The organism is Dyella sp. BiH032, assembly GCF_031954525.1.
Lineage (GTDB): Bacteria > Pseudomonadota > Gammaproteobacteria > Xanthomonadales > Rhodanobacteraceae > Dyella_D.
Window position 1 is genome coordinate 3,707,441 of the sequence record NZ_CP134867.1, and the last position, 57,671, is coordinate 3,765,111.

Genomic DNA, 57,671 nt, shown 5'->3' on the forward strand with positions numbered 1-57,671 from the left:
AACCGCACCTATGCCACCGGCGGCTCCAGCAACGACGAGTTCTGGAAGACCGGGCCTGGCGATCTCAAGGACCAGCTCGGCCTGTACAGCGCCGAATGCTGCGTGGCCTACAACCTGCTCAAGCTCACGCGCTACGTCTACGCGTGGAGCGGCGATCCGCGCGCGTTCGACTATTACGAGCGCACGCTCTACAACGCGCGCCTGGGCACGCAGGACGCGGAAGGCATGAAGCTCTACTACTACCCGCTGCAGCCCGGCGCGGCGAAGTTCTACAACTCGCCTACCGATTCGTTCTGGTGCTGCACGGGTTCCGGCGCCGAAGAATTCGCGCGCTTCAACGACAGCATTTATTTCCGCGACGGCGACGACCTGTACGTCAACCTGTTCATCGCCTCGGAGCTCGACTGGCCCGAGCGAAAGCTTCGCCTGCGCCAGGAGACCGCCTTCCCGCGCGAGCCGCTGACGCGCCTGCGCGTATCGCTGCCGGCGCCGGCTTCGTTCGCCCTGCATCTGCGTGTTCCTTCCTGGATCGCTCCCGGCGCCGGCGTGCGCGTCAACGGGGAAGCCCTGGACGTCTTCGCTTCGCCCGGCAGTTACCTGACGCTGCATCGCGCATGGCGCGATGGCGATCGCGTGGAGCTGGACCTTCCCATGCGCCTGCACAGCGAAGCGCTGCCCGGCGATGACCGCCTGCAGGCCGCGCTCTACGGGCCGCTGGTGCTCGCCGCTCGCCTGGGCAGCCAAGGGCTCACCCATGACATGCAGTACTGCGGCTACGACGCCGCGCCCAAGCCCGAACCCAAGCCTCGCCCCGCGCCGCGCGTCGCCGCGAACGCATCGGGCGGGCTGGACTGGCTGCGCACCGTATCGGCGAAAGAACTCCGCTTCGAGGCGGGCACGCGCGACGGGACGGTCGCGGTCGCTCCACTGAACGAAGTGCACGGCGAACGCTACGCCGTGTACTGGCAAATCGACTCGGACGCGCCCGGCCCCGGCTGAGCGCGTCCCGCCCGCTCGCGCGGGCCGCCAAACGCAACGACACCGCCGAAGCCCCGGCTCCGGCACGGGTTTCCGTTGCCCAGGAAAAACCATTCGCCCAAGGGAGGGCACCGTTCGCACGCCACTGTCCTGACGTCACACGCCACCCGAGGTATCGCTCATGCTCCCGACATCCGCAACGCTCCACCGTGGTTACCGAACGCCAACGCCCCGCGTGCTCAGCCACGCCGTGAAACTCGCGATGGCGACCATCCTGCTGGCCGGCGCCGGCCAGGCTTTCGCGCAGGACGCCAATACCGCCGATACCGCCAACCCGGACAAGGCCAAGAATCTCGAAGGCGTCACCGTCACCGGTTCGCGCATCCGGCGCGTGGACGTGGAGACCGCCAACCCCGTCGTGACCATCGACCGCTCGCAGATCGCCGCCACCGGCAAGGCCACCTTGGGCGACCTGGTGCAGGAATTGCCCTCGATCGCGGGCAATGCCACCAATGCCAACACCAATAACGGCGGCGGCACCGGCGCGGCGACGATCTCGCTGCGCGGAATGGGCGACAAGCGCACGCTGATCCTGGTCAACGGCATGCGCCTGGCCTACAACGACGTCAACAGCATTCCCGCCAACATGATCGACCGGGTGGAGGTGCTGAGCGACGGCGCCTCGGCGATCTACGGCTCGGACGCGATCGGCGGCGTGGTGAACTTCATTCTGCGCGACCGCTTCGACGGCGTGCAGCTGACCGGTGACTTCGCCGAAAGCAGTCGAAGCGATGGCTTTCGCCGCAACTTCACGCTCACCGGCGGCCACAGCGGCCAGCGCGGCAGCATCGTCGCCGGCATCGGTCATCAGAGTCTGGACGCGGTGTCGGCGCGGGATCGCGCGTTCTCACGCGATGCGCTCAATCTGACGGGCGGCAAGGTGATCGTGAGCGGATCTTCCGCCAACCCGGCCGGCTCGATCACGCTGCCGCGCTCGGTGGCGGGGCCGCTGGGCTGCACCTCGCGCGTCTCGCTGAATCATGGCGTCACCGGCGCCACGTCGCAGGGCGACTATCACTGCTACACCGTGACCGACACCTATAACTACCAGGGCGACAACATCCTGCAGACGCCGCAGCAGCGCGACAACTTCTTCGTGCTGGGCAAGTACAAATTCACCGATGCGATCGAGGGTTTCGCCAACGTCTATTACACGAAAACCCAATCCGACTCACAGCTCGCGCCGGTGCCGGTGTTCGCCAACGGCGACAACTTCCTGGTGTCCAAGGACAGCTACTACAACCCGTTCGGAGTGAATTTCGGCACCGACCGCGTCACGGGCGACAACTATGGAGACTTCAATACACGCTTCTCCACGCTCGGCTATCGCCGTTATGTGTACAACACCTACAACCTGCAGGTGACGCCGGGCCTGCGCGGCAACTTCGGCAACAGCTCCTGGCAATGGGATGCCGCGTTCAATTACGGCAAGGTGCGGCAGAAGTCGGTCAACAACGGCTTCCTGGATTACGCGCTGCTCCAGCAGGGCATCGGCCCCTCCTACCTGGACAGCGGCACCGGCAACGTGGTCTGCGGCACCCCGGGCAACCCTATCGCCGGCTGTACGCCGATCAACATCTTCAACGTCAACGCCCCGTCGACCATCGCCGCGCTCAAGAACATCCAGCGCAATCCGGTGACGACCACCGAGTACACGGTGAAGCAGTTCGAGGCCAACGCCAACGGCGACCTGTTCGACCTGCCGGCGGGCACGGTCAACCTTGCCACCGGTTTTTCCTACCGCAAGGAGAGCACGTCGACGCGCACGGACCCGCTGGCAGTCGCCGATCTCAACGGCCTGTGCGGCGTGGTGGAGTTCTGTACCTCCGTGCTCGCCGGCAGCTTCAATGTAAAGGAGGCTTACGCCGAAACGCTGATTCCGCTGCTGTCCGGCAAGCCGTGGGCGCAGACGCTGAACCTCACGCTGGGCACGCGCTGGTCCGACTACAGCAGCGCCGGCAAGAGCACCAACAGCAAGCTGGCGGTGGAATGGCGGCCGGTGGAAGACCTGCTGCTGCGCGGCACGGTATCGGAGGTATTTCGCGCGCCGAACATCAATGAGCTGTACTCCGGCATCGCCGGCGATTCGCCGACCGTGAACGACCCTTGCAACTTCTATGCGGGCGGGCATCCGCAGGCCTGCGCCAACGTGCCTGCCGATGGCAGCTACCAGCAGGCCAATCCGCAGATTTCCGCCAAATCCTCCGGTTCGATCGTGGCCGGCTACCAGCTCAAGCCCGAACAGGGCAAGTCCTTCGACTACGGCGTGGTGTACGACCCGCACTGGCTGCCCGGCCTGTCGCTGAGTGCCGACGTATGGCGTATCAACCTCAACGACACCATCACCGCGATCTCGGCGCAGACCGTGCTCAACCAGTGCTATGCCAACCCATCGAGTGCGTTCTGCGGCTTCATCCATCGCTTCTCCAGCGGCGACATCAACTATGTGGCCGAGCCGACCGTGAACCTGGGTGCACTGTCCACCAAGGGCGTGGACGGCAGCGTGGCCTATCGCTTCGATACGGAACGCTACGGCCGCTTCGGGCTGCGCCTCGATACCACGTACGTGGCGCGCTACGACGTCAATCCCGATCCGTCGGACCCGACCACGGTGACCATCCACAATGCCGGCCGCTACACCTATGCCTACGGCAACTTCCCGCGCTGGCGCGGCCTGGCCACGCTGAACTGGTCGCGCGGCCCGTGGAGCGCGAGCTGGCGCATCCGCTACATCGGGCGTACCGAGGTGGGCAGCGAGGACGAACGCCAGCAGCTGTCGGCGGACCTCGCCATCCCGGCCGTGGTGCGCAAGGTGGGGGCCTATGCCTACCACAGCCTGCAAGCCGGCTACGAGGTGAAGCCGTGGCACACGCGCTTCGACGTGGGCGTGGACAACGTGACCGACAAGCAGCCGCCGCTGCTGTACCAGAACAACGTGACCAACTCCAACACCGACGTGGCCACGTACGACGTGATGGGGCGTTATTACTGGCTGCGCGCCACCCTCACTTTCTGACCGCACGCTCCGTGCGTCGGTACGGCCCCCACATGCATGATCGAAGGCCCCGCCCCGGCGGGGCCTTTCGTTTCGCCGCCCGGCAGGGCCGAACGCGCCGCTTGGCCCCACATTTCCGCAGGTGCTGCGTCGCAGCAGCGACGAATCCGGGTGCGTACTAGAATATCGGACTGTGCTCATCACCCCGACCTCTGGTCGGGGTTTTGACTTTAAGGCTCGCGCACGACGCGGCCGCCGAACCACCAACGCATCCCCAACCGCGCCACCCAAAGTGGAGTTCCAATGATTTTCGAAACCATCGCCAATACGGGTCACGAAGAAGTCGTCTTCTGCCACAACAAGGACGCCGGCCTGAAGGCCATCATCGCGATCCACAACACGGTGCTGGGCCCGGCGCTCGGCGGCCTGCGCATGTGGCCGTACAAGACCGAGCAGGATGCGGTCAATGACGTGCTGCGCCTGTCGCGCGGCATGACCTACAAGAACGCCGTGGCCGGCCTCAACCTGGGCGGCGGCAAGGCGGTGATCATCGGCGATCCGTCGAAGGACAAGTCGGAGGCGCTGTTCCGCGCGTTCGGCCGCTTCGTCAACTCGCTCAACGGCCGCTACATCACGGCCGAGGACGTCGGCATCGACGTCAACGACATGGAATATGTGTTCCGCGAGACCGAATACGTGACCGGCGTGCACCAGGTGCATGGCGGCTCGGGCGACCCCTCGCCGTTCACCGCATTCGGCACCCTGCAGGGTCTGATGGCCGCGCTGCAGGTCAAGCACGGCAACGAAGACGTGGGCAAGTACAGCTACGCCGTGCAGGGCTGCGGCCACGTGGGCAGCGAGTTCATCAAGCTGCTGCGCGAACAGGGCGCCAAGGTGTTCGTCACCGACATCAACAAGGACGCGGTGCAGCGCTGCGTGGACGAACTCGGCTGCGAAGCCGTGGGCCTGGACGAGATCTACGACGTCGACGCCGACGTGTACTCGCCCTGCGCGCTGGGCGGCACGCTCAACGAGCAGACCATCGACCGCATCAAGGCGAAGATCATCTGCGGCGCCGCCAACAACCAGCTGGCCACCGATTCGATCGGCGACGAACTGACCCGCCGCGGCGTGCTGTATGCGCCGGATTACGCGGTGAACGCGGGCGGCGTAATGAACGTGTCGCTGGAGATCGACGGCTACAACCGTGAGCGCGCGATGCGCATGATGCGCACGATCTACTACAACCTGGGCCGCATCTTCGAGATTTCGAAGACGGAGAATGTGCCGACGTACAAGGCGGCGGATCGCCTGGCGGAGGAGCGCATTTCCTCGATCGGCAAGATCAAGCTGCCGCACATGGGGAATGGGGCGCCGCGGTTTGCTGGTCGCATGCGCGGGCAGTAAGTTTTCGCTGGGTTTTGTGTTGTGGGGCGCCTCCCGGATGGGGGGCGCTTTTTTTTGTGGGGCTGGCGTGTTTTCTTGGCGATTGGGGCGGCTTCCGTGACCTGCAGCGGGCATTTCGAATACTTGTCGGGATGTGAGGTTGGTGGTTTGCACTAAGCCACGGCTCGGTGATCTGGCCGCTTATGCAGCGGGCATGTCGGGCGTCTGTCCGCGTGCAGGGCTGTTCTTCGTCGTTTGCACTAAGCCACGGCTCGGTGATCTGGCCGCTTATGCAGCGGGCATGTCGGGCGTCTGTCCGCGTGCAGGGCTGTTCTTCGTCGTTTGCACTAAGCCGTGGCTCGGCAACCTGGCCGCTTATGCAGCGGGCATGTCGGACGCCTGCCGGCGCCCGAGTTACTTTCTCTTTGCTGGCCCAACCCCCTCAAGGGGGGCCTCGAGAGAAAGTAACCAAAGAGAATGGCCTGAGGTCAAAAGCTCGCGGCGGGGGTTGGCAGAGCACGTGGTGTTTTCTCCGCTGCTGGACCGCGCGACTCGAAGTGGAACTGAGGTGCGTGGAGGGGACGTCGAGGCGCCGAAGCGGAGAGGACGGGGAGCGGTGCGTCGGCTCGTGGTGTTCTGGCGATAGCACCGCACTTCTCCCTCTCCCCGCCGGGGAGAGGGCGGGGTGAGGGGACCTACGGAGCGAGGGGGTGATCGTTCCTTGTGCCTACTGTTCGTTGCTCAGAGAACTCAGCTTCTGCTGCTCCTTCGCACTTCCTCTCGCTGCAAGCTGCGCGCGGCTGCTCTTTGCTTCGACTTTTAAAGCCACGTCCGCTCTAGCCGCGTTCCCGCGAGCACCCGCCCCTCATCCCAGCCTTCTCCCCGGAGGGGAGAAGGAGAAGTGCGGTACCGAGGCGAAAACTAAACAAGAGCGAGCGAAGCGATGCTCCGTAACGCTCTTGATCTCCCGGGTTCCCTTCGCGGCGGTGAGGGCTGGACGATCAGGCCGCCACAGGCGGGCGGGGACAGGACGTCCCCGCCTTTTCGATCAGGGCAAGGATGCCCTGTCGAAAAGCCCGGCCAGCCCTCAACGCACCCGGAGGTGGCGAAGGCCACCGGAGGGCGCCGCGCAGGGTGCCCTTTCTTCTTGGTTACTTCTTCTCGAGGTCCCTCTTGAGGGGATTGGGCAAGCAAAGAAGAAGTAACTCGCTCTCCGGCAGGAGAGCGAAACCCTCGCCCCGCGAGGGGCGAGACAAGGCTGGCCATAAGGCGACAACCGAGCGCTGTCGCCCCTGGGTTTCGGCCTGCGCCGGAATAACGAGTAGGTAAGGGCGAGGCGACCCTTAGCGCCCGTTGGGGTCCGCAGGCTCACCCAACCTACGCCGCTGCGTGCCCCCCGCTGCCCGCACCGAAATGCCAAACAAACGAGAGTCCATCAGCCCCGCAGGGATCCCGAAACGCTTCCCCGCACACAACAAGCGCCCCCACGTCATATCCTTCCCAACGTGACCCCAACACCCCCACCCGCATCCCTCCAACTCTGGCGCCGCCTCCGCGGCTCCGACCGCTACGCCGAATGCCTGCGCGTCCTGCTCGGACTGGGCGGTGTCGCCCTCTACTGCCTCGCCCAGAACCGCTTCGCCGACGCCATCCCTGCCCTGCTCGGCGTCATCGCCTGCGCCCTTGCGGAAACCGAAGACCATTGGCGCAGCCGCCTGGGCACTCTCCTGGTGACGCTCGCCTGCTTCGCCATCGCCGCTTCGTCCGTGCAGGTGCTGATGCCGCATCCCGTGCTGTTCGCGGTCGGCCTGCCACTGGCGACGTTCGCGCTGGTCATGCTCGGCGCGGTCAGTCATCGCTACGCCACCATCGCCGGCTCCACGCTGCTGCTGTCGGTCTACACGATGATCGGCTCGGAAGCGGTGACGCACAGCGGGACACTGCGCGAGCCCGCGCTGCTGCTGGCGGGCGCGGCCTGGTACGGCGTGCTGTCGCTGCTGTGGAGCGCGCTGTCGCCGCAGCAGGCGGTGCGCCATGCCTTGGCACGTACGTTTGAGGCACTGGCCGGCTATCTCGACGGCAAGGCCGCGTTGTTCGCGCCGCTGCCCGGCGTGGATCGGGAGGCCCTGCAGCTGGACCTGGCCAGGCGCAACGAGAAAGTGGTGCAGGCGCTCAACGAGACGCGGCTGATCCTGATCGATCGCATCGGACCGCGCCGTCCGCGCGGCCCCACGGCGGAACGGCTGAAGCTCTACTTTGCAGCCCAGGACATCCACGAGCGCATCAGTTCCTCGCACCACCCCTATGACGCGCTGGCCGAGGCGTTCTTCCACAGCGACGTGCTGTTCCGCTGCGAACACATGCTCAGGCGCCATGCCGCACTATGTCGGCAGCGCGCGGAAACGTTGCGCCTGCGCATGCCGCCGCAGGCCGCGGACGATGCACGCGCCGCGCTCGACGACGTGCGCGATGCGGTGGCGTTCCTGCACGCGCAGGCCGCACCGCCGCCGTCGCACCTGCTGCGCTCGCTCGATGCGCTCCTGCGCAACATGGAGGCGATCCAGTCGCTGCTGGAACGGGAGAAGCCGTCCGCGGGCCCGCGTCTCGGCGACGAAAGCGCCCTGCAGGACCCGGGGCCGGCCACCGTCGGCGAGGCCTGGGAGCGCATCCGCATCCAGTTCACGCCGGGCTCGTTCCGCTTTCGCCATGCGCTACGCCTGGCCCTGGCGCTGCTGGCCGGCTACGGCGTGCTGCGCGTGGTGCATCCGCAGAACGGGTACTGGATCCTGCTGACTACGCTGCTGGTCTGCCAACCGAGCTACGGCGCGACGCGGCGGCGGCTGCTCCAGCGCATGGCCGGCACGCTTGCGGGCCTGGTCGCGGGCTGGGCGGCGTTGCGCCTGCTGCCGTTCGGACCGGCGCAGGTGCCACTGCTGATCGTGGCCGGCGTGGTGTTCTTCGCCGCGCGCCAGCGCCGCTATACCTTGGCCACGGCGGCGATCACGCTGTTCGTGGTGCTGTGCTTCAACCAGGTGGGCAACGGCTACGAGGTGATGTGGCCGCGTCTGCTCGACACGTTCATCGGGGTGGGCATCGCCGCGCTGGCGATCCACTTCGTACTGCCGGATTGGCAGGGGCGGCGGCTCGGTCTGGTGCTCGCGGACACGGTGCGCTGCGAGGCGCGCTATCTGGCCGGGATCCTGGAGCAGTACGCGCACGGCCGGCGCGACGACCTTCCCTATCGCATCGCGCGGCGCGATGCGCACAACGCGGATGCCAATCTCAGCGGCGTGCTGTCCAACATGCTGCGCGAGCCGGGGCGGCACCGCCAGGGCAGCGAAACGCTGCTGCGGTTCCTGGGCGCGGCGCACGGCCTGCTCGGGCATCTCTCGGCGCTGGGCGCGAACCGGCAGACCCTGGCCGATGGCCCGGCCCGCGAGACGGCGCTGCGGACCGGCGCACAGGTGGTCAGCTCGCTGGAACGGCTGGCCGACGAGCTGGCGGCCGAAGGCGAACCGGCCGCATCCGACGCACCCGCCGGCGCGGAATCCGGAGAAGCTTGCGGCGACGAGGCAACGCGGCTGGTGCTGAGCCAGCTGTCGTTGATTCTGGCGCAGCGCGACCGGCTGGCTGCATTGGCGCGGGAGCTGCGGACCGCCTGAACGGCAGGCAGGACTTCCGGGGGTGATCCCCTGGAGGGCGATTCTGGTAGCATAAGTTCTTTTGGAACAAGCGGTAGGCCTCGCCTGACCGGCAGGCAGTTTCAAGGGGACCCGCCTCGCGGGTGGTCGATTCAACGAAAAGCAGATCACGGCTACGTCTGACCAGGACGCCGTCGCGAACCCGCGCTTGTCCGCGGCGGGGCCGGCGGGTCCTTGGGATCGCACGACGCGACAGGGAACGTACCGGGCGCGTACAGAAACAGGGACTCTTCTATGAGCACGATCATGGCCAGCGGCATCAGCGACGAGGACATCCTTGCCCGCCTGCGGCAGGTGCTGCTCGATACCTTCGAGATCGAGCCGGCCCGCGTCACGCCGGCCGCGCATCTGTTCACCGACCTGGAGCTGGACAGTATCGACGCCGTCGACCTGGCCATCCACGTCCAGGACATGACCGGCACCCGCATCAAGCCCGAGGACTTCAAGAGCGTGCGCACCGTGGGCGACGTGGTCGCCACGGTGAAGTCGCTGCTCGAGCGCTGAGCGCATTCCATGCACGCCCGTCCCGGCGCCGCCGAGGCGTTCTCGCCCTGCGCGGTGATTCCCATCTACAACCACAAGGACACCATCGCGGCCACCGTGAGGGCGTTGCGTGCGCACGGCCTGCCCGTGCTGGTGGTGGATGACGGCAGCGATGCGGCCACCCGGGCGGTGCTGGACGCGCTCGCCGCGGAGCAAGGCATCCGCCTCCTGCGCCTGCCGGAGAACCAGGGCAAGGGGCGCGCGCTTACTGCCGGCCTGGTCGCCGCGCACGAAGCCGGCCATACGCATGCGCTGCAGATCGACGCCGACGGCCAGCACGACGTGGCCGACGTGCCGCGCTTCCTGGCCGAGGCCCAGGCCGACCCGCGCGCGATGGTGTGCGGCAAACCGGTATACGACGACAGCGTGCCGCGCGCGCGGCTGTACGGCCGCTATGTCACCCACTTCTTCGTATGGGTGGAAACGCTGTCGCTGGACATCCAGGATTCGATGTGCGGCTACCGCCTCTACCCGCTGGCGCCCACCCGCGCGGAAATCGCGCGCAAGCCGCTGCCGGCGCGGATGGATTTCGACACCGAGATCGCCGTGCGCCTGTACTGGCGCGGCGTGCCCGTGCGCAACCTGCCCACGCGGGTGATCTATCCGGAGAACGGCCTGTCGCATTTCCGCATGTGGCGCGACAACCTGCGTATCTCGGCCATGCACACCCGCCTGCTGCTGGGCATGCTGCCGCGCATCCCGCTGCTGTTGTGGCGCCGGCTGCGCCGCGAGGAAGCACCATGCGCCGCCTGATCGCCGTCCTGCTGGGTTGGTGCGCGGCCCTGGTCGCGCACGCCCAGTCGCCCGACCTGCTGCGCCAGGTGCTCGACGAACTGAGCACCCACGCTGCCGTGCGCGCCGACTTCACGCAGACGCGCGAGAACCCCGCGCTGGCGCAGCCGCAGACCAGTACCGGCAAGCTCTTGTTCGTGCTCGGCCGCGGCATGCTGTGGCAGATCGAAGCCCCCTATCGCGAAACCCTGGCCCTGGCCGGCGAGCGGACCGCGCGCGTCGGCGACGATGGCCGGCCGCAAGCGGCGCGCGGCGACCGCGGCGTGGCCCAGGTCTCGCAGATGCTGCAGGGCATGCTCTCCGGCAAGCCGGACGAAGCGCTGCGCCAGTTCGACGTCCGCGCCGAAGGCAGCCGTGCGCAGTGGACGCTGCACTTCACGCCGCGGCAGGCGCGCATGGCGCGCGTGCTCCGCCGCATCGAACTGCGCGGCGGCGAGTACCTGGAAGGCATTGCGGTGGAGCTGGAGAGCGGCGAGAGCACGCGCATCCAGTTCGCCGACACGCGCGAGGCCGGCCCGCTCAGCCCGCTGGAGAAGCGTGCCCTGGGCATGCCGCCATGACTGCGTCTTCCCCGCCGCCTCGCCTGGCCGGCACGGCCGCTTTTGTCGTAGCCGTGCTGTCGGTGATCCTGCTGGGCGGCTGGCTGCTGTTCGGCCGCGGGGAATCCCCGATCCAGACCGATCTGCTGGCGCTGCTGCCGGCGACCGAGCGCCAGCCGCTGGCCGAGGACGCGGTGGAACGCCTGGCGCATGCCAGCGGCGACCGCATGGTGCTGTTGGTGGAACACGCGGACGACGCCGTCGCAAAGCAGGCGGCCCGCGACCTCGGCCGCCGCCTCGCCGCTGAGCGCGTCTTCGCGAACGTCACCGCCGAGCTGCCGCCGTTCGATCTGCGCGAATTAGTCGCGCCGTACCTGGCCCATCGCTTTCATCTGCTGAGCGATGCCGACCGCGAGTCACTCGCCCGGGCCGATACCGATCCCGCGCAGGCGTTGGCGCGCCGGCTCAACGAACCGTTCCTGGCGGGCGTCGGCACGGACTTGCGCGACGATCCGTTCGGCTGGCTGCAGCACTGGCTCGACCAGCAGCCATGGAACCGCTCGCCGCTGCTGCCGGAAGACGACCTGCTCACCGCGCATCAGGACGGACGCACCTACGTGATGGTGATCGCCACCCTGCGCGGCTCAGCCTACGACGATCGCGTGCAGCGCCAGGCGCTCGCTGCGCTGGCGAGGGCGGAATCGGCGACGGTGCAAACGCATCCCGGCACCGCACTGCTGCGCACCGGCGCCGTATTCCATGCGGCCGCAGCCCGCACGAGTGCGGAACGCGACGTACACGTGGTCGGCCTGGCTTCCACGCTGGGCATTGCGCTGCTGCTGGTGTGGACCTACCGTTCGCCGCGGCCGCTGCTGCTCGCCTTCCTGTCCACCGCGATCGGGGTGGCCTGTGCGCTCACCGTCACCCTGCTGGTGTTCGGGCGCATCCATCTGCTCACCCTGGTATTCGGCGCGGCGCTGCTGGGCGAAGCTGTCGACTACTCGATCCAGTACCTGTGCGCGCGCGCCAATGCCGGGCCGGCCTGGGAGCCGGCGCGCGGCTTGCGCCAGGTGCGGCCGGCGCTGCTGCTGGCGCTCGCGACCTCGCTGCTGGGCTATGCCCTGCTCGGCCTGGTGCCGTTCCCGGCACTGCGGCAGATGGCCTGCTTCGCCATGGCCGGCATGAGCGCCGCCTGCCTCAGCGTGTTCCTGCTCCTGCCGGCGCTGCTGCGGCGTCCCGCGCGGCGGCCGCTCGCGCTGTCGCTGGTGTGGATCGCACGCCGCCTGCAGCATGGCGCCGGACAGCTGGGACACGGCCGCACCGCCGTGGCGGCCTTCGCGCTGGCGCTCGCCTTCGCGCTGCCCGGCTGGTGGCGGTTGTCCCACGACGACGACATCCGCCTGCTGATCGCGCCGCCGACCGAACTCACGCGGCAAGAAGCGCGCATCGCGCAGATCGCCGGCGTCGGCGGCGGCGGCCAGTTCTTCCTGGTCGAGGGTGACAGCGCGGAACAGGTCCTGCAGCGCGGCGAGGCGCTGGAAGCGCGGCTGCGGTCGCTCGCCGCGGCGGGCAAGCTCGATGGCTGGCTCGGCATGGCCGCCATGCTGCCGTCGCTGCAGCGTCAGCAGACTGACCATGCCGCGTTGGCGCCATTGTTCGCCGACCGCGCGGCACTGCTCGCGCTGATGACGCAGGCGGGACTGCGCGCCGAGGCGGCCGAAGCCTATCTCGATGCGTGGCCCGGTCGCCCGCTCGATGTCGCCGAATGGCTGAAGCTGCCCGCCAGCAGGCCGTACCGCTATCTGTGGATGGACGAAGGCGCGCGCGGCCTGGCGTCCATCGTGCTGCCGCAAGGCGCGTTCGATGCTGTCGCACTGCGCGCCGCCGCGGAAGGACTGCCGGGCGTGTCCTTCGTGGACAAGCCAACCAGCATCTCCGCCCTGTTCGGCCGCTATCGCGAGTACGCCAGCCTGTGGCTCGCCGCCGCCACGGCGGCGGTGGCCGCGGCCTTCGCCTGGCGCTATCGCCGCGCGGCACCGCGCGTGCTGGTGCCGCCGCTGCTCGGCATCGGGCTGACCCTGGCCGCACTCGGCTGGCTGGACCAGCCGCTGACGCTGTTCCACTGGATGGCGCTGATGCTGGTGCTCGGCGTCGGCGCCAACTATGCCGTATTCCTGCATGAGGGCGAGCCGCACGCGGCGCACGTGCCGGGCGCGGCCTATGCGGGCGTGCTGCTGTCGGCAGTCACCGCCCTGCTTTCCTTCGGCCTGCTGGCGCTGAGCTCGATGCCGGCGCTGCGGCATTTCGGCATCACCCTGTTGCTGGGCATCGGCTTCACCGCGCTGGCGGTGCCGGTGGTCCGGCCTGTTCGCGAGTACGTACCGGCATGAACCGCTCTTTTTCTCAGCGAGGCGCCCGATGAAGCGCGTCGTGATCACCGGCATCGGCGGCGTCACGCCGCTGGGCCACGATTGGGCCGCGATTTCGTCGCGCCTGCGCGCCTACCGCAATGCAGTGCGCTACATGCCGGAGTGGGACTACTTCGATGCGCTCAACGGCCGGCTCGGTTGCCCCGTCGACGATTTCGAACTGCCCGGCTGGCCGCGCAAGCAGGTGCGCTCGATGGGCCGCGTAGCGCAACTGGCGGTGGCCGCCAGCGAGCGAGCGCTGCGCGACGCGGGGCTGGAGGGTAACGCGCTCATCCGCGACGGCCGCATGGGCGTGGCTTACGGCTCCTCCGGCGGCAGCGTCGAGCCGATCGGCGCCATGGGCCACATGCTCAACACCGGCTCCATGCAGGGCGTGACCGCCACCAGCTACATCCAGATGATGGCGCACACCACCGCGGTGAACGTCGGCGTGTTCTTCGGCCTGAAGGGCCGCATCGTGCCCACTTCCAGCGCCTGCACTTCCGGCAGCCAGGCGATCGGCTACGGCTACGAGGCGATCCAGCAGGGTAAGCAGACGCTGATGCTGTGCGGTGGCGCGGAGGAACTCTCCGGGCCCGGCGCGGCCGTGTTCGACACGCTGTTCGCCACCAGCACGCGCAACGATGCCGCGCAGCTGACGCCGCGCCCGTTCGATCGCAAGCGCGACGGTCTGGTGGTCGGCGAGGGCGCGGTGACGCTCGTGCTGGAGGAATACGAGCACGCCAAGGCACGCGGCGCGCGCATCTATGCGGAGATCGTCGGCTTCGGCTGCAATTCCGACGGCGCGCACATCACCCAGCCGACGCGCGAGACCATGGCCGTGGCCATGCGCATGGCCCTGGACGACGCCGGCCTGGCGCCGGAGGCGATCGGCTACGTCAGCGCGCACGGCACCGCTACCGACCGTGGCGACGTGGCCGAGAGCCACGCCACTGCCAGCGTGCTGGGCGAGCGTGTGCCGGTCAGTTCGATGAAGAGCTACGTGGGCCACACGCTCGGTGCCTGCGGCGCGCTGGAGTCGTGGTGGGCGATCGAGATGATGCGCGAGCGCTGGTTCGCGCCGACGATCAACCTCGACGAGGTCGATCCCGAATGCGCGGCGCTGGATTACGTCGTCGGCGAAGGCCGCACGATCGACACCGCGTATGTCATGAACAACAATTTCGCGTTCGGCGGCATCAATACCTCCCTCATCTTCAAGGCCGTGCACGCATGAGCGCCGTACCGGCCCGCGCCTCCCTGCCCCGCGTCGTGGTGACCGGCATGGGCGCGGTGTCCTGCGCGGGTGCCGGCGTTTCCTCGCTGCGCGCCGCGCTGCGCGAAGGCCGCGGCGGCATCCGCCACATGGAGCGCCTGGCCGCGCTGGGCATGCGCTGCCAGGTTGGCGGGCCGGTGGACGAAAGCGTGCTGGACGAGCCGTCGCGCAAGCTGCGCCGCTTCCTGCCGGCCAATGCGCTCTACGGTTGGCATGCCATGCGCGAAGCGATCGCGCAGGCGGGCCTCGACGAGACAAGACTGCGCTCGCCGCGCTGCGGCCTCGTGCTGGGCGGCGGTGCCGCACTGAGCGAACACGAGGCGGCGCTGGACAGTTTTCGCACGCGCGGCATCGCCAAGCTGTCACCGTTCATCGTGCCGCGCGGGATGAGCAGCGCGCTGGCCGCGAGCCTCGCGCATGCCTTCGACATCGGCGGGCGCAGCCATGTCGTCAGTTCGGCCTGCACCAGCGGCGCGCTCGCGATCGGCCAGGCGATGGAATTGATCCAGCTCGGCCGCCAGGATGTGGTGCTCTGCGGCGGCAGCGAAGAACTGCACGACACCACCGCGCTGTGGTTCGAGGCAATGGGCGCGCTATCGGTCAACAGCAACGAGGATCCGGCCGCCGCCTCGCGCCCTTATGACATCGACCGCGACGGCATCGTGCTCGCCGCTGGCGCGGGCGTGCTGGTACTGGAATCGCTGGAGCATGCCCAGGCGCGCGGTGCCGCGATCCTGGCCGAGCTCGGCGGTTATGGTGCGGCCACCGATCCGGCCAGCATGGTCGGCCCCGGCGCCGAGGGCATCGCGCGCGCCATGCGCGAGGCGATGGACGACGCGGGCACGCTGCCGGACTACATCAACACGCACGCCTGTTCCACCCCGCAGGGCGATCTCGCCGAGTGGGAGGCGATCGCCGCGGTGTTCGCCGAGCGCGGCGCAACGGTGCCGCCGCTGTCGTCGATCAAAGGCCTGATCGGCCACGCGCCCGGCGCCGCCGGCGCGCTGGACGCGATCGCCGGCCTGCTGATGCTGCGCGAAGGTTTTCTCGCGCCCGGCACGCGCATCGCCGCGCCGGACCCGGCCTTCGCCGGCGCCCCGCTGGTTCGTTCGATCGAGGAGCGCCGGATCGGCAGCGTGCTGTCCAACAGCTTCGGCTTCGGCGGAAGCTGTGCTTCGCTGCTGTTCCGTTCCTTCGAAGGAGCGCGCGCATGATCGCGCTGCGTATCGCCGCATGGCGCGCGTGGGCGCCTTCGCTGACCGACGAGGCGGCCTGGCAGGCCTGGGCGCGCGAGCCGTGGGCGCCGGCGGACCAGGGCGAGCAGCCCGACTGCGCCTTCCTGCCGCCGATGCAGCGGCGCCGGCTGAGCCGGATGGCGCGCATGGCGCTGGAAACGGCCTGGCCGCTCTGCGACGACGACGAACAGCTGCCGCTGGTGTTCGCCTCGCGCCACGGCGAAACCCAGCGCACCTATGCCTTGCTCGGCGACGTGGCGGACGGCCAGCCGTTGTCGCCGACGTCATTCGGCCTGTCGGTGCACAACGCCATCGCGGGACAATGGTCGATCCTGCGCGGCCAGCGTGGCGAGGCCAGCGCGATCGCCGGCGAGGCCGACACGTTCGAGCACGCCATGCTGGAAGCGGCGACGCTGCTCGACGGCGGCGCGTCCGCCGTCTTGGTGGTGCTGGCGGAGGAGCGCCCACCCGCCGCCTACGATGACTGGATCGATGATGTGCCGTTCTCTTACGCGGTGGCTTTGCGCATCGGCCCCGCCGATGTGCAGGACAGCACGCCGAACGGAACCGCCTGGACGCTGCAGCTTGACCGCAACACGGACGACGCGCCGGCGGCATGGCCGCACGCGCTCTCCTTCCTGCGCGCGCTGTATGCGCGCGCCCCGCTTACTCACGCCTGGAAACGACGCCGATGGATCTGGCAGCCGATGCCCTGACGACACGCGCCCGGCGACGGGACCGGTATGGGTGGCGCCTGGTCGCCACGGGTCTGAGCTTCCTGCTGTTCGGGCTGGGCGGACTGGCGCTGCGGCTGCTCTGGTTCCCGCTGCTGTCGCTGCTGCCGGGCGGCCGGCTGGCCCGGCGGCGCCGCGTGCGTGCCGCGATCCGCCGCGCCTTCCATTGGCACGTGTGGTTCATGCGCCGCAGCGGCGTGCTGACCTTCCAGGTCGAAGGCGGCGAGCGGCTGGGCCGGCCCGGGCAGATGGTGATCGCCAACCATCCTTCGCTGATCGACGTGGTGTTCCTCGGCTCGCTGATGCGCGACGCCAACTGCGTGGTGAAGCAGAGCCTGTGGCGCAACCCCTGCATGCGCGGGCCGATCCGCGCGGCGGAGTACATCAGTAACAGCGGCAGTCCCGAGATGCTGGAGGAGGCGGCCGCGGTGCTGCGCGAAGGCCAGACGCTGATCGTCTTTCCCGAGGGGACGCGCACCGCGCCGGGTGCGGCGCCGGTGTTTCACCGCGGCGCCGCGGCCATTGCGCTGCGCGGCGCGCGCACCATCACTCCGGTGTTCATCACCGTGCGCCCTACCACGCTGACCAAGGCCGAGCCCTGGTACCGCATTCCCGATCGCCGCGTGCACGTGCGCCTGCGCGTGGGCGAGGACATCGATCCGGCCGCATTCAATGCCGCCGCGCCCCTGCCGATAGCCTCGCGTCGGCTCAACGAGCAACTGCACTGCCTCTATCTCAAGGAACTTGCATCGCCATGAATGCACTGCAACAGGACATTGCCCAGCTGATCATCGATACCCTGAGCCTGGAGGACATGCAGGCCAGCGACATTCCGCCGGAGAAACCGCTGTTCGGCCAGGGCCTGGGCCTGGACTCGGTGGATGCGCTGGAACTGGCGCTGGCGCTGCAAAAGCGCTACGACATCCAGATCGCCTCCGACTCGCGCGATGCCCGCCGGCATTTCGAGACGGTGGCGAGCCTCGCCGCCTTCGTCGAATCCCAACGGGCCTCATGCGCAAACTGAGTTCCATCCTGCTGCCGGTCATCGGCCTGCTCTATCCCTTCTTCGTGTATTTCGGGATGGAGCACGTCTCCACGCCGGTGTTCGCGCTGATCCTGGGCGCCGTGTGGCTGATCCGCGCGCCGGCGCTGCTGCGCCAGCCCGGCGGGCACTGGATGCTGGGCGCGGCGCTGGCCTATTGCGTGCTGCTGGCCTTCAGCGGCGAAGCGCTGATGCTGCGCTGGTATCCGGCCCTGATCAGCGCGCTGCTGCTGTTCGTGTTCGGCATCAGCCTGAAGTACGGGCCGCCGATGGTGGAACGCATCGCGCGCGTGCGCGAGCCGGACCTGCCGCCCGAAGCCATCCCCTACACGCGCAAGGTGACCTGGGTGTGGGTGGGCTTCTTCGTGTTCAACGGCCTGATGTCCACCGCCCTCACCCTGTGGGCGCCGTTGAGTTGGTGGACGCTGTACAACGGTTTCATCGCCTATCTGCTGATGGGCGCGCTGTTCGGCGGCGAGTGGCTGCTGCGCCGCCGGCTGAGGAAGCCCGCGTGAATCGCTGGCGCGCCTGCGCCGACCAGCTCGCCGCGCACCCCTGGGTGGCGCGCGCGGCGGCGTGCGCTGATGGCGCGGTCGTGCTGCCCGCAGCCGCGGGTGTCGAGGCGCTGCGTCTGCGCGGAAGGCAGGCGCTGGTCGACGCATGGCAGGACTGGCTGGCGGAACGGGGTACACCAGCGCCGATCGCTTGGCGGTTGTGCGACGCATGGGACATCGATGCGGAATCCGCGCTGCGCCAGCCGCTTCCGTCGGAGGCCGTCGTCGAGAGCGAACATGCCGGCGCGGACGGCTCGCACGAACTGTCGCTGCGGCTGCCGCTGGACCTGGCTTGCTTCGCCGACCACTTTCCCGCGTTGCCGGTGTTGCCCGGCGTGCTGCAATTGCAGTGGGCCTTAGCCTTCGGCACGGCCCGGCTCGGCACGCCGCCTGCGTGCCGGCGCATGGAAATGCTGAAGTTCCAGAACGTGCTGCGCCCCGGCGACCGCCCCGTGCTGCGCCTACGGCACGACGCGGCTGCGCGGCGCCTGCATTTCGCCTATCGGCTCGGCGCGACGGATGCGTCGTCCGGCCGTTTCGCCTGGGAAGAGGACGTCGCATGACCGACGACGTCGCCATGAGCGCGGCCGAGAACGGCGCGCGCCATTGGGCCGAACAGAAGGAGCGCGGGAGCTTCCTGCTGATGAAATTCACCGCGCTGGCGGCGCGCCGGCTCGGACGCCGCGCGCTCGCGCCGCTGCTGCATGTGATCGTGGGGTACTTCTTCCTTTCCAGCGCCCGCGCGCGTCGGGCGGTGCGCGAATACCAGGAGCGCCTGGCGAGCTGGAGCGGACGGGCGGAACTGCGCCCGCGCACCCGCCGCGTGTTCGGCCAGTACATGGCCTTCGCCGAATGCCTGCTCGACCGCCTGGATGTCTGGAACGGCAAGCTGCGGTTGGAGCAAGTGGAGCTGCACGATCCGCACGGCGTGCGCGACAAGCTGCTGGCGGGACGCCAGGGCGTGCGCGGGCAGATTCTGGTGTGCACGCACCTGGGCAATCTGGACGTCTCGCGCGCGATGGCCGAGCTGGGCGACCAGGTGCCGCTCAACGTGCTGGTGCACAACCGCCATGTGGCGCGCTTCAACCGCTTGCTGGGCGAAGCCGGCGAACAGCGGCTGCGCCTGATCCAGGTGAGCGAACTGGATGCCGCGCTGATGATGGATCTCTCGCAGCGACTGGAGCGCGGCGAGTGGCTGGCCATCGCCGGCGACCGCGTGCCGCTGCACGGCGAGCGCTGCGTAGCGGTGGATTTCCTCGGCCACCCCGCGCCGTTCCCGCAAGGCCCCTGGTTGATGGCCGGGTTGCTGCGCTGTCCGGTCAACCTGATCTGCTGCATCAAGGTCGGGGGACGCTACCGCATCCACCTTGAGCCCTACGTGGAGCACACGGACTGGCCGCGCGGCCAGCGCGACGAGGCCATCCGCGCGTGGGTGCAGGGCTATGCCGACTGGCTGGGCCGGCGCTGCCTGGAGGCGCCGCAGCAATGGTTCAACTTCTATCCGTACTGGCGTATGCCGGACAGGGAGACCCGCGATGCGTGCTAAAGGCGTGTTGAGCGTCCACACTGACGTGCTGGTACCGTTCTTCGATGTCGATTCGATGGACGTGGTCTGGCATGGGCACTACGTGAAGTATCTCGAAGTCGCGCGCTGTGCGCTGCTCAGCGACATCGGTCACGACTACGTGCAGATGAAGGCCGCCGGCTACGTGTGGCCGGTGATCGACCTGCAATTGCGCTACGTGCGTCCGGCGCGCTTCGGCCAGCGCCTGGTGGTGACCGCCGAGCTGGTCGAATGGCACAACCGCCTGAAGGTGCATTACCTGATCCGCGACGCCGAAACCGGCGAGCGCATGACCCGCGGTGTCACGGTGCAAGTCGCCGTGACGCTCGCCGGCGAGATGCAGCTGCTGTCGCCGCGCGTGTTCACCGATGCGGTGGAGCGTCGCCTGGCGCGCACCGTCCCTGCCACTCTGCCGGCGGCGGAAGCCGTCGAGACCGTTGCCTGACATGGATGCACCGTCCTTGAAATACGCCAGCCCCACTTACGTCGAGGAAACCCGTCTCGGCTTCCAGTTCCTGCGCACGCACACTTGGCAGCATCATGTGTTGCGCGTGGCGATCAACGATCTCAAGCGCCTGATCGGCGAACCGCTGCCCACCGGCGGCGTGCTGCTGGACGCCGGTTGCGGCCAGGGCAAATCGTTCCGCCTGCTGCGCGATGCGTTCCAGCCGCAGCGGACGATCGGGCTCGATGCCGACCCGCACAGCCTGGAGCTGGCGCGTACCGAAGCGGAACGCGAAGGGATCGACGCGGAACTGATCGTGTCGGACTGCGCCCAGATGCGCGTGCCGGATGCCAGTGTCGACATCGTGTTCTGCCACCAGACCTTCCACCATCTGGTGGAGCAGGAGCGTGCGCTGGACGAGTTCTGGCGCGTGCTCAAGCCCGGCGGCCTGCTGTTGTTCGCCGAGTCGACCAAGGCCTACATCGATACCTGGGTGATCCGCTGGTTCTTCCGTCACCCGATGGAGGTGCAGAAGAGCGCGGACGAATACCTGGCCATGCTGCGCGGCCGCGGCTTCGTCTTCGAACCGCGGCATGTTTCCCTGCCCTATCTGTGGTGGAGCCGCTCCAAGGATTTCGGCCTGCTCGAACGCTGGGGCCTGCGCGCGCCGCCGCCGCCGGGACAGCGCGAAGAGACCCTGGTCAACGTGGCGGCGCGCAAGCCGGCCATGGCGGCATGAGCACCTGGCTCAACGAACTGGGCGTGGCCTGCGCGCTGGGCGTGGGCAAGGACGCCGTGGCCGAGGCGCTGTTCACCGGCGATCGCTCGCGCGTGCGTGCGACCAGCGGTTGGATTCCTTCGCGGGAGATACCGCTGGCCGCCGTGGATGGCGCCTTGCCGGCATTGCCGCCGACGCTCGCGGCCACGCGCGACAATCGCAACAATCGGTTGCTCTATGCGGCGGCGCTGGAGATCGAGGCGCCCATCCGCGCTGCCATCGCGCGCTATGGAAGCGCGCGCATCGGCGTCGTGATCGGCACGAGCACCACCGGTATCGACGAAGCCTGCCAGGGGATTGCGCGGTTCCGCAGCGATGGCGCGTGGCCGGACGACTACCGCTATGCGCACCAGGAACTGGGCGCATCCGCGGAGTTCCTGGCCGAATGGCTGGAACTAGGCGGCCCCTGCTTCGGCATCTCCACCGCCTGCACCTCCGGCGCGCGGGCCCTGCTGAGCGCGCGGCGCCTGCTGCGCATGGGCGTCTGCGATGCCGTGCTGTGCGGCGGCGCGGACACATTGGCAGGCCTGCCGATCAACGGTTTCTTCGCGCTGGAGGCGCTGGACGCGAACGGCTGCCGGCCGTTCGCGCGCACCCGCGGCGGCATCACCATCGGCGAGGCTGCCGCGCTGTTCCTGGTGACGCGCGAGCCAGGGTCCGTGGCCCTGCTGGGCGGCGGCGCCAGTTCCGATGCCTATCACATGTCGTCTCCGGACCCGCAGGGCCTGGGCGCGGTCGAGGCTATGCGGGCCGCGCTGGCGGATGCCGGCGTGGTGCCTGAGCAGATCGACTACGTCAACCTGCACGGCACCGGCACCGAGCACAACGACGCCATGGAAAGCCTGGCCATGACGACGCTGTTCCCGCATGGCGTACCCTGCTCGTCCACCAAGTCGCTCACCGGCCATACGCTGGGCGCGGCCGGCGCGCTGGAAGCCGCGTTCTGCTGGCTGGCCCTGCGCGACGGTCGCCTGCCGCCGCACGCCTGGGACGGGGATGCCGACCCGGCCTTGCCACCGTTGCGTTTCGCGGCCGTCGGCGATCGTCTGCCAACCGCAGGCCCGCGCCGATTGCTGAGCAGTTCCTTCGCCTTTGGCGGCAACAATGCGGCCTTGGTGCTGGGAGACGGTGCGTGACCGCGTGGCCGATCGCGGAGGTGCTGCCGCACGCCGGCGCGATGGTTCTGCTGGATCGAGTGGACGCATTGGAAGCCGAGCGCATCGTCTGCATGCGCCAGCTGCGCGAGGGCGATCCGTTCGTCGACGCCGAGGGCGGCCTGCCCGCCTGGGCGGGCATCGAACTGATGGCGCAGGCCATCGCGGCCTGGGCCGGCTGCCACGCGCGCGCTGCGGGCGAGCCGGTGCGGCTGGGCTTCCTGCTCGGCGCACGGCAGTATCGCTGCGATGCGGACGCGTTCCCGGCTGGTGCCGAACTGCGCATCGAAGCCTCGCGCGGCTTCCATGACGACGAGGGGATGGGCGTGTTCGCCTGCCGCATCGACGGTGGCGGCGTGTCGGCCGAGGCGCGGCTCACTGTCTTCAGCCCCCCCGACGCGGCTACCTTTGCCGCTTCGCTCGAACAAGGATTCTCCCCATGACCGACAGTGTCCTGGTCACCGGCTCCAGCCGCGGCATCGGCCGTGCCATCGCCCTGCGCCTGGCCGGCGCCGGCTATGACGTGGTGCTGCATTGCCGCTCGCGGCGCGAGGAAGCCGAAGCCGTGCAGGCGGACATCCAGGCCATCGGCCGGCAGGCGCGCGTGCTGCAGTTCGACATCGGCGACCGCACCGCCTGCGCCGCCGCGCTGGAGGCCGACGTCGCCGCGCATGGCGCGTACTACGGCGTGGTGTGCAACGCCGGCCTCACCCGCGACGGCGCCTTTCCCGCGCTGACCGGCGAGGATTGGGACCAGGTGCTGCGCACCAACCTGGACGGTTTCTACAACGTGCTGCATCCGTTGGTCATGCCGATGATCCGCCGCCGCGCACCGGGACGCATCGTGTGCATCACCTCGGTCTCGGGCCTGATCGGCAACCGCGGGCAGGTCAATTACAGCGCGTCCAAGGCCGGCGTGATCGGTGCGGCCAAGGCGCTTGCGGTGGAACTGGCCAAGCGCCGGATCACGGTGAATTGCGTGGCGCCCGGCCTGATCGATACGGACATGGTGGATGCCGACCTTCCGCTCGAAGAGATCCTGGCCATGATCCCGATGCAACGCATGGGCACGCCGGAGGAAGTCGCGGCAGCCGTGCAATACCTGATGAGCCCGGAAGCGGGCTACGTCACCCGGCAGGTGCTCGCCGTCAACGGCGGACTGTGCTGATCGCCGGGGCCGGTGTCCGGGAAGGGAATGCCACTCCTCGCTCCCGCAAATCGGCTGCTTTTCCACCGAACGTTTTCAACCCAAGGAGATCGACTCGCATGAAAGCTATTCGCCTTAGCCTCGCCCTGTTGCTGGCCGCGCTGCCCGTGGCGTCCTTCGCCGCCGACCGCGTGGTGCACCTGCCCTTCGCGTCCGTGGTCGCCGAAGCGGAGAAGAGCGGCAAGCTCGACGGCAGCGTGAAGTTCTACCTGGCCGGCAACACGCCTGCCGGGAAGGTGGAGGTGGTGAAGGAGAACGTGGACGTCAGCCGCAAGACCAACGGTTTCGGCAAGAAGGACCAGGAGTCCTGCGACTGGGTGCTGCAGTCGGTGCTGATCGGGCTGCAGGACGAAGCCAAGGCGGCCGGCGCGAATGCGGTGGTCGACATCATCAGCAATTACAACGGCGCCGAGTACAAGGATGGCGAGAAATACGAGTGCCGCGCCGGCTTCCTGATGTCGGGCGTGCAGCTGAAAGCCAAGCTGGCGAAGGTGCAGTAAGCACCCTCGCGCGATGGCCAACGTGCGCTCTACGGAGCGCACTTTTTTGCGCTCGCGTTTCGCTGTCGACGTAGCTCGGATGCATCGGCGACCTGCGACCGATAGCATGGGCATTCCGCTTCCGCCGGTATCGTCATGCACGCCTCCGCCACCTCACCGCAACCGCAGCTCTCCCCCATCGTCGCCGGCCTGTGGCGACTCGGCGACTGGAAACTGGACGTAGCCCAGCGCGTTCGCTGGATCGAACAGGCCCTGGAACTTGGCATCACCTCGTTCGACCATGCGGACATCTACGGCGATTACGGCGCGGAGCGGCTGTTCGGCGAAGCGCTGGCTTCCGCGCCCTCGCTGCGCGGCCGCATGCAGCTGGTCACCAAGTGCGGCATCCGCCTGTGTTCGCCGCGCCTGCCCTATCGCATCAACCACTACGACACCTCGACGGGTTACGTACGCGCGCAGGTGGAGCAGTCGCTGCGCAACCTGCATACGGATGGGCTGGATCTGGTGCTGATCCACCGGCCCGATTACCTGATGGACGCCGACGAGCTGGCCGAAACCTTCGCCGCGCTCACGCGCGAGGGCAAGGTGCGCCATTGGGGCGTGTCCAACCACAGCGTCAGCCAGTTCGAGCTGCTGCATGCGCGCCATCCGCTGTCGACCAACCAGCTGGAGCTTTCGCCGCTGCACATGACCGCGCTGGATGACGGCACGCTGGATCAGGCCCAGCGGCTCGGCCTGCGTCCCATGATCTGGTCGCCGCTGAGCGGCGGACGGCTGTTCACCGGCGAGGACGCACAGGCCGTGCGCGTGCGCGAGGTGATGAGCGCGATCGCCGCGCGCCTCGGCGTCACGCTGGCTACCCTCGCCTTCGCCTGGGTGCTGCGCCATCCGTCGCGGCCGTGTCCGATCACCGGCACCGGCCGCATCGAAGGCCTGCGCGAGGCCGTGGCCGCGCTGGACCTGCGGCTGGAAGCAGAGGACTGGTATGCGATCTGGACGGCCAGCAAGGGACATCCGGTCCCCTGACGGCAGGCACCGGCGCGGTGCGCCGTCAGGCCATGCCGCGCAGCGTATGGCCGTAGTGCACGGGAAACAGCCGCATGGCCTGTTCCAGTTGCGCGCGGAAACCTTCGAGCTGCCCGCGGCTCACCAGGAACAGCAAGCCGCGACCGGCATGCCAGGCCTCGTGCAAAGTCTGTGCGTCGCGCAGCGGATCGACCAGCACCACGGTGACGGCGGCCATGTCGTCGCACACCGGCTGTTGCAGGTGCAGGCCGACGCAATCGCTGACGCTGCACAGGTGCAATTCCGCATCTTCCCCGTCGAGGAACGCGGGCAGCTTGCCATGCCAGGCCTGCAGGTCCACGGCGGACAGCAAGGGGCCGCTCGCGCGCAACTCGCGCTGCTGCACCGTGCATTCGGCTTCGGTGACCAGCGCATTGCGGCGCCAGGCATCCCCGGTCGAGGGCGCGTGACGGCGCAGAATCGTCAGACGCATGGCGCCCAGTTCGATCGTCACCGGTAAAGCCCTGCCCGATCCCGCCCCGCGCCGGCGGGCCATCCACGCAACGAAACCTCCGAGCAGCGCCGGAAGCGCGTGCCACCCTCTTGCGTTCATAGTCCCTTAGGTGCCCCCACCCATTTTTGTGGCGCAACTGTGATCCACTTCACGGACATACGCAATCGGACGTTTTCTGACCCTGGCCGCCTTTGGTGCGCTGCGCCACGGGCCCGACGCGTACCTGCGCTAGGATTTTCTGCTCCCCGTCCCCCTTGCCGGAGCTCCTGATGCGCCCGTTTGCCCTCGGTGAAGAGATCGACCTGCTCCGCGAGAGCGTGCACGCCTTCGCCGAAAAGGAGATCGCTCCCCGCGCCACCCAGATCGACCATGACAACGTCTTCCCGAGCGATCTGTGGCGGAAGTTCGGCGACATGGGCCTGCTCGGCATGACAATCCCGGAAGCCTACGGCGGCACCGGCATGGGCTATCTGGCGCACATGGTGGCGATGGAAGAGATCTCCCGCGCCTCCGGCTCGATCGGTCTTTCCTATGGCGCGCATTCCAACCTGTGCGTGCAGAACCTGTTCCACAACGGCAACGAGGAACAGCGACGCAAGTACATACCCAAACTTTGTTCGGGTGAATTCGTCGGCGCGCTGGCGATGAGCGAGCCCGGCGCGGGCTCCGACGTGGTCGGCTCGATGAGCTGCAAGGCCGAGCAGCGTGGCGACGTATGGGTGGCCAACGGCTCGAAGATGTGGATCACCAATGGCCCCGACGCCGACGTGTTGCTGGTCTACATGCGCACCGCCCCGCGCGCGGCGGGCAGCCGCTGCATGACGGCTTTCATCGTCGAGAAAGGCATGAAAGGCTTCAGCACGGCTCAGAAGCTGGACAAGCTCGGCATGCGCGGCTCCAACACCTGCGAGCTGGTGTTCGAGGATTGCGAGATTCCCGCCGCCAACATCGTCGGCGAAGTCAACGAAGGCGTGCGCGTGCTGATGAGCGGCCTGGACACCGAGCGCCTGGTGCTTTCCGGCGGCCCGCTCGGCCTGATGCAGGCGGCGATGGACCTGGTGTTGCCGTATGTGCGCGAGCGCAAGCAGTTCAATGCGCCGATCGGTACCTTCGGCATGATGCAGGCCAAGGTGGCGGACATGTATACCGCCCTGCAATCGTCGCGCGGTTTCGCCTACATGGTGGCGCGCGAGTTCGACAACGGCAGCAAGTCGCGCATCGATCCGGCGGCGTGCCTGCTCAATGCTTCACAGAATGCAGTGAAGGTGGCGCTGGAGGCGATCCAGGCGCTGGGCGGCAACGGGTATATCAATGAGTTTCCGGCGGGACGGTTGCTGCGCGATGCGAAGCTCTATGAGATCGGGGCGGGGACGAACGAGATTCGGCGGATGTTGATTGGGCGGGAGTTGTTTCACGGGAAGTCGTGAAACCGCCCATCAGAACGAGAAAGAGCCCGGCATGGCGTCCGGGCTTTTTTTTTGAGCAGAGATCAGCGCGAATGCGCACGCCGGTGGCGAATGCCTCCCTATGAAGTTGAAGACTTTGCGCTCGGCGGAGGGGCATCGGCGGACTACGGCGCTCCAGATTCAGTTCGCTGATGCGATACCAGAAACCGACGCTTCCGCCCCTTGCAGGAAAAAAGCCCGGGACTGAGCCCGGGCTTTCTGTTGGTGCGTCGCCGCCAGGTGCCACGCTGCTGGCAGGACGCGGTTGAGGGAGAGGCTGCGCGACAAGGCCGCGCAGGTCAGGCATCCATCAGAGACCGAACGCGAAATTCAGCGTCATGGAGCCGTTCAACTCGGTGGTTTCGGTGATAGGACCGTTCATGGTGCTCGTGCCACCCAGGTAAGGGGATACCCGCAATACGGCGCTAAACTTCCTTCCGGCCTTCATGGTATTCGCGGCGCTGGACCAGCCATGCCGATAGCCGTTGCGGTAATGGACGATATCGACGAATGCTTCGTTGATGAATGTCGTCCCAGTCGTGCTAAACAGCCCGGAATCCGCGTCGTCTACTTTGCCGCCCAACATGCGCACGACGTAGTAGCCGAGCTTGCCCGTCTCGTTCACCTTATCCAGACCGAAGTTGGAGTTGTGCACCACGCTCGCGGTGCCATCGACATTGTCGACCGCGCCAAGAGTCATGAACGTGGTAGCGTCGCATTCGATCGTCCACTCCTTCTCCTGCGGCACGAGCGCCGTGTGCGTGGTACCCGGCTTGATCATAGTCGGCGAGATCTTGCCGAATTGGTAAACGCCGTCATCCGGGGCGTTCACCGTGCACGACGGGGCCACAAGGCGCCCCTTGACGGTCAGGGAGGTCACCGGTGCCTCGGCCCAGGCCGCACCGGCGGCGATTGCCAGCGCAAATGCCAGCAGCGCCTTCTTCTTGCTGTTGATATGCAGTTTCATAGCGAAGTCCTTAAAGACCGAATGCGAAATCGAGCGTCAGCGCGCCATCCAGCACGATGTTCTCGGTGATCGGGCCGCCCATGGTCTGGGTACCGTTGAGAGTCGGGGTGACTTTGAACTTGGCGCGGAACGTTTCCGCGGCGATCAGCTCATTGAGGTTGTCCTTCGACCACCCCATCGTCTTGCCGCGATCCAGCGACACGCTGAGCTGGCCGGAGAGGCCGGTGCCGGTAGTCGCGAACACGCGCGCCGGCGTATCGGTCCCGTTACCCGTGTCCACGGTGGCGCCGGACATCAGCACCTCGTAGTAGCCGATGTTCTTGTCACCGTTCACCTTGCCAAGGCCGAACTGCGTCGCCACCGCCGGACTGCTATTGCTAGCCTCATGGTCCGTCACCTTGTAGGTCAGGTAGGTCAGGCCATCGCACCGGATAGTCCAGGTCTTCTCGATCGCACGGTCAGTCAGCGTGTTGGTCGCCGTACCCGGCTTGATCAGGCTGCTTTCCAGGCTGCCGAACTGATACTCGCTGCTGCCATCATCCTGAGTCACTTCACAACCCGGCACTTCTAACGTACCCAGTACCTGGACGGTAGCCTGGGGGCCGGCCGCCAACGACGGGCCAGACGCAGCCAGCGCCATTACCGCTGCCGCAGCAGCGCCATAGATCTTATTCATCAAAAAACCTCAAAAAAATGGAAGGCCGTTCGTCACAGGCCGAAAGCGAATGTGAAGGTGGAAGAGCCACTCAGCGATACGTTCTCCGTAATGGCATCACCCATATCCGCCGAACCGGAGAGCTGCGGAGCAATATCCATCTTCATCGTGAAAACTCGCCCAGGTTTAGGGGCGCTGATGGTCGCGTCACTGGCACCCCAACCATGGATCTTTCCTTCCGTGTTATGCACGTAACGGTTGTATAGCGGGTAATAGCTAGTTCCGCCCCAATACCTCGTCCGCGTATCCAGCGTCGTATCGCTGTACTTGGTGCCGTGATAGGCAGCCTGCCCGTCTACCGTCTGCTCCGTGACCTCCATTGTGTAGAAGCCGAGCTTGCCCTCTCCTTCACGGACCCAGCCCAGACCGAAGACACGGTCGACCGCCTGACCTCGCGTATTGACCGAGTCCTTCGCGTTATCTGCCACGGTGTAGGTCAGATAGGTTTCGCTATCGCAGGTGATCGTCCAGTCCAGCGTGGACTTCTCCAACGGGTTGAAGGCGTAGCCCGGCTTAACCAGGGTGGTGGACAGCGGACCATAGTTCACTGCACCGCCACCTTGGCCGCCAGCAATATCGATCTGGCAGTTCGGGGCTTTGATAGTGCCTTTCACGACTATGTCCTGGACCGGGGCTTCGGCCCAGGCCGCCGTGCAGGCCATGCCCAGCAGCGTCACCGCCAGCTGGGCCATCGTTTGCCTACGCATCGTTGTGCTCCCGATCACAGGCCGAAGGCGAAGGTGAGGGTCATCGAACCATCGAGCCCCACGTCTTCGGTGATCGTGCCGTTCATGTGGTCCTTGCCGGTGCCGCCCAGCGTCGGCGTGACCTTGAAGTCCGCGATGAAGGTATCGGCTGCCGCCAGGTTGTTCGCAGCGGACTCGGACCAGCCCATCACGTTATTGCGATTGAGAAAGATCGAATCGGCGCGCGTGAAAGTCGTGTTGCCCTTGGGCACGGAGAACGTCCGTGCGCCTACCGGGTCACTGCCATCCGAAGAAATCTTCGCGTTCAGCATTTCGACTTCGTAGTAGCCGATCTTGCCTTCGCCATTGACTTTGCCCAGGCCGAAATAAGTGGCAGTGGAGGGGCTGAGCGACGACTCTTGCTGATGGTCTTCGATCTGATACGTCAGGTGGGTCCTGCCGGTGCAGTGGATGGTCCAGGTCTTCGTCAGCGGATTCAGCTTTGCGAGGGTGTGACCCGGCTGGATTTTGGACGGTTCAATGTCGCCGAAGTGATACTCGCTGGAGTTGGCACCATCCTCGCTCGCGATCGCGACGTCGCAGCCCGGCACCTCAATCGTGCCCGCGACTTTCAGTTCGGCCGACGGCGCCTCGGCGGCAACCTGTCCGGCCATCAACAGACCGAAAGCGGCAGCCAGGGCGGTGTATTGGATCTTCTTCATAAACGTTTTCCTCAGTTGCTCTAGTAATGGACAGCTGCCCCCGCGGACAGCCGAATGCGCGATGGATCGTGCGCAATCTCGAGACCTCGTTCGCGACACGTATGGTCGTAAACGAGGTTTGATGTAAGGGCGGTGCGGCGTTGCGAAGGCTCAAGAACAGGTCGCATCGGCTTCCTCATAAGGCGCGTCGGAATCGAAGCGCTCCGGCGCCTGGTAGCGCACTTCACAGCGAAAGCCACCCACCGACTCCAGGAACACCTTCTGACCGATCTGTTCGTTGGTCAGCACCACATTGCCGTCGCCGACGACCGTGCCCATAAACTGCCGTTCACCGTCGAACACGCCCGTACCGACGCGCGCGAAAGAGCCGCTGTCCAGCCGCACCCTGAGCATGAGCTGGCGGATCTGCGTGGCATTGATGACGTAGGAGGCGACGGTGCCGCGCGCCAGATTGAAGTCCACCGCCGTCGTGTCGAACCGGTAGTTGAGCGGCAGGCTCTTGCCATCGAGCTGGATGCGCGCGCGCTGATACGGATAGATGTTGGGCACCAGCGCCGTGCCCAGCGGCGACGTCTTCGCACTACCGCCATTGCCGCCCATACGGATGCCGCTGACGCCGGGAATCTTGATGACGGCGAAGGTGTCACCGATACGCCCGGAAGACATGGCCAGCATGCCCTCTTCCGTAAGCGCCAATCCGCCATTCATCGAACCATGGAAAGAACGGCTACCGCTGTTTGTCGTCGATGCGCCTACCGACCACTGCGCGAATGAAGTCCCGGACTGCGCCGACGCGCTCAAACGCCGGTCGCTGCGCGATCCGGAGGCATCCACCTGGACGCCGATATCGCGCCCCAGGCGACCCTGATAATTGGCGGCGCCCACCAGGTCGCCCGAGCCTTGGCGCTGCAATCGCGCACCAACGCTACCGGAGCCCAGCGGCATGCGAAGGTTGAGATACGCGGCGCCGCGGCCCTGGCCTGCCCATTGCAAGCTCAGGCTTGCACTCAGTCGGCCGAACCTGCGGGATGCGCTGATTGCATGGGTGGTGTGAATGCGCTGGCTGTCACGGTTGCGCGACAAGCTGTAATTGAATGCGCCCCAAGACAAGCTGCTCCAGGTGAGAGACGCGCTGAGGGATTGCTGAAACGGCGACTGGTACAGAGACTCCAGGTCCTCGTCGTAGACCGGGTGTACGAACGTATCTTCCAGCGTGGAGAAGCCTGAGGAGCGCGACTGCCAGGAAAGGCCCGCGGAGACGTGACCGCCGAGCGAGGCCGAGCCCTGCACCTGCCACTCATGGCCGACGCCTTTTTTCGTGGAGCGAGACAGCCGCGCGCTGCCGCCCAACCAAAGATTGTCGCTGCCGAATGACGCCTGGCCGTAGGTCGACTGATAGTTAGGGCTCAACAGCGCCGATGCAGACAGCCGGAGCTGTGATCCTGCGTTGAACGCATACCCGCCGTATGCCACCCAAGGCAGTTGACCGGCGATCTGCGAGCCCCATTCGCGCCGGTATTGGCCGATGCCTAAGCTATAAGTCGCCGGCAGGCCGACGACAGACTGACTCATGGGCGCCGGCAGGGATGAACGCGATACGCGGCCGTCCTCTTCCGTCACGATCACTTCGATGTCCGAGCCGTTGGACAGGCCACCGACGTCAGACAGGGAATAAGCCCCCGGCGCCACGACGGTCCGGTAGACCACCTGGCCACGCTGACGCACTTCGACGACGGCGTTTGTGTCGGCGATGCCCTGGATAGGGACCGTCAAAGTGCTGCCCTGCAGCTGAGCCGAATCGGAGAATACCTGCGCACCGAGCACGGGCATGCCACCGATGCCATCAGCGAAGGCATTGATCTGGCCTGTCTGCAACAGCGCGCGCATCGATTCGATGCTGCGCTGGGCATAAAGCGTGCCTGCGCGGAAACTGTCGCGCTGCTCGCTGTGCGCGTAAGTGCCGCTGCTGCGTACGATCCAGTTGGAAAAATTGAAGCCCGACTCGATGCGCCCCTGCAGATAGTTGCGCGTACCTGAAAGGCCCTGGAAACGCTGCGCGAAGACGTTGTAATTGAGAATGGCCGCGCTGCCGCCGCGCTGATGCGTGGCTTCGCGATGCTCCGGGTCGAATGCATTTTCCGGTACTGTCAGGTCTACCGTGGCGCGGCCCGGATGGAGCGCCACACGCATACCGGGATATAGCGCCCCCCTATCCAAGCAGCCGTCGTCAGCCTCGGGAGAGCGCAGACCGAGCTGCCCAAGCAGCGCCCGATCGAAGCAAAGCTCGCCATCGCTGTCGAAGCGCACTTGCATGGGCTTCGGCCGGCCGGCATTGACGCTCAACCTGACTTCCTGCAAGCCAGGGAGGAAACGCGCGCCGCGGGAGAAGAAGCGAGCCACATCCGCGGAGATTCCGCGCGACTCGAGCAATCGCGTGTCGAACAGCGCCTCAACCGGCTCGCCATCCGGGGCGGGCGTCTCCGCATGCAAGGCGCCACCGAACATGCACAACCCGGCCACGCCCAGGCTGCGGCGAATACAGGCGGCAAGTCGACGGCGAGGTGTCAGCATGTGCAACGGTCGTCCTGGGATAAAGAGGGCCCGTGGGCGACGTTCGAGCGCCGCCCATCTGAATGTGCGAAGAGAGGAAAAGGAGGCTTACTGAGAAACGGTCAACACGGCCGGCGCCTGCACGAAGCCGTAGCGGCTCATCGGCGTGATCTGCACCTCCGTGCCCACCGCCTGACCTTGCGGGTCAGCCATCACGCTATCGCCCGGCATGATGTAGGCGTTCGCCAGCGGAACCACCACGCCAGAGGGCTGCAAGGTGATCGCCGGGCCGAGGCGCACGACGTGCTTTCCGGTGTTGGCAATCTCGACCTTGCCGTCCTTCTTGCTGATGCGCAAATCTTCCCAGGGCTTGGGAACGACCGGCACGGACTTCGGCTGCACGATGAAACCGATCTGCTGGCGCAAAGGCATCTTCATGCCACTCTCGGCGCGCTGCGTGACACCTTCGAACGAAGCCTTGAGCATATGTTCGCGATTCGTGGTCACACCCTTCTTGAGAGAGAAATTGACGATCTGACTCTGGCCTGGGTCGATACGCGTCACTGCTGGCGTGATCAGGATGTTGCCGGCGAAATTGGCATCATCCAGGTCTTCCACTTTGGTCAGCAGCAGGATCGGCTCGTTGCCGGTATTGGTCACATTGAAGCTGCTGCGCCCTTCCTTCTCCTCGAGGATCACGGTGGTGCTCTGCAGCTTGAACGTCGACGCCATGGCCGGCGCAGCCACCATGGCCGTGCCCAACGCCAGGGCGAAAGTGGTTTTGCGGGCGCACGCGGCCAGCCGCGTCTTCATGCGAAGTGCGTTCATGGGTAGTCCTCGTTGGTAGCAAATTGGGCGCCTTGGCTGGCGCCTGGTCTGCTCGCGCCATGAAGGTCCGGCACGGGCTTCGACCGATGGGTACGCGTGGGTTTTTCGAATTCACTGACGGCTTGTAATGACCGGCACTTCAGGCCGTCATTGCCGGTCCATCAGTGGGTGACATTGTTGTCGTAGGAATACGATTTGTATCTGAGAGCATTCTTAAAGATAGGCTCGTGAAAACATCACCATCGCGGACTATCTATGGATGGGACATTCCCGCCCCACCCTCGCTCTACCTCGATACGAGGCAGAGCCGCGCGCGACGATAGTGTCTGCGCGCGTACCTACCCGGCGCGATCAGTATCCCTACGTGGAATCGCCGATGGCGCCGTAGGACAAGGTGGGAACGTCCGATATAGAAATGCTGGCGAATGATCAGAGGAGTGAAGCGTTCTGGCCGACCAGTCCGATCCACGAATGAAAGCGTACGCATGCGGATGGGAAGGAAGGAATGAGGATTTTCTGAGACAGGAACATATCCGCCTAACTATAGGAACATTCCCTGCGACTTGGCCGACCCTCGCTGAGTCTGCACGCGCGGCCAGCTTCGTAGTGCCGATGACGATAAGCACGCGGACGCGCAGGACGACACGTTTCCGACGCACGCTGCCGGCTATCCCTGACAGACAGCCATCGTTGCCGTGATTAGTGTGGCGGGGCCGCGCCGTTACGTTCTTGCGCCCCGCACATGCGTGTGCGCGCACGTCGCGCGCGGCCACGGCGTAGCCGCCATGCAAGCGCGGGCCGGCTGGGATCGCACCCCAACCGACCCGCTGACCACAACCAACTAGACATGGAGTTGATCATGGCTGACCAGGATCATAAGGCACCCGCTTACCTTTCCACCCCGTCGACGGAGCAGACACCGGCCCCACACCCTGCGCCTTCACACCCGACGAATCCACTGGGCCGACCTTTCTATCTGACCGATGACATCGAAGACGCCGAGCAACGCCTGCTCACTCGCCTGGCCGGCATCCAGCTCGCGCTGAACGTCCTGAACGACCTTCTCGCCAACAGCGAGGCTTTCCGCGATCAGCAGGCCTGCGGCCAGCATGCGCCACCGGGCGAATGGCCACTGCCGCCGACATGCGTGGAAGGCCTGTTCATGGCGGTGCATTTCCTTAGCGAGTACGGCCATTCGCTGAGCCTGCGTGCGATGGCCGACACGGAACAAGCCACCGCGTCGTAAGGCACGCGGCGCGCCGTCCCAGACGGCGCGCCGCCCTGCGAGGGCAGCACGCTTTCGAACACCTAGCCCCAGTGCCGGCATACCGGAATCGATTAGTCGACCGCACTAGACTCAAAAGCCTCGGTACGCACCGATCCGTCGCACCAGCGTCACGAAAGCGACACAGCGCAAGACGATTCTGAAAAACATGCGGACATTTCAACTAGAACCGTCTAGCGCCATCACAATGCGCGCCATGAAGAACGAAGGCATCCATCTCGATTCCCGCGTGCAGCAAGCACGGATGAGCATAGCCCGTCAGCTTTTCGCGCATCGGGTGGATCACCTGAAGGCGGCAAAAGCAGAGCCGACATCTGCTTGCGCCAATGCCAAGGCAGCGATGACCGACGCCGAGGCGAATGAAGGCGAGCGCACTCGCGCCGTCGATCACGTGGCCGAACTGCTGGCTGCCCGCCCCCGCTACGCGTCCCGCCGCGGCCACTACCTGCCTTACGGCTTACGCACGGACGGAGGCCGCTGATGCGGGATGAAAAAAGGCACCGGTGCGATGAGCGCCGGTGCCTTTTTCATTCAAATCCTGGCGATCACCATCGGTACTGATACGCAAGCGTCGCCATGTTCGATTGATCGTGCTGGCCGAAGTAATGGTCGTAGCCCAACTGCAACGCGCTGCGTGCATTGAAGCGCCAATCCATCTCCAGCCCCGCCAAGCCGGCATAGCGCGCCAGGCCAATGCCTCCCAGCGGCGCCCATTGATTGAGGCCGGTGAAACTTGCATCGAAAACATCGCCGCGCACGGCGAATGCTTGCTGCCACGAAAGGCGGGCCTTCAGATCCAGCGTACCGAGGGCCGGCACGAGCCAGCTGCGTGCCGCGCGCAGACCGGCGCCCGCCTGCCAGCGCTCGATGGCCTGTCCAGGTGCCTTCAGGCCGAAACCGTAACCGCCCAGTTCATTGAAGCCATCGCGCTGGATGCGCGTGTACTGCACATCTACATAGGGCGTGACGCGCACGCCGGCGGCATCGAGACGATAGCCACTCTCGCCGTAAGCCACGCCATAGCGGCCACGCGTGTCGCTGGCCACGGCGGTGGTCGCATCGCCGAGTTGCAGGCGACGGCGCATATTTTCTTGGTAATCGCCTACGCCCACGCGTCCCATCACGTACCAGGCGTCGCGCGCAACGCCCGCGTAGAAGCTTCCTTCCACCGCGTGGCTGCGCCCCTGATCAGCGCTTTCGGCAAGGCGCCCGAGCCCTTGCATGCGGGCCACCGAAAAGCCCGCGAAGCCGTTGGCACCGAGACGGCGGTCCTGGCCGACCATCCATCCGCTCAGATCCATGCTGACATCGCCGTACCCAGCTCGCGCCATCGAGCCCTGGTAACCGAGGTTCTGTGCCCAGCTGCCGGCGGACGGCGATTGGGCGAGCTGGTCGAAGCGATCCGACAGCGCACGCGTGCCCGCATCGATCGCCTGCAGGGTCATCGCCGCACTGGCCGCGTGCAACTGGCCGGACAGGCTTTCCAGCGAGCGCTGTGCCGCGGCCAGGTTCGGCGACTGCTGCAGTTGCGCCGCGCCGGCGATGAAACCGGAGCTGGCGATCTGTCCGCTCGCGCCCTGCTGCGCCAGCTGGGTGTTGATCTGCTGGAACGCGCCATCCACACGCTGTGCCGCCCCCATCGACGCGGCCGTGTAGCTCATCCCCTGCACCGCCGTGACCTGCACCTGCTGCACGTTGAGCCACGCACTGGTGGCGTCGTAGTTGAGCGATGCGATCAGGAAAACGTTGGACGCCGTGTTGACACCCGAGAAGGCGCCGCTGAGGCCGGCATTCGTCACCAGCACGTTGGTATGCGAGTTGGCCATGTAGCCCGAGCCTGCGCCGATCACGTAGAGATCGCCGCCCGCCAAGGTGGCGCTTCCGCTCACCCGCAGTACAGAGCCCAGCTCCAGTGCGAGCCGGCCCGCGCCGGTCTGCTGGTAATTGCCCGCGACGCTCACGTCGCCGCTGCGCACGGTCAGTACGCCAGCGTTGGCCACGTTGCCACCGACGGTGTGCGTATCGGTAAGCGTGCCTTGCGCGCCGATGGTCACGCCGGACGCCAGTGATTTCGCCGACAGCACGCCCCCCTGCACCTGGGTCAGGCCGGTGTAGGTCGAAGGCTGCGTCAGCGAAAGCGTGCCGCTGCCCTGCTTGATCAGTCCGCCGGCGCCGGAAATCGGGTTGTTCCAGCTCGACGTGCCCGTGAAGTTCACGGTGACATCGCCCCAGTCGAACTTCGCCGGGCCGTTCACGGCCTTGCCCACGTCCAACAGGCCATAGCCGAAGATCGTGTCCGGGCCGGGCGTGCCCAGGTCCGTGGCCGTGCCCAGCAGGGTCTGGCGGACCAGATCGTTGCTGAAATACGGATAAGCCTGCCACACCAGCGCAGCCGCGCCGGATACCTGCGGCGCCGCGAACGAGGTTCCTTCGACCTGCCAATACTTGTGCGTGGCGCTGCTCGCTGTGTCGTCCTTGTCGTCGACGATCAGATCCCCCGGCGCGGCCAGGCAATAACTCATGGCGACACCGCAGGCATTGGAATAGCTGTCCAGTTGGGTGGGATGGTTGCTGTCCACCGCCACCACGGTGAGCCAGCCGCGGGCAAGGTCCGGCGCGCGGGCCGGCAAGGCAGCCACGTCACTGGGGTTGGGCTTGGAATCATTGCCCGCCGCGAACACCACCAGGCCGCCCCAGCTGTTGACGAAGCGGTTGTAGGCGTCGTGGAAGCTCTGCGTAGTCGAGGTGGCCGCGGCGTCCCAATAGAGACCGCCCCAGGAGTTGTTCATCACCTTCACGCCGTTGCTGATCAGGTCGTCGCTGATCGCCCCCAGAGGGTCGGCGCTGGTGGCGCGGTTGCCCTGGCCAGAGCCATCATCCGTCGGCGCCTTGTCCGCGATGATGCGAGCCGAAACGATGTTCGCCCCGGGGGCGATGCCGCCGGGGTATTGCGCGAAGGACGTGCCCGCCGCGATTTCCGCCACCCACGTGCCATGGCCGACCACGTCGTCGATGCTGGTGTTGTTGACCGTGCGGTCCACATAGATGAGCTCGTTGGTCACTCGCCCGGCCAGCGTGGGGTGGTTGCGCATGACGCCCGTGTCGACCACCCCGATGGTCACGCCCTTGCCGGTGTAGCCCAGGCTGTGCGCGGCGTAGGTATCGGTCAGTGCCAGCTGCGCGTCTAGCGGCGGCTGGGTGGTCGGCTGGGACGGCGTGCTGGGCGTCGACGGCGTCGTCGGGCGCACGTTGCCGTTGCCCCCGCCCCCACCTCCGCAGGCGCTGAGGCCTAGCGCGACGAAGACGGCAAGACACGCCTCGCGGTGCCGCGGATAACCCTGGTACATGCGTTTTCCCCTCCAGCTGATCCATTGCCTGCCGGCGCGCGGATCGTCCGGCTGCCATCCCTCCCCGGGCGCCACCCGGAAGTGGTGCGCAGGAACGGCTCCCGGACGCATGGTGACATAAAGCTTGCATAACGAATTGCGAAGGAACGATGACGGAGGTCTCCGGCAAAGTCCTGTCGTGACGGACGTTTGCCGGCAGTGGTAGGCCGCTGCGATAATCCGCCGATCGCTTCCGGGCCCACCCAGCCCTTCCTGTCCTTTTGCGGAGATTCCCATGTCGGACGTCAGTGTTGTCATCGCGGGCGCCAAGCGCACCGCTATCGGCTCCTTCCTCGGCCAGTTCACCGGCGTGCCCACCCCCACCCTGGGCGCCACCGCCATCAAGGCCGCGCTGGAACAAGCCGGCGTCGCCCCGCAGGACGTCCAGGAAGTGCTGATGGGCTGCGTGCTGCCGGCGAACCTGGGCCAGGCCCCGGCTCGCCAGGCCGCGCTGCAGGCCGGACTGCCCACCGCGGTGGGCTGCACTACCGTCAATAAGGTGTGCGGCTCGGGCATGAAGACCATCATGCTGGGGCACGACCTGATCAAGGCCGGCTCGGCCGCCATCGTGGTGGCCGGCGGCATGGAGTCGATGACCAATGCGCCGCACATGGTCAACGCCCGCACCGGCATCCGCTACGGCGACGGCCAACTGGTCGACCACATGGCGTGGGACGGGCTGACCAACCCCTACGACGGCAAGGCCATGGGCGTGTTCGGCGAGCTGTGCGCGGACAAGTACCACTTCACCCGCGAGGAGCAGGACGCCTTCGCCATCGAGTCCGTCAAGCGCGCCCAGGCCGCCCAGCAGAACGGCGCCTTCGCCGGCGAGATCGTCCCGGTGACCGTGGCCGGCCGCAAGGGCGAGGTCAAGGTGGATACCGACGAACAGCCGAGTCGCTCGGACATTAATAAGGTGCCAACTCTGAAGCCCGCCTTCCGCAAGGAGAACGGCACCATCACCGCCGCCAGCTCGTCCAGCATCTCCGACGGCGCAGCCGCCGTGGTGCTGCTCTCGGCCGACGACGCCAAGGCCCGCGGCATCAAGCCGCTGGCCCGCATCGTGGCCCATGCCACCCAGTCGCAGGAACCGGAGTGGTTCACCACCGCCCCGATCGGCGCCCTCAAGAAGGTGCTGGAGAAGGCCGGCTGGAAGGTCGAGGACGTGGACCTGTTCGAGATCAACGAGGCCTTCGCCGTGGTGGCCATGGCCCCGATGCGCGAGCTGGGCATCCCGCACGAGAAGCTCAACGTCAATGGCGGCGCCTGCGCCCTGGGCCACCCCATCGGTGCCAGCGGCACCCGCCTGGTGGTGACCTTGCTCAATGCGCTGAAGACCCGCGGCCTCAAGCGCGGCATCGCCTCCCTGTGCATCGGCGGCGGCGAAGCCACCGCGATCGCGGTGGAATGCCTGGACTGATTCGGCCTCCCCGGCCGGTCGCCCCAGCCCCATGAAAGGGGGATAACCGGCGTTGGGCGTGTTAAATAAAGATGTGGCGCAAAATCCGCGAAAGCGCTATTAATACGCCCGCCAAACGGCATTCCACGGCAAAGGAGATTCAACAATGAAGTTCACGCGTACCCTACTCGCCTCCGCGCTCGTCGCGCTGCTGGCGGCTTGCAGCAACGGCGCGCAGGATTCCGCGCAGGACGCCCAGAAGTCGGCTGACCAGGCTCAGCAGTCGGCTGATCAGGCTCAGAAGGCTGCCGAGCAGGCTGCTCCGGCTGCCGCTCCGGCTTCCACCGCCGCCGCTCCGGCTGCTGCCCCGGCCTCGACCGCTGCTGCTCCGGCTGCCGCCGGCACCGCTCCGGCCGCCGCCATGGAGCAGGCTGCCGACGCCGCTTCCAAGGCCGCCGACGCCGCCAAGGACGCTGCCAGCTCCGCCAAGGACGCTGCGGACAAGGCGAAGGACGCCGCCAAGGGCCATTGATCCCTTCGCGATGCTTCAGGAAAACCGGCCGCGCAAGCGGCCGGTTTTTTTTCGCCCGAAGATAATGCGCCCGCGGAAATGCGGCGGTGCGTTTCGGCCCCGGCGCGGCGGCCGTTATCATCCGGCTTTTCCCTTCGAGCGCAGCCTTCCCCATGAGCGTCATCGCCTCGCAGATCGATCCCCGTTCGTCCGAGTTCCAGGCCGGCAGCGCCCACCTGCGCGGACTGGTGGACGATCTGCACCGGCAACTGGCGCGCACCGCCGAAGGCGGCGGCGACAAGGCCCGCGAAAAGCACACGGCGCGCGGCAAGCTGCTGCCGCGCGAACGCATTCGCGCCCTGCTCGATCCGGGTTCGCCGTTCCTCGAACTCTCCCCGCTCGCGGCGCACGGCATGTACGACGATGCCGCGCCGGCCGCCGGCATCATCACCGGCATCGGCCGCGTGCATGGCATCGAGGTGGTGGTGGTCGCCAACGATGCCACCGTCAAGGGCGGCACCTATTTCCCCATGACGGTGAAGAAGCATCTGCGCGCGCAGGAAGTGGCGCTGGAGAACCGCCTGCCCTGCGTCTACCTGGTCGATTCCGGCGGCGCGTTCCTGCCGCTGCAGGACGAGGTATTCCCCGACAAGGAGCACTTCGGCCGCATCTTCTACAACCAGGCGCGCATGTCCGGCCTGGGCATTCCGCAGATCGCCGTGGTGATGGGCTCCTGCACCGCCGGCGGCGCCTACGTGCCGGCGATGAGCGACGAGACCATCATCGTCCGCGAACAGGGCACCATCTTCCTCGGCGGCCCGCCGCTCGTGAAGGCAGCCACGGGCGAAGTGGTGGACGCCGAGGCGCTGGGCGGCGCGGATGTCCATACGTCTATTTCGGGCGTGGCCGATCACTTTGCCGAGAACGACGCCCACGCGCTATCGATCGCACGCGACATCGTCGCCAGCCTCAACCGGAAGAAGGACATGCCGCTGGCCCTGCGCCAGCCCTCCGAGCCCCGCTATGCGGCCGAAGAACTTTACGGCGTCATCCCGCAAGACACCCGTCGTCCTTTCGACATCCGCGAGGTGATCGCGCGCATCGTCGACGGTTCCGAGTTCCACGAATTCAAGGCGCGTTACGGCAAGACCCTGGTGTGCGGCTTCGCGCACATCCACGGCTACCCGGTGGGCATCGTCGCCAACAACGGCATTCTGTTCTCGGAAAGCGCGCTCAAAGGCGCGCATTTCATCGAGCTGTGCAACCAGCGCAACGTACCGCTGGTGTTCCTGCAGAACATCACCGGCTTCATGGTCGGCAAGAAATATGAAAACGCCGGCATCGCCAAGGACGGCGCCAAGATGGTCACCGCGGTGGCCTGCTCGCACGTGCCGAAGTTCACCGTGGTGATCGGCGGCAGTTTCGGCGCCGGCAACTACGCTATGTGCGGCCGCGCCTACGGTGCGCGCTTCCTGTGGATGTGGCCGAACGCGCGCATCAGCGTGATGGGCGGCGAACAGGCGGCCTCGGTGCTGGCCACCGTGCGCAGTGACGGCCTCGAAGCCTCCGGCAAGAGCTGGAGCGCGGAAGACGAGGAAGCCTTCAAGGCTCCCATCCGCGACCAGTACGAGCGCCAGGGCCACCCCTACTACGCCAGCGCGCGCCTGTGGGACGATGGCATCATCGATCCGGCGGATACCCGCCGCGTGCTCGGCCTGGCTATCTCCGCCTCGCTCAACGCGCCGATCGAGCCGCAGCGGTACGGCGTTTTCCGCATGTAGCCGAATCCGAAGAAAACACAGCGATTCCGAAAGGGGGAATCAAGGATGATGGTAGGTATCGACCTGGGCACGACGCATTCGCTCGTCGGTCAATACGGTGCGGACGGCCCCAGGCTGTTTCCCAACGCGCTGGGCGAGCTGCTGACGCCGTCCGTGGTGAGCGTGGACGACCAGGGCCACGTGATTGTGGGCCAGGCCGCGCGCGACCGCATGGTCAGCCATCCGAGCGACAGTGTCGCCGCGTTCAAGCGCTGGATGGGCACCCCGCGGGAAACGAAGCTGGGGTCGCGCGCGTTTCGTCCGGAAGAGCTGTCCGCGCTGATCCTGCGCTCGCTCATCGCTGACGCGGAAGCCGCCACCGGCGAGAAGGTCACCGAGGCGGTGATCAGCGTACCGGCCTATTTCTCGGATGCGCAGCGCAAGGCCACCCGCGCCGCGGGCGAACTGGCCGGCATCCGCGTCGAGCGGCTGATCAACGAACCCACCGCGGCCGCCCTCGCCTACGGGCTGCAGGAGCAACGCGACGGCTCGCGCTTCGCCATCTTCGATCTTGGCGGCGGCACCTTCGACGTGTCGATCCTCGAACTGTTCGACGGCGTCGTCGAGGTGCATGCGAGCGCGGGCGACAACTTCCTGGGCGGCGAAGATTTCCTCGACGTGCTCGTGGCCGCGTTCTGCGGCGACCAGGGTCTGGCGCCGGAAAAACTGCCTGCCGGCGAACTCGGCCAGCTGCGGCGGCGCCTCGAACAGCTCAAGCGCTCGCTCTCCGGCCCGGCGCAAGCGGCAGTCGAGATCACGCTCGACGGCCAGGCACGTTCCTGGAGCATCGACGAGGACCGCTTCGCCCGCTTGTGCGAGCCACTGATCCAGCGCATGCGCGCGCCGGTCGAACGGGCCATGCGCGATGCGCGCCTGCAACCGGCGCAGCTGAGCGAGATCGTGCTGGTCGGCGGCGCCAGTCGCATGCCCCTGGTGGCGCGGCTGGTGTCGCGCATGTTCGGCCGCCTGCCGCTGCGCCACGTCAATCCCGACCAGGCCATCGCCCTGGGCGCATGCATCGCAGCGGGTCTCAAGGCGCGCGACGAGCGCCTGGAGGAAGTGATCCTTACCGATGTATGCCCGTACACGCTGGGTACCGCGGTATCGCGCCGCGATGCCAACGGCCAGATCCTCGGCGGGCTGTTCTCGCCCATCATCCACCGCAACAGCACCGTGCCGGTCAGCCGCGAAGAAACCTATTACCCGCTGTACGACAACCAGAGCGTGTTGAACCTCGACGTGTACCAGGGCGAAAGCCCGATGGTCGAGCGCAACATCAAGCTGGGCGAAATGATGGTGCCGCTGCCGCCCAACCGTGCCGCCAGCGAGAACGGCGTGCGCCTGCGCTTTACCTACGACATCAACGGCGTGTTGCAGGCCGAAGCCACGGTGCTGGCCACTGGCGAAAGGCACGAGCTGATCCTGGAACAGAACCCAGGCCTGCTCAGCCCCGAGGAGATCCGCACGCGCCTCGCCGCCCTGCAGGATATCAAGATCCATCCGCGCGACAAGCAGGAGAACATCGCACTGCTGGCCCGCGCCGAACGCCTCTACGAAGAACACCTGCAGGCCCGCGATACAGTGCAGCAGTGGATCGCGCAGTTCCGGCAATCGCTGGAGACCCAGGACGAGCATCTCATCCGCGAACACCGCGGCCACTTCAGCACCGCCCTGGACCAATTGGAGCGCCAGCTCTGATGTGGGCCTTCGAACTGCTCGGCCTGTCTCCGGACGCCGACGAGCGCAGCATCAAGCGCGCGTACGCACAGCGCCTGCGGAGCGTGCGTCCCGACGAAGACCCCGCCGGCTTCCAGCGCCTGCGCGAGGCGTACGAACTGGCGCTTCGTCTCTGTAGTCACCGCGCCGAAGCGGTGCCGGCCCCGTCCGGGGAACACGAGACGGAGGCGCTCGCCGAGGCGTCGGCGCAAACCGAGCCCGTCGAGAACATGCCGGCCGTCGCCCTTGTCCCGACCCGGCGGCCGCGATCCGCGCCGGCCATGGCCCGGGAGACGGACCAGCTTCCCGTTACCGCGGTGGACCTGGAACGGCTGCTGGACGAGATGCTTGCGATGGCCGGACATGCCAACACCGAGGCCTTGCTGCAATGGCTGGGCACCCGGCATGAATTATGGTCGCTGCAAGCCAAGTCCGAGCTGGGCCAGCGCATGATGGCCCGCCTCCGGCAGCGCCCCGCCCCCATGCCGGGCGAGAGCTTCGATGCCCTGCTGCGGTTCTTCGATCTGGACCACGTGCAGGCGGGTTACGACCCCTTCGCGCTGCAGCGGCTGCGCCGCCGCATGCGGCTGCAATGGGAACTGCAGCCGGAGCACATCGAGGCGCTGGCACGGCGCGCGCACGATCCCGGCTGGCCGGGCCAGGCACCGAACGTCAAGATGACGCGCCGCATGCTGCGCCAGCTGTCGCGCCCATTCCGATGGGGACAGGCGCTGCGCGTGGCGATGCTGCCTGAGCGCCCGGGCGAGCTGGCACGTTTCGCGACGCGCCTGAGTGAGGACCATCTGGAGGAACTCCTCCCCTACATGCCTCCGGCGCAGTTACGGTTCTGGACGTTGGCGGGCGAACGCAGGTTGTCGCTGCCCCGCTCCGCGGTCCATGCCGTGCGCGTCGTGACCGGAACCGTCGCCGCCATCGCGATCATCGCCGTGCTGTTCGGCCTGATCGCACTGAGCGGTGGCAACGCGGACAAGGCGTGGGAGGTCTTTCCCACTATTTCGGCATGGATCGGCGGTGTCGGCGGCCTGGCGCTCGCCTACCTGGGCTGGCAATGGCTCGATGACTGGCAGCGTATGCCCGACTCGTCCGGCCAGCGCTGGCCGTGGCTGCGCTGGGCCTGCATCCCGCTGATCGCCGCGCTCGGCGTGGCGCTCAAGTACCTGGGCGCCCACGTGCTCGTAGGCGATGTGGTCGTGGTCCTCGCCATCGTGCTGGGGGTCCGCCGTTACCGCGAACGCAGCGGCGCCGGGCCGCTGCCGGTGCGCATGCATCCGATCGGCTGGATTGTCCTCATCAATGTGCTGCGTGCCCTGTTCACCAGCGAAGGAATATCCAACCTGCCGCTGGTGGAACTCGGCGCCTGCATTGCATTGGGCTTCTGGCTGGCCGACGCGTGGAAGGAGCGTGGGCGCCGCCGCCCGAGCCGGACTGCCGCCTGAAACGCCCGCTCAGGGCGCGGGACGGTTGCGCGGCCGGAATTCCAGCGGCTGGACATCCGGCCGAGCGGACGACGGCGGCTTCGGTCCACAGCTGCCACAGGTGCCGCAACCATCGCCGCAGTTGCCGGTGGCCTGCGCCGGCTGCAGCCAGCGGCCCAGCGCACGCAGCCAGGAGGCACGCCAAGGCTTGTTGAGCGAGGCCGATGCGGCCGCCAGCCAGCGCGTGCTCATGCCCGGCAGCAGCTTGCGGAACGCGTACCCCGCGCTGAACAGCACCAGCGCGCCGATAACCAGGCCCTGCACCAGGTGGAACGTACTCATGTCAGCGCCCTCGCCACCTGGTAGGTGATCAGCGACGCAAGGTACGCGAGGCCGAACAGATAACCGGCCGTGATCGCCACATTGCGCCAGGAATTGGTCTCGCGGCGGATCACCGCCAGCGTCGACATGCACTGCGGCGCGAACACGTACCACGCCAGCAGCGACAGCGCCGTCGCCAGCGACCACTGCTGCGCGATCACCGGGCCGAGCTGGCTGGCCACGGCGTCGTCGCCACCGGACATCGCGTACACCGTGCCCAATGCCGACACCGCCACTTCGCGCGCGGCCAGGCCGGGGATCAGCGCGATGCAGATCTGCCAGTTGAAACCCACCGGCGCGAACACGTAATGCAGTGCACGGCCCAGGCGCCCGGCCAGGCTGTAGTCGATGGCCGGCTGCGTCGCGCCTTCCGGCGGCGCCGGGAAGCTGGACAGGAACCACAGCAACACAGTCAGCGCCAGGATGATTCCGCCGACGCGCTTCAGGAAGACCAGCGCGCGCTCCCACAGCCCGAGCGCGACGTCGCGCGGATTGGGCAGGCGATACGACGGCAGTTCCATCAGCAGCGCGTGCTCGCTCTTGTCCTTGCGGAAACGCTTGATCACAAAAGCCACGGTCAGCGCGCTGACGATGCCGGCGACGTACAGCGTGAACAGGACCACACCCTGCAGATTGAAAATGCCGCCCACCGTACGTTGCGGGATGAACGCGGCGATCAGCAGCGTATACACGGGCAGGCGCGCCGAGCAGGTCATCAGTGGCGCCACCAGGATAGTGGTCAGGCGGTCGCGCGGATCGGTGATGCTGCGCGTCGCCATGATGCCGGGAATGGCACAGGCGAAGCTCGACAGCAGCGGAATGAAGGCGCGCCCGGTCAGGCCCGCCTTGAACATCAGCTTATCCAGCAGGAAGGCCGCGCGCGGCAGGTAGCCGGATTCCTCCAGCACCAGGATGAAAAGGAACAGGATCAGGATCTGCGGCAGGAACACCAGCACCGCGCCCAGCCCCGCGAAGATGCCTTCGTTGAGCAGGCTGTGCAGCGCGCTGTCCGGCGGCAGGAAACCGGTCACCCACGCGCCGAGCGAGGCCACGCCCACTTCGATCGCGTCCATGATCGGCTGTGCCCAGGAAAACACCGCCTGGAAGATCAGGAACATCAGCACCGCCAGGATGGCGAGGCCGAACACCGGATGCAGCGCCCAGCGATCGATCGCGTCATCGATGGCGTCGGTGCTGCGCGGCATCACCACCGTGGCGGCGAGCAGCTCGCGCACCTGCGCGTGCAGGTCGGCGCGGCTGGCGGGGTCGTCCGGCAGCGCCGGCGGAGCGGACGGCACCTCGCCATCCACGCGCTCGATCAGCGCCTTCGCGCCGCCGCGCTTCACCGCGACCGTCTCGACCACCGGAATGCCCAGGCGGCGCTGCAGCTCGGCGATGTCGATCCGGATGCCGCGGCGGCGCGCGGTATCCATCATGTTAAGCGCCAGCACCACCGGACGGCCCAGGCGCTTCACTTCCAGCACGAAGCGCAGGTGCAGGCGCAGGTTGGTGGCGTCGGCCACGCATACGATCAGGTCGGGCGCCGGTTCGCCGGGATAGACGCCCTCGCACACATCGCGGGTGATCTGCTCGTCCGGGCTGGTGGCATCGAAGCTGTAGGTGCCGGGCAAGTCCAGCAGGTGCAGCACGCGCCCGCTCGGCGCAGTGAAGCGGCCTTCCTTGCGCTCGACAGTGACGCCGGCATAGTTGGCGACCTTCTGGCGGCCGCCGGTGAGCTGGTTGAACAGCGCCGTCTTGCCGCAGTTGGGGTTGCCGACCAGGGCGATGCGCAGGGTGCTGGCGCTCATGCCCGCTCTCCTTTGGCCTGCTCTCCGCTCCGCACGGTGATGCGCGCTGCCTCGGTGCGGCGCAGCGCGAAGCGTGTGGAACCGATCTGGATCAGCAAGGGATCCGCGCCCAGCGGTCCACGCGCCACGACGCGGACGGGCTCGCCTTCGACAAAGCCCAGGTCGCGCAGGCGCTGCGCGATCAGATCATCGGCATGAGCATCGTCCACTCGGTCCACCACGGCAGGCGCCCCATTGGGCAGGTCGGACAGTCGCACGGCCACCACTCAAATAAGAATGGTTCGCATTGTACAGTGATCCGCCGGTCACGGGGGAATGCCATCGTGGCGCGTTGCCGCGGCTTTCGCCGCCGCAAGCTCTTGCTCCCGGCCGCCTTCCCTTACCCTAGGCGCTTTGCCGCCCCGGAACCCGCATGTACACGAGCCTCCGAACCTCCGACCGCGCCGGCGTACGCACGCTGGCGCTGAACCGCCCGGCACTGCACAACGCTTTCGACGACGCCCTGATCGCCGAACTGACGAACGCCCTGGAAGCCGCCGGAAGCGATGCCGGCGTGCGCGCCGTTGTGCTCACTGGCGAGGGCGCCAGCTTTTCCGCCGGCGCCGACCTGAACTGGATGCGCGGCATGGCCAAGGCCAGCGAAGCGGAGAACCGCGAGGATTCCCTGCGCCTGGCCCATCTGATGCGCACCCTGCAATACCTGCCCAAGCCCACCGTGGCGCGCGTCAACGGCGCGGCCTACGGCGGCGGCGTGGGCCTGGTCGCCTGTTGCGACATCGCCATCGGCGTGGATGGCGCGAAATTCGGGCTGACCGAGGTCAAGCTCGGGCTGGTGCCGGCGGTGATCTCGCCCTACGTGATCGCCGCGATCGGCCTGCGGCAGGCGCGGCGCCTGTTCCTCACCGGCGAACTGTTCGACGCGCCCACGGCGCAGCGCATCGGCCTGCTGCACCAGTGCGTGCCGGCGGACGGCCTGGATGCCGCGGTAGACAGCGCGCTGGCCGCGCTCGCCAAGGCCGGTCCTGTCGCGCAGGCCGAAGCCAAGCGCCTGGCGCTCGGCGTGGCCGGCCTGGACGAGGCCTGGGCCGAGGCGGTCGACCGCGAGAACGCCGCCCTGATCGCCCGCCTGCGCGTCTCCGCCGAAGGCCAGGAAGGACTCGGCGCCTTCCTCGACAAGCGCACGCCGGCCTGGCTGGTCCAGGCATAAACTGCCGTCTGGCCATCGCATCCATCGAAGGAGTCGTCCATGCTCGACCATATCGGCGTGCCCGTTTCGAACTACGCGCGCAGCAAGGCCTTCTACGAACGCGTGCTCGCCCCGCTGGGCGGCGGCCTGGTGATGGAAGTGCCCCAGGAAGTCACCGGCACCCGCGCGCATGCCGGCTTCGGCATCGACGGCAAGCCTTGCTTCTGGATCAGCAGCAGCCCCAACGCGGCGCTCTCCACCATCCACGTCGCCTTCGTCGCCAAAACCCACGCCGCCGTGGATGCCTTCTATCGGGAAGCCATGGCCGCCGGCGGCACCAGCAACGGCGAGCCCGGCCTGCGCCCGCACTACCACAGCCATTACTACGCCGCCTTCGTGCTGGACCTGGACGGCCACAACGTGGAAGCCGTCTGCCACCTGCCCGCCTGACCTTCGCCGGCAACCGCCAGGACCGTCCATGCCCCGCCACATTCTCAACATCGCCGACGTCCAGCCGCAGCCCTACCAGGTAGGCTTCGCGCCCACGGGCGCGGCCGCCGAGCGTTTCGATGCGCGCGTCGCGCGCATTTCGCCCCTGCTAGGCGCGCAGAAGCTCGGCTACAACCTCACCGTGCTGCCGCCGGGCATGCGCGGCTATCCGTTCCACCACCATCGCGTGAACGAGGAAATGTTCTTCGTGCTCGAAGGCGAAGGCGAAGTGCGCATCGGCGAGGAGCGGCACGCGATCCGGCCCGGCGACATCATTGCCTGCCCGCCCGGCGGACCGGAGGCGGCACACCAGATCGTCAACACCGGCAGTTCGGACCTGCGCTATCTGAGCATCAGCACCATGCAGTATCCGGAAGTATGCGAATACCCCGACAGCGGGAAGTACGGCGTGATGGCCAACTTCGGCCCCTCCGCGGACGGCACGCCGCAGTTTTTCCGCGTGGTGGGAAGGCAAGGCGAGTCGGTGGATTACTGGGAAGGCGAGTAATTCCTGCGTGAAACCCTTCTCTCCACTGAGGAAGGGTTTCACGGGGATTCCCTTCGGTCATATGCGGATAAGGGACCAGCGATCGAGAAAGAGGCTGTACGAAGCCCGGCGTATTTGCAAAGGCTCCCGCTCCTCCGCTCCCCAGGTCCTCTCACCCCAGCCCTCTCCGGCGGAGAGAGGGCGCAAAGGCATGCTGCGCCGCGCATCGGCCTGAAACGCCCGTTCTGCTAGCGTTACGGACTTTGCACCCCACCTGACGGACCCGTGCATGTTCGAGCGCGTACTCATTGCCAACCGCGGCGAAATCGCCTGCCGCGTGATCCGCACCTGCCGCCGTCTCGGCATCCGTACCATCGCCGTCTACTCCGAGGCCGACGCCGACGCGCAACACGTGCGTCTGGCGGATGAAGCCTGGCCCATCGGCGGCCCGCGTCCAGCCGATTCCTACCTGCGCACCGACGCCATCCTCGACGTCGCCCGGCGCAGCGGCGCGCAGGCGATCCACCCCGGCTACGGATTCCTTTCCGAGAACACCGCCTTCGCGCGCGCCTGCGCCGATGCCGGCATCGCCTTCATCGGGCCGCGCCCGGAAAGCATCGATGCGATGGGTTCCAAGGCCGCGGCGAAAGCGCTGATGGAGAAGCACACGGTGCCGCTGGTGCCCGGCTACCACGGCGACAACCAGGACACGGATTTCCTCGCCGAGCAGGCGCGGCGCACCGGCTTCCCGCTGATGATCAAGGCCGCTGCGGGCGGCGGCGGCAAAGGCATGCGCATCGTGCGTGCCGAGAAGGAATTCGCCGACGCGCTCGCCTCCGCGCAACGCGAGGCGGCCAACGCCTTCGGCGATACGCGCGTGATCCTGGAGCGCTACGTCGAGCACCCGCGCCATATCGAGTTCCAGGTGTTCGGCGACACGCACGGCAACGTCATCCATCTCAACGAACGCGAGTGTTCGGCCCAGCGCCGCTACCAGAAGGTACTGGAGGAAACGCCCTCGCCTTTCCTCACGCCCGAGCGCCGCGCCGCCATGGGCGCCGCCGCGGTGGCCGCCGCGCTCGCCGTCGATTACGTGGGCGCCGGCACGGTGGAATTCATCGTGGGCCAGGACGGCGAATTCTTCTTCATGGAGATGAATACGCGCCTGCAGGTAGAGCACCCGGTCACCGAGGAAACCCTCGGCCTGGATCTGGTCGAATGGCAACTGCGCGTCGCCGCCGGCGAGCCGCTGCCGCTGCGCCAGGAGGACATCCGGGCGCATGGTCACGCCATTGAAGTGCGCCTTTACGCGGAAGACCCGGAACAGAACTTCCTCCCCGGCTCCGGCAAGCTGCTGCGGCTGCGCCTGCCCGAGCGCTCGCGCCACGTGCGCATCGATGGCGGCGTGATTGAAGGCGACACGGTCACGATCTTCTACGATCCGATGATCGCCAAGCTCATCGTGTACGGCGCCGATCGCCCGCAGGCCCTGCAGCGCCTGCGCGATGCGCTGATGACCTGCGAGATCGCCGGCCCCAAGTCGAACATCGCCTTCCTCGAGCGCCTGACCCGCCATCCGGCCGTGGTGGAAGGCCGCATCGACACCGGCTATCTCGATCGCCATCTGGATGAATTCCTCGCCGGCGATACCGCGCCCGCGCCGCGCATGCTGTTCGCCGCGGCCGTCGCGGCGCTGCTGCATGACGAAGGCGTCACGGCGACCGCGGCGCGTTACGGCGCCGACCCGTTCTCGCCCTGGGCGCGCGCCGATGCCTGGCGCGTCGGCCACGCCGGCAAGCGCATCGTGGCGCTGTCCTTGCGCGAGCAGCGCTATGAAATCGAGGCCCACGGCCATGATGGCGACTACCGCCTGCGTCACGGCGATGCCGAATGCCACGTGACCGGGGCGCGTCATGACGGCGAAACGCTCAGCGCGCGCTTCGACGGCGAAGCGCAACGCCTCCCGCTGCGTGCCGATGCGCAGCGCGTGCTGGTGCACGACGCCGACGGACACCGCCACGCGTTCACTCGCGCCGAGGCCTTCGCCTGGGCATCCAAGGAAGGCGCCGGCGGCAATCAGATCGTCGCGCCCATGCCCGGCCGCATCGTGCTGGTGAGAGCCAAACCCGGCGACCAGGTGGAGGAAGGCCAGGAACTGCTGGTGATGGAAGCGATGAAGATGGAACTGGCGCTCAAGGCGCCGCGCGCCGGTACCGTCGACAGCATCGGCGCGGCCCAGGGCGATTTCGTCGAGGCCGATGCGGTGCTGGTGCGCTTCGCCACTTGAGCGGCACGCGGACGGACGCATTTCCTTTTCTCTCCCATGGATCTCACGTCGCCATGAACAGCATCGATCACCACGTCCGCATCGTCGAAGTCGGCCCCCGGGACGGTCTGCAGAACGAAAAGACGCTGCTTCCGGCCGACGTGAAGATCGCCTTGATCGACCGCCTCTCTTCCACCGGCTTGCAGACGATCGAAGCCACCAGCTTCGTCAGCCCCAAATGGGTGCCGCAGCTGGCCGACGCCGCCGAGGTTTTCCAAGGCATCCGCAAGGTGCCCGGCGTGAGCTATCCCGTGCTGGTGCCGAACGAGCAGGGCTACCGGCGCGCGCGCGAGGTGGGTGCCGCCGAGGTCGCCGTGTTCGCGGCGGCGTCCGAGGCATTCAATCGCAAGAACATCAATGCCGGCATCGACGAATCGATCGAGCGCTTCCGTCCGGTCCTCGAGCTGGCCAAGGCGGACGGCCTGAAGGTGCGCGGTTACGTCTCGACTGTGCTCGGCTGCCCCTACCAGGGCGAAGTGCCCGTGGCGGACGTGGTGCGCGTCGCGGCGCGACTGCACGAACTCGGCTGCCATGAGATCTCGCTCGGCGACACCATCGGCGTCGGCACCCCGACCAAGGCCCGCGCCATGCTCAAAGCGGTGGCGGCGGAGGTGCCGATGGCGGCCCTCGCCGTGCATTTCCACGACACCTACGGCCAGGCGCTCGCCAACATCCTGGCCTGCCTGGAGGAAGGCGTGCGCGTGGTGGACAGCGCGGTCTCCGGCACCGGCGGCTGCCCGTACGCCAAGGGCGCCACCGGCAACGTGGCCAGCGAGGATGTGGTCTACATGCTGCACGGGATGGGCATGCACACCGGCGTCGACCTCGATCTTTTGGTCGCCGCGGGCGCCTGGCTTTCCGCCCAGTTGCACAAGGACACCGCCAGCCGGGTGACGAAGGCGCGCACTGCGTCCTGACCGGCCATCGAACCGCCACGACGCGTCAGCCGCGGCGTTACTCCCAGCGGTTTTTACGGGAGCATCGATACGCGCGAGCCGCGGCCGGGCGCTTTGCTATAGTCCGGCCGCTTCCGGCGCGGCGACCGCGCCCATCGCAGCATCATTTTGGAATCCAGGAGTTCAAGGATGAAACCGTCGCGCCGCCTTCTTTCCGCCGCTGTGCTTTCCGTGTGCGCCATGCTTGGCGCCTGTCATCGCGAGCAGGCGCCCAGCGCCGATGCCAACGCCGTGCGTCGCGCGCAGGAACAGCTTTCCCAGCCCGCCTGGCTCAACCGGCATCTGCCCGCGCGCACTGTGGGCTATGTGCGGATTCCTTCGCCGTGGGGCCTGCTGGGCGCCGTGCCGAATGGCCGTCCGCTGGATGCCGCCCTGGCCAGCGAGCAACACCTGAAGGCGGTCGCGGCGCTGCGCGATGCCATCGCCAAGGACAAACTGCTGGCCGACGCCGGGGCGACTCCTTTCATGCTCGCCTTGCTCTCGGACCTGCGTTCTCCGCTGGAAGTCGCCGCGGTCGATCCGCTGGGCATGCTCTCGCCGGGCAGCATGCTGCTGGCGACTACCCAGTTGGAACAGCGCGACGTGGCCACGCTCAATGCCCGCTTCGCGCAGCTCGGCGCGCTGCACCTGCAGGCGCCGCTCGACGCCAAGGGCGATGGCGCGCTGGCATCCGGCGAACTGCTGCATTTCGACGCCGCGAGCGGACGCCTGTTCGTCCTCATGGCACGCTCCGGCACCGCCGCCGGCACGCCTCCGGACCGCGGCACGCTCGCCGCGCTGATCGGCGAGACGAACAAGCCCGAGGCCAGCGACGTGGTCGCCCGGGTGGCCGCGCAGGAAGCGCGGATCGACGCTTCCGGCCAAGGCATGTTCGCCTGGTTTAGCACGCACGGCCTCGGCGGCCTCGCATCCGGCGCGATCCCCGCCGATCAGGTGGGCACGCTGCCGGGCGACTTCACCGCCAAGGCCGACAGCATCGCCTTCGGCTGGGGCGCGGTGGACGGCCACGGCCGGTTCCAGGTGCGCCTGCACGCGCCGCAGGCCCGCCTGCTGGGGTATCTGGCACCGAAGCAATTCGTGCCGGGCTTCAAGGTCGCGGGCAAGCCTTCCTGGGTGGTGACCATGGCCTTGCCCGGCACCGAGCAGGTCAAGGCGTTCGAGGACAGCCTCACGCTGAACTTCGGCGCCGAGCGCGCCGGTGCCTATCGCAAAGCCATGGGCGAGTTGAAGCAGAAGGCGGGCTTCGACCTTGCCGAGCTCAGCCAATGGATCGGCCCCGAGCTAGTCAACTACGAGGACGACGCCGGCACCTACACGGCCATGCGCGTGCGCGACCGTAAAGCCCTGTACGCCCGCCTGGAGGACCTGGCCCAGACGCGGCATTGGAGTTACCGGGTTCTCCCCGTGGAAGGTGCCCAGGTGCATTCGCTGTGGATCCCCGGCCACTTCGGCGATCGCCTGCATGGCGAGGGCGAAGATGGCCATGACAAGGACCAGGGCACCCTGCTCGCGCTGCTCGGCCGCCTCGGTTCCCATCTGTATTGGATCGAAGACGGCGATTACCTCGTCTTCGCCAAGCTGCCCCAGGCCCTCGCCGATCGCGCCGCCGCCAAGCTGGATACGCGCATGGACGAGTGGCTGAAGGTCCAGGCCCATCCCGGCACGGCGGGCCTGCTCGCCTATACCGCCACGTCGCGCGATGCGCAGCGCAAGGCCTATTACGGCTACCTGCAGCTGCTCCAGTACGTCGACGATGCCAGCGGCGGCACGGTCGACCTGTCCGCGCTGCCGGCCGCCCACACACTCGACCTGCCTCGTGACGGCGTGATCGGCGCAAGCCTCGATGCCAGCCAGAACGACCTCTCCCTCGGCCTGACCTACGAACAGAATCCGCTGGAGATGGTGACCAGCGGCTCCAACGGCATGGTCGCCGTCGCCACCGCCGCCATAGCCGCGGCCGTGGCGATTCCCGCGTACCAGGACTACAGCCTGCGCAGCAAGGTCGCCCAGACCCTGGCCACCGCCGAACCGGCCAAGATCTCCATGATCGAGTTCCGCCAGACCACGGGCCGCTGGCCGAAGAATGCCAAGGAAGCCGGCCTGGACGAGGACGCCCATGGCGCGCTGGCCATCGGCACCGGCAGGATCGAGCTGAGCCTCGCCGGGACGGGCCAGGCCAAGCTGTCCGGAGGCACCGTGGTGCTGACGCCGGAGCAGGCGGGCCAGGCCTGGACCTGGCACTGCCGGGCCGAGGGCGTCGAGGACAAGTACCTGCCGGCCGATTGCCGGCACGGCGATCCGGTGGCGGACGGCGAGCCGGCCGGCGCGGCCCGCTAGCCGTCCGGCGCGGCTCGAGACGGCGTCCGCTCCTCGACACGCCGAGGGAGCGGCGCTTGAAAACGGCGTTCAAGCAAGCTGTCACATAACTCCGTATAATTGGCCGATTCGCCCTTGAGAAACCTACGCGACGGCCCTCCGGCCGCCCGAGCCGATCCCATGTCCATCGAAAATCTGCGCAATATCGCCATCGTCGCCCACGTCGACCACGGCAAAACCACGCTCGTCGACCAGCTGCTGAAGCAGTCCGGCACGCTCTCGGAGCGCACCGTGCTGGCCGAACGCGTGATGGACAGCAACGACCAGGAAAAAGAGCGCGGCATCACCATCCTGGCCAAGAACACCGCCATCACCTGGCAGGGCAACCGCATCAACATCGTCGACACCCCCGGACACGCCGACTTCGGCGGCGAGGTGGAGCGCGTGCTGTCGATGGTGGACACCGTGCTGATCCTGGTCGATGCGATGGACGGCCCGATGCCGCAGACCCGCTTCGTCACCCAGAAGGCCTTCGCGATGGGCTTCAAGCCGATCGTGGTGGTCAACAAGATCGACCGCCCGGGCGCCCGTCCGGAGTGGGTCGTCGAGCAGGTGTGGGATCTGTTCGACCGCCTCGGCGCCACGCCGGAGCAGATGGACTTCCCGATCGTCTACGCCTCGGCGCTCAACGGCTACGCCTCGCTCGACCCGGAAGTCCGCGAGGGCGACATGACCCCGCTGTACGAAGCCATCATGAAGCACGCGCCCAAGCCGGACGTGGATCCGGAAGGCCCGTTCCAGATGCGCATCAGCCAGCTCGACTACAACAACTTCGTCGGCGTGATCGGCATCGGCCGCATCCAGCGCGGCACGTTGAAGAAGAACATGCCGGTGGCCGTGATCGACCGCCATGGCAAGAAGCGCCAGGGCAAGGTGCTGCAGGTGCTGGGCTTCATGGGCCTGGAGCGCATCGAGCAGGACACCGCCGAGGCCGGCGACATCGTGGCCATCTCCGGCATCCAGGAGCTGACCATTTCCGACACCGTGACCGCGCTCGACGCGCCCGAGGCGCTGCCGGCGCTGACGGTGGACGAGCCGACCATCAGCATGACCTTCCAGGTGAACAACTCGCCGTTCGCCGGTAACAAGGACCTCTCCGGCGGCAAGTTCCTCACCAGCCGCCAGATCAAGGAGCGCCTCGAGCGCGAGCAGGTCCACAACGTGGCGCTGCGCGTCGAGCAGGGCTCGGACGCCGACAAATTCCTGGTTTCCGGCCGCGGCGAGCTGCACCTGTCGGTGCTGATCGAGAACATGCGCCGCGAAGGCTACGAGCTGGCCGTGTCGCGTCCGGAAGTGATCATCAAGGAGATCGACGGCCAGAAGATGGAGCCGTACGAGCAGCTGGTGGTCGACGTGGAAGAGATCCACCAGGGCCCGGTGATGGAGCGCCTGGGCGTGCGCAAGGGCCAGCTCAAGAACATGGAGCCGGACGGCAAGGGCCGCGTGCGCCTCGAGTACATGATCCCGGCGCGCGGCCTGATCGGCTTCCAGAATCAGTTCAAGACCCTCACCCAGGGTTCGGGCCTGCTGTTCCATGTGTTCGACCACTACGGTCCGAAGGAAGAAGGGCAGATCGCCAAGCGTCTCAACGGCGTGATGATCGCCAACGCCGCCGGCACCACGCCCGCCTATTCGCTGGGGCCGCTGCAGGAACGCGGCAAGCTGTTCGCGGCGGAAGGCGACTCGGTCTACGAAGGCCAGCTGGTGGGCATCCACGCGAAGGACAACGACCTGACCGTGAACGCGATCAAGCCCAAGCCTCTGACCAACATGCGCGCCTCGGGCAAGGACGACGCGATCCAGCTGACGCCCGCGATCAAGTTCTCGCTGGAACAGGCGCTGGACTTCATCGACGACGACGAGCTGGTGGAGATCACGCCCAAGGAAATCCGCCTGCGCAAGAAGCACCTCACCGAGAACGATCGCAAGAAGGCTTCGCGCGGCGGCTGATCGCCCCACGCCATCGTTACGGAGAAGGCCGCCGCAAGGCGGCCTTTTTTCATGCGCGCCCGCAAGAACAAACGATTGACATGCTGCAACCGCACAGCGACGATGCGCCCGCCCTGCTCCAGGGCATTCACGAGACCACCCCGACCCCTCATGGACAGTGACCCTGCCACGGGCGTCACCTGCCGCGCGCGCGGCATGACGGCGCCACACAACCTGCGTATCCACGGCGCGGCCGTGAACGGGGTCGGGTCCGCCTGATCGCGTCATTCCGCGCCCCTGCACGGAATGAACGATGAAAGTCGCACGTCTCTTCGCGGCCGCCGCCTTGCTGGCCGCCCTGCCCCTTCACGCCGACGAAGCGCCCCTGTTCGTGCCCCAGTGGCTCGGCGCGCAGTACACCTTCGTCGACCAGCATCAGGACCGGGTGCGCTCGCCGTACGCCGGCCCGCTCAGTCTCAGCGCGCGCACCGACACCCAGCGTTCGCACACGTTCGGCGCATACCTCGGCGTCGCCCTGCCGGCGCACTTCCAGTTCTACGTCGACGTGGAAATGTTCAAGGGCGAAGGCGTCAGCGGCGCCACCGGCATGGGTGGCCTCACCAATGGCGATGTCATCCGTTCCGGCTCCGCCAGCCTGGGCAAGACGCCGTACGTCGCGCGCCGTTTCCTGCGCTGGACGCTGCCGCTGGGCGACGAGACCGACGACGTCGAGCGCGCCATGGATCAGCTGCCGGGCAAGGAAGCGTCGCGCCGGCTCGAAGTGAAGATCGGCAAGATGGCCATCAACGACGACTTCGACAAGAACCGCTACGCCAATGGCACGCGCACGCAGTTCA

At 67.1% G+C, this 57,671-nt stretch carries 50 protein-coding genes (2 of these 50 running past the window's edge); 39 read left to right on the forward strand and 11 right to left on the reverse strand.

Annotated elements, in window-relative coordinates:
• The 23 genes from RKE25_RS16330 to RKE25_RS16440 all read left to right on the forward strand — a co-directional run.
• Window positions 1-999: the 3' portion of a glycoside hydrolase family 127 protein gene (locus RKE25_RS16330; protein ID WP_311839152.1), read on the forward strand. 954 nt of this gene lie to the left of the window's left edge; only the last 999 of its 1,953 coding nucleotides appear in the window; the start codon falls outside the window, past its left edge; it ends in the stop codon at window positions 997-999.
• 160 nt (window positions 1,000-1,159) lie between these two features.
• A complete protein-coding gene (locus RKE25_RS16335; RefSeq protein ID WP_311839153.1) occupies window positions 1,160-4,054 on the forward strand; it encodes a TonB-dependent receptor in 2,895 nt (964 codons plus the stop codon).
• A gap of 282 nt (window positions 4,055-4,336) precedes the next feature.
• Complete coding sequence (locus RKE25_RS16340; RefSeq protein WP_311839154.1) at window positions 4,337-5,440, forward strand: Glu/Leu/Phe/Val dehydrogenase dimerization domain-containing protein; 1,104 nt, start codon at window positions 4,337-4,339, stop codon at window positions 5,438-5,440.
• A gap of 1,484 nt (window positions 5,441-6,924) precedes the next feature.
• Window positions 6,925-9,081 (forward strand): YccS family putative transporter, encoded by a 2,157-nt coding sequence (gene yccS / locus RKE25_RS16345; protein WP_311839155.1) that lies wholly within the window; start codon window positions 6,925-6,927, stop codon window positions 9,079-9,081.
• Between the two features lie 273 nt (window positions 9,082-9,354).
• Window positions 9,355-9,624, forward strand: coding sequence for an acyl carrier protein (locus RKE25_RS16350; protein WP_311839156.1), 270 nt, complete (start codon window positions 9,355-9,357; stop codon window positions 9,622-9,624).
• Window positions 9,625-9,633: 9 nt separating this feature from the next.
• On the forward strand, window positions 9,634-10,416 hold the full coding sequence (locus tag RKE25_RS16355) for a glycosyltransferase family 2 protein (protein WP_311839157.1): 783 nt from the start codon (window positions 9,634-9,636) through the stop codon (window positions 10,414-10,416).
• Window positions 10,404-11,015 carry an outer membrane lipoprotein carrier protein LolA gene (locus RKE25_RS16360; protein WP_311839158.1) on the forward strand — a complete coding sequence of 204 codons (612 nt, stop codon included), beginning with the start codon at window positions 10,404-10,406 and terminating at the stop codon, window positions 11,013-11,015. Before RKE25_RS16355 ends, RKE25_RS16360 begins: the two co-directional genes overlap by 13 nt.
• The gene (locus tag RKE25_RS16365; protein ID WP_311839159.1) at window positions 11,012-13,384 is read left to right on the forward strand and encodes an MMPL family transporter; all 2,373 of its coding nucleotides are present in this window, start codon (window positions 11,012-11,014) and stop codon (window positions 13,382-13,384) included. The genes RKE25_RS16360 and RKE25_RS16365 overlap by 4 nt, the downstream gene beginning before the upstream one ends.
• Window positions 13,385-13,412: 28 nt before the next feature.
• Entirely contained in the window at window positions 13,413-14,639 is a 1,227-nt protein-coding gene (locus RKE25_RS16370; RefSeq protein WP_311839160.1) for a beta-ketoacyl-ACP synthase, read from the forward strand.
• Window positions 14,636-15,892: a beta-ketoacyl synthase N-terminal-like domain-containing protein gene (locus RKE25_RS16375; RefSeq protein ID WP_311839161.1), complete on the forward strand. Its 1,257-nt coding sequence runs from the start codon at window positions 14,636-14,638 to the stop codon at window positions 15,890-15,892. Before RKE25_RS16370 ends, RKE25_RS16375 begins: the two co-directional genes overlap by 4 nt.
• Window positions 15,889-16,629 (forward strand): beta-ketoacyl synthase chain length factor, encoded by a 741-nt coding sequence (locus RKE25_RS16380; RefSeq protein ID WP_311839162.1) that lies wholly within the window; start codon window positions 15,889-15,891, stop codon window positions 16,627-16,629. The genes RKE25_RS16375 and RKE25_RS16380 overlap by 4 nt, the downstream gene beginning before the upstream one ends.
• Window positions 16,605-17,405: a lysophospholipid acyltransferase family protein gene (locus RKE25_RS16385; protein ID WP_311839163.1), complete on the forward strand. Its 801-nt coding sequence runs from the start codon at window positions 16,605-16,607 to the stop codon at window positions 17,403-17,405. The genes RKE25_RS16380 and RKE25_RS16385 overlap by 25 nt, the downstream gene beginning before the upstream one ends.
• Entirely contained in the window at window positions 17,402-17,671 is a 270-nt protein-coding gene (locus RKE25_RS16390) for a phosphopantetheine-binding protein (RefSeq protein ID WP_311839164.1), read from the forward strand. The genes RKE25_RS16385 and RKE25_RS16390 overlap by 4 nt, the downstream gene beginning before the upstream one ends.
• Window positions 17,659-18,204: a hypothetical protein gene (locus tag RKE25_RS16395; protein WP_311839165.1), complete on the forward strand. Its 546-nt coding sequence runs from the start codon at window positions 17,659-17,661 to the stop codon at window positions 18,202-18,204. The genes RKE25_RS16390 and RKE25_RS16395 overlap by 13 nt, the downstream gene beginning before the upstream one ends.
• Window positions 18,201-18,806: a hypothetical protein gene (locus tag RKE25_RS16400; RefSeq protein ID WP_311839166.1), complete on the forward strand. Its 606-nt coding sequence runs from the start codon at window positions 18,201-18,203 to the stop codon at window positions 18,804-18,806. Before RKE25_RS16395 ends, RKE25_RS16400 begins: the two co-directional genes overlap by 4 nt.
• Window positions 18,803-19,789 carry a glycosyl transferase gene (locus tag RKE25_RS16405; protein ID WP_311839167.1) on the forward strand — a complete coding sequence of 329 codons (987 nt, stop codon included), beginning with the start codon at window positions 18,803-18,805 and terminating at the stop codon, window positions 19,787-19,789. The genes RKE25_RS16400 and RKE25_RS16405 overlap by 4 nt, the downstream gene beginning before the upstream one ends.
• The gene (locus tag RKE25_RS16410; protein WP_311839168.1) at window positions 19,779-20,252 is read left to right on the forward strand and encodes an acyl-CoA thioesterase; all 474 of its coding nucleotides are present in this window, start codon (window positions 19,779-19,781) and stop codon (window positions 20,250-20,252) included. Before RKE25_RS16405 ends, RKE25_RS16410 begins: the two co-directional genes overlap by 11 nt.
• A gap of 16 nt (window positions 20,253-20,268) precedes the next feature.
• Complete coding sequence (locus RKE25_RS16415; RefSeq protein ID WP_311839169.1) at window positions 20,269-20,991, forward strand: methyltransferase domain-containing protein; 723 nt, start codon at window positions 20,269-20,271, stop codon at window positions 20,989-20,991.
• Window positions 20,988-22,166: a beta-ketoacyl-ACP synthase gene (locus RKE25_RS16420; protein ID WP_311839170.1), complete on the forward strand. Its 1,179-nt coding sequence runs from the start codon at window positions 20,988-20,990 to the stop codon at window positions 22,164-22,166. The genes RKE25_RS16415 and RKE25_RS16420 overlap by 4 nt, the downstream gene beginning before the upstream one ends.
• Complete coding sequence (locus RKE25_RS16425; protein ID WP_311839171.1) at window positions 22,163-22,627, forward strand: hotdog family protein; 465 nt, start codon at window positions 22,163-22,165, stop codon at window positions 22,625-22,627. The genes RKE25_RS16420 and RKE25_RS16425 overlap by 4 nt, the downstream gene beginning before the upstream one ends.
• The gene (gene fabG / locus RKE25_RS16430; protein ID WP_311839172.1) at window positions 22,624-23,352 is read left to right on the forward strand and encodes a 3-oxoacyl-ACP reductase FabG; all 729 of its coding nucleotides are present in this window, start codon (window positions 22,624-22,626) and stop codon (window positions 23,350-23,352) included. Before RKE25_RS16425 ends, fabG begins: the two co-directional genes overlap by 4 nt.
• 98 nt (window positions 23,353-23,450) lie before the next feature.
• A complete protein-coding gene (locus tag RKE25_RS16435; RefSeq protein ID WP_311839173.1) occupies window positions 23,451-23,891 on the forward strand; it encodes an excinuclease in 441 nt (146 codons plus the stop codon).
• Window positions 23,892-24,026: 135 nt separating this feature from the next.
• Entirely contained in the window at window positions 24,027-24,917 is an 891-nt protein-coding gene (locus RKE25_RS16440; protein WP_311839174.1) for an aldo/keto reductase, read from the forward strand.
• Window positions 24,918-24,942: 25 nt separating this feature from the next.
• Here the strand turns inward: RKE25_RS16440 and RKE25_RS16445 are convergent, their stop codons facing one another.
• Complete coding sequence (locus RKE25_RS16445; RefSeq protein WP_311839175.1) at window positions 24,943-25,389, reverse strand: hypothetical protein; 447 nt, start codon at window positions 25,387-25,389, stop codon at window positions 24,943-24,945.
• A gap of 290 nt (window positions 25,390-25,679) precedes the next feature.
• Between RKE25_RS16445 and RKE25_RS16450 the strand changes: the two genes are divergently transcribed.
• A complete protein-coding gene (locus tag RKE25_RS16450) occupies window positions 25,680-26,837 on the forward strand; it encodes an isovaleryl-CoA dehydrogenase (RefSeq protein ID WP_311839176.1) in 1,158 nt (385 codons plus the stop codon).
• A gap of 328 nt (window positions 26,838-27,165) precedes the next feature.
• Here RKE25_RS16450 and RKE25_RS16455 read toward each other — a convergent pair whose 3' ends face one another.
• The 6 genes from RKE25_RS16455 to RKE25_RS16480 all read right to left on the reverse strand — a co-directional run bounded on the left by RKE25_RS16455 (window position 27,166) and on the right by RKE25_RS16480 (window position 33,323).
• On the reverse strand, window positions 27,166-27,822 hold the full coding sequence (locus tag RKE25_RS16455) for a DUF1120 domain-containing protein (RefSeq protein ID WP_311839177.1): 657 nt from the start codon (window positions 27,820-27,822) through the stop codon (window positions 27,166-27,168).
• Window positions 27,823-27,832: 10 nt separating this feature from the next.
• Window positions 27,833-28,498, reverse strand: coding sequence for a hypothetical protein (locus RKE25_RS16460; RefSeq protein ID WP_311839178.1), 666 nt, complete (start codon window positions 28,496-28,498; stop codon window positions 27,833-27,835).
• Window positions 28,499-28,530: 32 nt separating this feature from the next.
• Window positions 28,531-29,229: a DUF1120 domain-containing protein gene (locus tag RKE25_RS16465; RefSeq protein WP_311839179.1), complete on the reverse strand. Its 699-nt coding sequence runs from the start codon at window positions 29,227-29,229 to the stop codon at window positions 28,531-28,533.
• 29 nt (window positions 29,230-29,258) lie between these two features.
• Window positions 29,259-29,945, reverse strand: coding sequence for a hypothetical protein (locus RKE25_RS16470; RefSeq protein ID WP_311839180.1), 687 nt, complete (start codon window positions 29,943-29,945; stop codon window positions 29,259-29,261).
• Between the two features lie 150 nt (window positions 29,946-30,095).
• Complete coding sequence (locus RKE25_RS16475; protein WP_311839181.1) at window positions 30,096-32,516, reverse strand: fimbria/pilus outer membrane usher protein; 2,421 nt, start codon at window positions 32,514-32,516, stop codon at window positions 30,096-30,098.
• Between the two features lie 87 nt (window positions 32,517-32,603).
• Window positions 32,604-33,323 (reverse strand): fimbria/pilus chaperone family protein, encoded by a 720-nt coding sequence (locus RKE25_RS16480; protein WP_311839182.1) that lies wholly within the window; start codon window positions 33,321-33,323, stop codon window positions 32,604-32,606.
• A gap of 859 nt (window positions 33,324-34,182) precedes the next feature.
• Between RKE25_RS16480 and RKE25_RS16485 the strand changes: the two genes are divergently transcribed.
• Both RKE25_RS16485 and RKE25_RS16490 read left to right on the forward strand, forming a co-directional pair.
• Entirely contained in the window at window positions 34,183-34,569 is a 387-nt protein-coding gene (locus RKE25_RS16485) for a hypothetical protein (protein ID WP_311839183.1), read from the forward strand.
• Window positions 34,570-34,804: 235 nt separating this feature from the next.
• Complete coding sequence (locus RKE25_RS16490) at window positions 34,805-35,089, forward strand: hypothetical protein (protein ID WP_311839184.1); 285 nt, start codon at window positions 34,805-34,807, stop codon at window positions 35,087-35,089.
• A gap of 64 nt (window positions 35,090-35,153) precedes the next feature.
• Here the strand turns inward: RKE25_RS16490 and RKE25_RS16495 are convergent, their stop codons facing one another.
• Window positions 35,154-37,955, reverse strand: a complete 2,802-nt coding sequence (locus RKE25_RS16495; protein WP_311839185.1) for a S8 family serine peptidase — start codon at window positions 37,953-37,955, stop codon at window positions 35,154-35,156.
• Window positions 37,956-38,229: 274 nt separating this feature from the next.
• On the opposite strand from RKE25_RS16495, the gene RKE25_RS16500 reads away from it, so the two are divergent.
• The 5 genes from RKE25_RS16500 (at window position 38,230) to RKE25_RS16520 (ending at window position 44,897) form a co-directional block, all read left to right on the forward strand.
• Window positions 38,230-39,414 (forward strand): acetyl-CoA C-acyltransferase, encoded by a 1,185-nt coding sequence (locus tag RKE25_RS16500; protein WP_311839186.1) that lies wholly within the window; start codon window positions 38,230-38,232, stop codon window positions 39,412-39,414.
• 145 nt (window positions 39,415-39,559) lie between these two features.
• Complete coding sequence (locus tag RKE25_RS16505; protein WP_311839187.1) at window positions 39,560-39,925, forward strand: hypothetical protein; 366 nt, start codon at window positions 39,560-39,562, stop codon at window positions 39,923-39,925.
• 152 nt (window positions 39,926-40,077) lie between these two features.
• Window positions 40,078-41,685 carry a carboxyl transferase domain-containing protein gene (locus tag RKE25_RS16510; protein ID WP_311839188.1) on the forward strand — a complete coding sequence of 536 codons (1,608 nt, stop codon included), beginning with the start codon at window positions 40,078-40,080 and terminating at the stop codon, window positions 41,683-41,685.
• 45 nt (window positions 41,686-41,730) lie between these two features.
• A complete protein-coding gene (locus RKE25_RS16515) occupies window positions 41,731-43,422 on the forward strand; it encodes a molecular chaperone HscC (protein ID WP_311839189.1) in 1,692 nt (563 codons plus the stop codon).
• Entirely contained in the window at window positions 43,422-44,897 is a 1,476-nt protein-coding gene (locus RKE25_RS16520) for a hypothetical protein (RefSeq protein ID WP_311839190.1), read from the forward strand. Before RKE25_RS16515 ends, RKE25_RS16520 begins: the two co-directional genes overlap by 1 nt.
• A gap of 9 nt (window positions 44,898-44,906) precedes the next feature.
• On the opposite strand, the gene RKE25_RS16525 is transcribed toward RKE25_RS16520, so the two are convergent.
• Genes RKE25_RS16525 through RKE25_RS16535 form a run of 3 tightly spaced genes read right to left on the reverse strand, consistent with a single transcriptional unit; the run spans window position 44,907 to window position 47,322 of the window.
• On the reverse strand, window positions 44,907-45,218 hold the full coding sequence (locus RKE25_RS16525; protein WP_311839191.1) for a DUF6587 family protein: 312 nt from the start codon (window positions 45,216-45,218) through the stop codon (window positions 44,907-44,909).
• The gene (gene feoB / locus RKE25_RS16530; RefSeq protein WP_311839192.1) at window positions 45,215-47,065 is read right to left on the reverse strand and encodes a ferrous iron transport protein B; all 1,851 of its coding nucleotides are present in this window, start codon (window positions 47,063-47,065) and stop codon (window positions 45,215-45,217) included. The genes RKE25_RS16525 and feoB overlap by 4 nt, the downstream gene beginning before the upstream one ends.
• Window positions 47,062-47,322: a FeoA family protein gene (locus RKE25_RS16535; RefSeq protein ID WP_311839193.1), complete on the reverse strand. Its 261-nt coding sequence runs from the start codon at window positions 47,320-47,322 to the stop codon at window positions 47,062-47,064. The genes feoB and RKE25_RS16535 overlap by 4 nt, the downstream gene beginning before the upstream one ends.
• A gap of 155 nt (window positions 47,323-47,477) precedes the next feature.
• Between RKE25_RS16535 and RKE25_RS16540 the strand changes: the two genes are divergently transcribed.
• The 8 genes from RKE25_RS16540 to RKE25_RS16575 form a co-directional block, all read left to right on the forward strand.
• Window positions 47,478-48,272, forward strand: a complete 795-nt coding sequence (locus tag RKE25_RS16540) for an enoyl-CoA hydratase/isomerase family protein (RefSeq protein WP_311839194.1) — start codon at window positions 47,478-47,480, stop codon at window positions 48,270-48,272.
• 39 nt (window positions 48,273-48,311) lie between these two features.
• Window positions 48,312-48,701, forward strand: a complete 390-nt coding sequence (locus RKE25_RS16545) for a VOC family protein (protein ID WP_311839195.1) — start codon at window positions 48,312-48,314, stop codon at window positions 48,699-48,701.
• A gap of 28 nt (window positions 48,702-48,729) precedes the next feature.
• The gene (locus RKE25_RS16550) at window positions 48,730-49,248 is read left to right on the forward strand and encodes a cupin domain-containing protein (RefSeq protein WP_311839196.1); all 519 of its coding nucleotides are present in this window, start codon (window positions 48,730-48,732) and stop codon (window positions 49,246-49,248) included.
• 268 nt (window positions 49,249-49,516) lie between these two features.
• Entirely contained in the window at window positions 49,517-51,514 is a 1,998-nt protein-coding gene (locus RKE25_RS16555; RefSeq protein ID WP_311839197.1) for an acetyl/propionyl/methylcrotonyl-CoA carboxylase subunit alpha, read from the forward strand.
• 62 nt (window positions 51,515-51,576) lie between these two features.
• Complete coding sequence (locus tag RKE25_RS16560; protein ID WP_311842414.1) at window positions 51,577-52,470, forward strand: hydroxymethylglutaryl-CoA lyase; 894 nt, start codon at window positions 51,577-51,579, stop codon at window positions 52,468-52,470.
• A gap of 168 nt (window positions 52,471-52,638) precedes the next feature.
• Complete coding sequence (locus RKE25_RS16565) at window positions 52,639-54,846, forward strand: pilin (RefSeq protein ID WP_311839198.1); 2,208 nt, start codon at window positions 52,639-52,641, stop codon at window positions 54,844-54,846.
• 159 nt (window positions 54,847-55,005) lie between these two features.
• Complete coding sequence (gene typA, locus RKE25_RS16570) at window positions 55,006-56,835, forward strand: translational GTPase TypA (protein WP_311839199.1); 1,830 nt, start codon at window positions 55,006-55,008, stop codon at window positions 56,833-56,835.
• Between the two features lie 292 nt (window positions 56,836-57,127).
• Window positions 57,128-57,671, forward strand: partial view of a carbohydrate porin gene (locus tag RKE25_RS16575; RefSeq protein ID WP_311839200.1) — the 5' portion only. 779 nt of this gene lie beyond the right edge of the window; the window shows 544 of its 1,323 coding nt (coding positions 1-544); the start codon lies at window positions 57,128-57,130; the stop codon falls past the right edge of the window.

Excerpts from the sequence above, each read along its gene's own strand:
- RKE25_RS16355 (WP_311839157.1), top strand. The coding sequence starts at position 9,634 with ATGCACGCCCGTCCCGGCGCCGCCGAGGCGTTCTCGCCCTGCGCGGTG.
- RKE25_RS16510 (WP_311839188.1), top strand. The coding sequence starts at position 40,078 with ATGAGCGTCATCGCCTCGCAGATCGATCCCCGTTCGTCCGAGTTCCAG.
- RKE25_RS16450 (WP_311839176.1), top strand. The coding sequence starts at position 25,680 with ATGCGCCCGTTTGCCCTCGGTGAAGAGATCGACCTGCTCCGCGAGAGC.
- RKE25_RS16505 (WP_311839187.1), top strand. The coding sequence starts at position 39,560 with ATGAAGTTCACGCGTACCCTACTCGCCTCCGCGCTCGTCGCGCTGCTG.
- typA (WP_311839199.1), top strand. The coding sequence starts at position 55,006 with ATGTCCATCGAAAATCTGCGCAATATCGCCATCGTCGCCCACGTCGAC.
- RKE25_RS16460 (WP_311839178.1), bottom strand. The coding sequence starts at position 28,498 with ATGAATAAGATCTATGGCGCTGCTGCGGCAGCGGTAATGGCGCTGGCT.
- RKE25_RS16385 (WP_311839163.1), top strand. The coding sequence starts at position 16,605 with ATGGATCTGGCAGCCGATGCCCTGACGACACGCGCCCGGCGACGGGAC.
- RKE25_RS16465 (WP_311839179.1), bottom strand. The coding sequence starts at position 29,229 with ATGGCCCAGCTGGCGGTGACGCTGCTGGGCATGGCCTGCACGGCGGCC.
- RKE25_RS16335 (WP_311839153.1), top strand. The coding sequence starts at position 1,160 with ATGCTCCCGACATCCGCAACGCTCCACCGTGGTTACCGAACGCCAACG.
- RKE25_RS16390 (WP_311839164.1), top strand. The coding sequence starts at position 17,402 with ATGAATGCACTGCAACAGGACATTGCCCAGCTGATCATCGATACCCTG.
- RKE25_RS16455 (WP_311839177.1), bottom strand. The coding sequence starts at position 27,822 with ATGAAACTGCATATCAACAGCAAGAAGAAGGCGCTGCTGGCATTTGCG.
- RKE25_RS16365 (WP_311839159.1), top strand. The coding sequence starts at position 11,012 with ATGACTGCGTCTTCCCCGCCGCCTCGCCTGGCCGGCACGGCCGCTTTT.
- fabG (WP_311839172.1), top strand. The coding sequence starts at position 22,624 with ATGACCGACAGTGTCCTGGTCACCGGCTCCAGCCGCGGCATCGGCCGT.
- RKE25_RS16525 (WP_311839191.1), bottom strand. The coding sequence starts at position 45,218 with ATGAGTACGTTCCACCTGGTGCAGGGCCTGGTTATCGGCGCGCTGGTG.
- RKE25_RS16350 (WP_311839156.1), top strand. The coding sequence starts at position 9,355 with ATGAGCACGATCATGGCCAGCGGCATCAGCGACGAGGACATCCTTGCC.
- RKE25_RS16485 (WP_311839183.1), top strand. The coding sequence starts at position 34,183 with ATGGCTGACCAGGATCATAAGGCACCCGCTTACCTTTCCACCCCGTCG.
- RKE25_RS16395 (WP_311839165.1), top strand. The coding sequence starts at position 17,659 with ATGCGCAAACTGAGTTCCATCCTGCTGCCGGTCATCGGCCTGCTCTAT.
- RKE25_RS16375 (WP_311839161.1), top strand. The coding sequence starts at position 14,636 with ATGAGCGCCGTACCGGCCCGCGCCTCCCTGCCCCGCGTCGTGGTGACC.
- RKE25_RS16370 (WP_311839160.1), top strand. The coding sequence starts at position 13,413 with ATGAAGCGCGTCGTGATCACCGGCATCGGCGGCGTCACGCCGCTGGGC.
- feoB (WP_311839192.1), bottom strand. The coding sequence starts at position 47,065 with ATGAGCGCCAGCACCCTGCGCATCGCCCTGGTCGGCAACCCCAACTGC.
- RKE25_RS16475 (WP_311839181.1), bottom strand. The coding sequence starts at position 32,516 with ATGCTGACACCTCGCCGTCGACTTGCCGCCTGTATTCGCCGCAGCCTG.
- RKE25_RS16520 (WP_311839190.1), top strand. The coding sequence starts at position 43,422 with ATGTGGGCCTTCGAACTGCTCGGCCTGTCTCCGGACGCCGACGAGCGC.
- RKE25_RS16360 (WP_311839158.1), top strand. The coding sequence starts at position 10,404 with ATGCGCCGCCTGATCGCCGTCCTGCTGGGTTGGTGCGCGGCCCTGGTC.
- RKE25_RS16470 (WP_311839180.1), bottom strand. The coding sequence starts at position 29,945 with ATGAAGAAGATCCAATACACCGCCCTGGCTGCCGCTTTCGGTCTGTTG.
- RKE25_RS16435 (WP_311839173.1), top strand. The coding sequence starts at position 23,451 with ATGAAAGCTATTCGCCTTAGCCTCGCCCTGTTGCTGGCCGCGCTGCCC.
- RKE25_RS16540 (WP_311839194.1), top strand. The coding sequence starts at position 47,478 with ATGTACACGAGCCTCCGAACCTCCGACCGCGCCGGCGTACGCACGCTG.
- RKE25_RS16495 (WP_311839185.1), bottom strand. The coding sequence starts at position 37,955 with ATGTACCAGGGTTATCCGCGGCACCGCGAGGCGTGTCTTGCCGTCTTC.
- RKE25_RS16340 (WP_311839154.1), top strand. The coding sequence starts at position 4,337 with ATGATTTTCGAAACCATCGCCAATACGGGTCACGAAGAAGTCGTCTTC.
- RKE25_RS16480 (WP_311839182.1), bottom strand. The coding sequence starts at position 33,323 with ATGAACGCACTTCGCATGAAGACGCGGCTGGCCGCGTGCGCCCGCAAA.
- RKE25_RS16565 (WP_311839198.1), top strand. The coding sequence starts at position 52,639 with ATGAAACCGTCGCGCCGCCTTCTTTCCGCCGCTGTGCTTTCCGTGTGC.
- RKE25_RS16380 (WP_311839162.1), top strand. The coding sequence starts at position 15,889 with ATGATCGCGCTGCGTATCGCCGCATGGCGCGCGTGGGCGCCTTCGCTG.
- RKE25_RS16550 (WP_311839196.1), top strand. The coding sequence starts at position 48,730 with ATGCCCCGCCACATTCTCAACATCGCCGACGTCCAGCCGCAGCCCTAC.
- RKE25_RS16515 (WP_311839189.1), top strand. The coding sequence starts at position 41,731 with ATGATGGTAGGTATCGACCTGGGCACGACGCATTCGCTCGTCGGTCAA.
- RKE25_RS16500 (WP_311839186.1), top strand. The coding sequence starts at position 38,230 with ATGTCGGACGTCAGTGTTGTCATCGCGGGCGCCAAGCGCACCGCTATC.
- RKE25_RS16555 (WP_311839197.1), top strand. The coding sequence starts at position 49,517 with ATGTTCGAGCGCGTACTCATTGCCAACCGCGGCGAAATCGCCTGCCGC.
- RKE25_RS16440 (WP_311839174.1), top strand. The coding sequence starts at position 24,027 with ATGCACGCCTCCGCCACCTCACCGCAACCGCAGCTCTCCCCCATCGTC.
- RKE25_RS16405 (WP_311839167.1), top strand. The coding sequence starts at position 18,803 with ATGACCGACGACGTCGCCATGAGCGCGGCCGAGAACGGCGCGCGCCAT.
- RKE25_RS16420 (WP_311839170.1), top strand. The coding sequence starts at position 20,988 with ATGAGCACCTGGCTCAACGAACTGGGCGTGGCCTGCGCGCTGGGCGTG.
- RKE25_RS16545 (WP_311839195.1), top strand. The coding sequence starts at position 48,312 with ATGCTCGACCATATCGGCGTGCCCGTTTCGAACTACGCGCGCAGCAAG.
- RKE25_RS16445 (WP_311839175.1), bottom strand. The coding sequence starts at position 25,389 with ATGCGTCTGACGATTCTGCGCCGTCACGCGCCCTCGACCGGGGATGCC.
- RKE25_RS16490 (WP_311839184.1), top strand. The coding sequence starts at position 34,805 with ATGAAGAACGAAGGCATCCATCTCGATTCCCGCGTGCAGCAAGCACGG.
- RKE25_RS16410 (WP_311839168.1), top strand. The coding sequence starts at position 19,779 with ATGCGTGCTAAAGGCGTGTTGAGCGTCCACACTGACGTGCTGGTACCG.